This window comes from Mycobacterium sp. IDUB_3, from assembly GCF_055419585.1.
Map to the genome: position 1 here is coordinate 57672 of NZ_JBVAXZ010000001.1, position 57671 is coordinate 115342.

The 57671-nt window shown below is 68.8% G+C and carries 51 protein-coding genes and 3 pseudogenes (2 of these 54 cut by a window edge); 32 read left to right on the top strand and 22 right to left on the bottom strand.

Annotation, left to right across the window (positions count from 1 at the left end):
- Together ilvA and ACZYVJ_RS00175 are read left to right on the top strand one after the other, a co-directional pair.
- A protein-coding gene (ilvA, locus tag ACZYVJ_RS00170) for a threonine ammonia-lyase (RefSeq protein ID WP_463829151.1) crosses the window boundary here: on the top strand, window positions 1-388 show its 3' portion. It extends 905 nt beyond the left edge of the window; only the last 388 of its 1293 coding nucleotides appear in the window; its start codon lies beyond the left edge, outside the window; its stop codon occupies window positions 386-388.
- Window positions 389-406: 18 nt separating this feature from the next.
- Window positions 407-1315: a phosphatase PAP2 family protein gene (locus ACZYVJ_RS00175; protein WP_463829152.1), complete on the top strand. Its 909-nt coding sequence runs from the start codon at window positions 407-409 to the stop codon at window positions 1313-1315.
- Here ACZYVJ_RS00175 and ACZYVJ_RS00180 read toward each other — a convergent pair.
- Complete coding sequence (locus ACZYVJ_RS00180; RefSeq protein ID WP_463829153.1) at window positions 1295-1966, bottom strand: pyridoxamine 5'-phosphate oxidase family protein; 672 nt, start codon at window positions 1964-1966, stop codon at window positions 1295-1297. The two genes, ACZYVJ_RS00175 and ACZYVJ_RS00180, sit on opposite strands and share 21 nt — an antisense overlap.
- A 40-nt stretch (window positions 1967-2006) precedes the next feature.
- Here ACZYVJ_RS00180 and ACZYVJ_RS00185 point away from each other — a divergent pair, with 40 nt between their 5' ends.
- Window positions 2007-3335 carry an aminotransferase class I/II-fold pyridoxal phosphate-dependent enzyme gene (locus tag ACZYVJ_RS00185; RefSeq protein WP_463829154.1) on the top strand — a complete coding sequence of 443 codons (1329 nt, stop codon included), beginning with the start codon at window positions 2007-2009 and terminating at the stop codon, window positions 3333-3335.
- 7 nt (window positions 3336-3342) lie between these two features.
- On the opposite strand, the gene ACZYVJ_RS00190 is transcribed toward ACZYVJ_RS00185, so the two are convergent.
- From ACZYVJ_RS00190 to ACZYVJ_RS00220, 7 genes are all read right to left on the bottom strand, one after another.
- Window positions 3343-3525 (bottom strand): hypothetical protein, encoded by a 183-nt coding sequence (locus ACZYVJ_RS00190; protein WP_463829155.1) that lies wholly within the window; start codon window positions 3523-3525, stop codon window positions 3343-3345.
- A gap of 56 nt (window positions 3526-3581) precedes the next feature.
- Window positions 3582-5312 (bottom strand): malto-oligosyltrehalose trehalohydrolase, encoded by a 1731-nt coding sequence (gene treZ, locus ACZYVJ_RS00195; protein WP_463829156.1) that lies wholly within the window; start codon window positions 5310-5312, stop codon window positions 3582-3584.
- Window positions 5305-7605 carry a malto-oligosyltrehalose synthase gene (treY, locus tag ACZYVJ_RS00200; protein ID WP_463829157.1) on the bottom strand — a complete coding sequence of 767 codons (2301 nt, stop codon included), beginning with the start codon at window positions 7603-7605 and terminating at the stop codon, window positions 5305-5307. The genes treZ and treY overlap by 8 nt, the downstream gene beginning before the upstream one ends.
- Before the next feature lie 3 nt (window positions 7606-7608).
- Window positions 7609-9810, bottom strand: a complete 2202-nt coding sequence (gene glgX, locus ACZYVJ_RS00205) for a glycogen debranching protein GlgX (protein ID WP_463829158.1) — start codon at window positions 9808-9810, stop codon at window positions 7609-7611.
- 61 nt (window positions 9811-9871) lie between these two features.
- Window positions 9872-12031, bottom strand: coding sequence for an acyltransferase family protein (locus ACZYVJ_RS00210; protein WP_463829159.1), 2160 nt, complete (start codon window positions 12029-12031; stop codon window positions 9872-9874).
- A gap of 145 nt (window positions 12032-12176) precedes the next feature.
- A complete protein-coding gene (gene ripD, locus ACZYVJ_RS00215; protein ID WP_463829160.1) occupies window positions 12177-12947 on the bottom strand; it encodes an NlpC/P60 family peptidoglycan-binding protein RipD in 771 nt (256 codons plus the stop codon).
- A gap of 325 nt (window positions 12948-13272) precedes the next feature.
- Window positions 13273-13749, bottom strand: coding sequence for a hypothetical protein (locus ACZYVJ_RS00220; protein ID WP_463829161.1), 477 nt, complete (start codon window positions 13747-13749; stop codon window positions 13273-13275).
- 62 nt (window positions 13750-13811) lie between these two features.
- Here ACZYVJ_RS00220 and ACZYVJ_RS00225 point away from each other — a divergent pair, with 62 nt between their 5' ends.
- From ACZYVJ_RS00225 to ACZYVJ_RS00240, 4 genes are all read left to right on the top strand, one after another.
- Window positions 13812-15122, top strand: coding sequence for an adenosylmethionine--8-amino-7-oxononanoate transaminase (locus ACZYVJ_RS00225; protein WP_463829162.1), 1311 nt, complete (start codon window positions 13812-13814; stop codon window positions 15120-15122).
- Window positions 15123-15200: 78 nt separating this feature from the next.
- A complete protein-coding gene (locus ACZYVJ_RS00230; RefSeq protein ID WP_463829163.1) occupies window positions 15201-16346 on the top strand; it encodes an 8-amino-7-oxononanoate synthase in 1146 nt (381 codons plus the stop codon).
- 9 nt (window positions 16347-16355) lie between these two features.
- Window positions 16356-17036, top strand: a complete 681-nt coding sequence (gene bioD, locus ACZYVJ_RS00235; protein WP_463829164.1) for a dethiobiotin synthase — start codon at window positions 16356-16358, stop codon at window positions 17034-17036.
- Complete coding sequence (locus tag ACZYVJ_RS00240) at window positions 17036-17545, top strand: 2'-5' RNA ligase family protein (RefSeq protein WP_463829165.1); 510 nt, start codon at window positions 17036-17038, stop codon at window positions 17543-17545. The genes bioD and ACZYVJ_RS00240 overlap by 1 nt, the downstream gene beginning before the upstream one ends.
- A 20-nt stretch (window positions 17546-17565) precedes the next feature.
- Here the strand turns inward: ACZYVJ_RS00240 and ACZYVJ_RS00245 are convergent, their stop codons facing one another.
- From ACZYVJ_RS00245 to ACZYVJ_RS00270, 6 genes are all read right to left on the bottom strand, one after another.
- On the bottom strand, window positions 17566-18978 hold the full coding sequence (locus ACZYVJ_RS00245; RefSeq protein WP_463829166.1) for a mechanosensitive ion channel domain-containing protein: 1413 nt from the start codon (window positions 18976-18978) through the stop codon (window positions 17566-17568).
- The gene (locus ACZYVJ_RS00250) at window positions 18975-21155 is read right to left on the bottom strand and encodes an adenylate/guanylate cyclase domain-containing protein (protein ID WP_463829167.1); all 2181 of its coding nucleotides are present in this window, start codon (window positions 21153-21155) and stop codon (window positions 18975-18977) included. The genes ACZYVJ_RS00245 and ACZYVJ_RS00250 overlap by 4 nt, the downstream gene beginning before the upstream one ends.
- An 81-nt stretch (window positions 21156-21236) precedes the next feature.
- Window positions 21237-22601, bottom strand: coding sequence for a hypothetical protein (locus ACZYVJ_RS00255; protein ID WP_463829168.1), 1365 nt, complete (start codon window positions 22599-22601; stop codon window positions 21237-21239).
- Window positions 22598-22960, bottom strand: coding sequence for a hypothetical protein (locus ACZYVJ_RS00260; RefSeq protein ID WP_463829169.1), 363 nt, complete (start codon window positions 22958-22960; stop codon window positions 22598-22600). The genes ACZYVJ_RS00255 and ACZYVJ_RS00260 overlap by 4 nt, the downstream gene beginning before the upstream one ends.
- Before the next feature lie 3 nt (window positions 22961-22963).
- The gene (locus tag ACZYVJ_RS00265) at window positions 22964-24796 is read right to left on the bottom strand and encodes a hypothetical protein (protein WP_463829170.1); all 1833 of its coding nucleotides are present in this window, start codon (window positions 24794-24796) and stop codon (window positions 22964-22966) included.
- Between the two features lie 112 nt (window positions 24797-24908).
- Window positions 24909-25100 carry a hypothetical protein gene (locus ACZYVJ_RS00270; protein ID WP_463832772.1) on the bottom strand — a complete coding sequence of 64 codons (192 nt, stop codon included), beginning with the start codon at window positions 25098-25100 and terminating at the stop codon, window positions 24909-24911.
- A gap of 135 nt (window positions 25101-25235) precedes the next feature.
- Here ACZYVJ_RS00270 and bioB point away from each other — a divergent pair, with 135 nt between their 5' ends.
- The 3 genes from bioB to ACZYVJ_RS00285 are packed head-to-tail and all read left to right on the top strand — an operon-like array spanning window position 25236 to window position 27186.
- Window positions 25236-26273 (top strand): biotin synthase BioB, encoded by a 1038-nt coding sequence (bioB, locus tag ACZYVJ_RS00275; RefSeq protein WP_463829171.1) that lies wholly within the window; start codon window positions 25236-25238, stop codon window positions 26271-26273.
- A gap of 29 nt (window positions 26274-26302) precedes the next feature.
- Window positions 26303-26530 carry a biotin synthase auxiliary protein BsaP gene (bsaP, locus tag ACZYVJ_RS00280; RefSeq protein WP_064883538.1) on the top strand — a complete coding sequence of 76 codons (228 nt, stop codon included), beginning with the start codon at window positions 26303-26305 and terminating at the stop codon, window positions 26528-26530.
- A complete protein-coding gene (locus ACZYVJ_RS00285) occupies window positions 26527-27186 on the top strand; it encodes a DUF2567 domain-containing protein (RefSeq protein ID WP_463829172.1) in 660 nt (219 codons plus the stop codon). Before bsaP ends, ACZYVJ_RS00285 begins: the two co-directional genes overlap by 4 nt.
- On the opposite strand, the gene ACZYVJ_RS00290 is transcribed toward ACZYVJ_RS00285, so the two are convergent.
- Window positions 27181-28521, bottom strand: a complete 1341-nt coding sequence (locus ACZYVJ_RS00290) for a lipase family protein (RefSeq protein ID WP_463829173.1) — start codon at window positions 28519-28521, stop codon at window positions 27181-27183. The genes ACZYVJ_RS00285 and ACZYVJ_RS00290 overlap by 6 nt on opposite strands.
- A gap of 91 nt (window positions 28522-28612) precedes the next feature.
- Window positions 28613-29350 (bottom strand): NUDIX hydrolase, encoded by a 738-nt coding sequence (locus tag ACZYVJ_RS00295; protein WP_463829174.1) that lies wholly within the window; start codon window positions 29348-29350, stop codon window positions 28613-28615.
- Between the two features lie 46 nt (window positions 29351-29396).
- Between ACZYVJ_RS00295 and nadA the strand changes: the two genes are divergently transcribed.
- The 3 genes from nadA to nadC are packed head-to-tail and all read left to right on the top strand — an operon-like array spanning window position 29397 to window position 32880.
- Complete coding sequence (gene nadA, locus ACZYVJ_RS00300) at window positions 29397-30446, top strand: quinolinate synthase NadA (protein WP_463829175.1); 1050 nt, start codon at window positions 29397-29399, stop codon at window positions 30444-30446.
- The gene (locus ACZYVJ_RS00305) at window positions 30443-32023 is read left to right on the top strand and encodes an L-aspartate oxidase (RefSeq protein WP_463829176.1); all 1581 of its coding nucleotides are present in this window, start codon (window positions 30443-30445) and stop codon (window positions 32021-32023) included. The genes nadA and ACZYVJ_RS00305 overlap by 4 nt, the downstream gene beginning before the upstream one ends.
- Window positions 32020-32880 carry a carboxylating nicotinate-nucleotide diphosphorylase gene (gene nadC, locus ACZYVJ_RS00310; RefSeq protein WP_463829177.1) on the top strand — a complete coding sequence of 287 codons (861 nt, stop codon included), beginning with the start codon at window positions 32020-32022 and terminating at the stop codon, window positions 32878-32880. The genes ACZYVJ_RS00305 and nadC overlap by 4 nt, the downstream gene beginning before the upstream one ends.
- Before the next feature lie 58 nt (window positions 32881-32938).
- On the opposite strand, the gene ACZYVJ_RS00315 is transcribed toward nadC, so the two are convergent.
- Window positions 32939-33352, bottom strand: coding sequence for a nitroreductase family deazaflavin-dependent oxidoreductase (locus tag ACZYVJ_RS00315; RefSeq protein WP_463829178.1), 414 nt, complete (start codon window positions 33350-33352; stop codon window positions 32939-32941).
- An 86-nt stretch (window positions 33353-33438) separates the two neighbouring features.
- Here ACZYVJ_RS00315 and hisD point away from each other — a divergent pair, with 86 nt between their 5' ends.
- From hisD to ACZYVJ_RS00360, 9 genes are all read left to right on the top strand, one after another.
- Entirely contained in the window at window positions 33439-34785 is a 1347-nt protein-coding gene (hisD, locus tag ACZYVJ_RS00320; RefSeq protein ID WP_463829179.1) for a histidinol dehydrogenase, read from the top strand.
- Window positions 34782-35924, top strand: a complete 1143-nt coding sequence (locus ACZYVJ_RS00325; RefSeq protein ID WP_463829180.1) for a histidinol-phosphate transaminase — start codon at window positions 34782-34784, stop codon at window positions 35922-35924. The genes hisD and ACZYVJ_RS00325 overlap by 4 nt, the downstream gene beginning before the upstream one ends.
- The gene (gene hisB / locus ACZYVJ_RS00330; RefSeq protein WP_064883520.1) at window positions 35921-36541 is read left to right on the top strand and encodes an imidazoleglycerol-phosphate dehydratase HisB; all 621 of its coding nucleotides are present in this window, start codon (window positions 35921-35923) and stop codon (window positions 36539-36541) included. Before ACZYVJ_RS00325 ends, hisB begins: the two co-directional genes overlap by 4 nt.
- Window positions 36538-37170, top strand: coding sequence for an imidazole glycerol phosphate synthase subunit HisH (gene hisH / locus ACZYVJ_RS00335; protein ID WP_463829181.1), 633 nt, complete (start codon window positions 36538-36540; stop codon window positions 37168-37170). The genes hisB and hisH overlap by 4 nt, the downstream gene beginning before the upstream one ends.
- Before the next feature lie 82 nt (window positions 37171-37252).
- Window positions 37253-37984 (top strand): bifunctional 1-(5-phosphoribosyl)-5-((5-phosphoribosylamino)methylideneamino)imidazole-4-carboxamide isomerase/phosphoribosylanthranilate isomerase PriA, encoded by a 732-nt coding sequence (gene priA / locus ACZYVJ_RS00340; protein ID WP_065030130.1) that lies wholly within the window; start codon window positions 37253-37255, stop codon window positions 37982-37984.
- A 6-nt stretch (window positions 37985-37990) separates the two neighbouring features.
- Window positions 37991-38791 carry an inositol monophosphatase family protein gene (locus tag ACZYVJ_RS00345; protein WP_463829182.1) on the top strand — a complete coding sequence of 267 codons (801 nt, stop codon included), beginning with the start codon at window positions 37991-37993 and terminating at the stop codon, window positions 38789-38791.
- A gap of 1 nt (window position 38792) precedes the next feature.
- Entirely contained in the window at window positions 38793-39581 is a 789-nt protein-coding gene (hisF, locus tag ACZYVJ_RS00350) for an imidazole glycerol phosphate synthase subunit HisF (protein ID WP_463829183.1), read from the top strand.
- Window positions 39578-39925, top strand: coding sequence for a phosphoribosyl-AMP cyclohydrolase (gene hisI / locus ACZYVJ_RS00355; protein ID WP_463829184.1), 348 nt, complete (start codon window positions 39578-39580; stop codon window positions 39923-39925). Before hisF ends, hisI begins: the two co-directional genes overlap by 4 nt.
- Before the next feature lie 123 nt (window positions 39926-40048).
- Entirely contained in the window at window positions 40049-41140 is a 1092-nt protein-coding gene (locus tag ACZYVJ_RS00360) for a calcium:cation antiporter (RefSeq protein WP_463829185.1), read from the top strand.
- A gap of 3 nt (window positions 41141-41143) precedes the next feature.
- Here the strand turns inward: ACZYVJ_RS00360 and ACZYVJ_RS00365 are convergent, their stop codons facing one another.
- Complete coding sequence (locus ACZYVJ_RS00365; protein WP_463829186.1) at window positions 41144-41602, bottom strand: peroxiredoxin; 459 nt, start codon at window positions 41600-41602, stop codon at window positions 41144-41146.
- Window positions 41603-41698: 96 nt separating this feature from the next.
- On the opposite strand from ACZYVJ_RS00365, the gene ACZYVJ_RS00370 reads away from it, so the two are divergent.
- From ACZYVJ_RS00370 to ACZYVJ_RS00415, 10 genes and pseudogenes are all read left to right on the top strand, one after another.
- Window positions 41699-43237, top strand: coding sequence for an anthranilate synthase component I (locus tag ACZYVJ_RS00370; RefSeq protein WP_463829187.1), 1539 nt, complete (start codon window positions 41699-41701; stop codon window positions 43235-43237).
- A complete protein-coding gene (locus ACZYVJ_RS00375) occupies window positions 43230-43916 on the top strand; it encodes a TIGR02234 family membrane protein (protein WP_463829188.1) in 687 nt (228 codons plus the stop codon). The genes ACZYVJ_RS00370 and ACZYVJ_RS00375 overlap by 8 nt, the downstream gene beginning before the upstream one ends.
- A gap of 112 nt (window positions 43917-44028) precedes the next feature.
- Entirely contained in the window at window positions 44029-44847 is an 819-nt protein-coding gene (gene trpC, locus ACZYVJ_RS00380) for an indole-3-glycerol phosphate synthase TrpC (RefSeq protein WP_112709713.1), read from the top strand.
- 70 nt (window positions 44848-44917) lie between these two features.
- Window positions 44918-46180, top strand: coding sequence for a tryptophan synthase subunit beta (trpB, locus tag ACZYVJ_RS00385; protein WP_463829189.1), 1263 nt, complete (start codon window positions 44918-44920; stop codon window positions 46178-46180).
- The gene (gene trpA / locus ACZYVJ_RS00390; protein WP_463829190.1) at window positions 46177-46992 is read left to right on the top strand and encodes a tryptophan synthase subunit alpha; all 816 of its coding nucleotides are present in this window, start codon (window positions 46177-46179) and stop codon (window positions 46990-46992) included. The genes trpB and trpA overlap by 4 nt, the downstream gene beginning before the upstream one ends.
- Window positions 46989-48305: pseudogene (locus ACZYVJ_RS00395) on the top strand (prolipoprotein diacylglyceryl transferase); the annotation flags it as partial. The gene trpA and the pseudogene ACZYVJ_RS00395, both read left to right, overlap by 4 nt.
- A 517-nt stretch (window positions 48306-48822) precedes the next feature.
- Window positions 48823-49176 (top strand): DUF2752 domain-containing protein, encoded by a 354-nt coding sequence (locus tag ACZYVJ_RS00400; RefSeq protein WP_463832773.1) that lies wholly within the window; start codon window positions 48823-48825, stop codon window positions 49174-49176.
- A 66-nt stretch (window positions 49177-49242) separates the two neighbouring features.
- Window positions 49243-50661 carry a pyruvate kinase gene (gene pyk / locus ACZYVJ_RS00405; protein ID WP_463829191.1) on the top strand — a complete coding sequence of 473 codons (1419 nt, stop codon included), beginning with the start codon at window positions 49243-49245 and terminating at the stop codon, window positions 50659-50661.
- 86 nt (window positions 50662-50747) lie between these two features.
- Entirely contained in the window at window positions 50748-51602 is an 855-nt protein-coding gene (locus ACZYVJ_RS00410) for an acyl-CoA thioesterase domain-containing protein (protein WP_463832774.1), read from the top strand.
- A 144-nt stretch (window positions 51603-51746) separates the two neighbouring features.
- Window positions 51747-53144 (top strand): annotated as a pseudogene (locus ACZYVJ_RS00415) (bifunctional lysylphosphatidylglycerol flippase/synthetase MprF); the annotation flags it as partial.
- On the opposite strand, the pseudogene cydC reads toward ACZYVJ_RS00415, so the two are convergent.
- From cydC to ACZYVJ_RS00435, 4 genes and pseudogenes are all read right to left on the bottom strand, one after another.
- A pseudogene (gene cydC, locus ACZYVJ_RS00420) lies at window positions 53060-54803 on the bottom strand (thiol reductant ABC exporter subunit CydC). The pseudogenes ACZYVJ_RS00415 and cydC sit on opposite strands and share 85 nt — an antisense overlap.
- Complete coding sequence (cydD, locus tag ACZYVJ_RS00425) at window positions 54790-56403, bottom strand: thiol reductant ABC exporter subunit CydD (RefSeq protein WP_463829192.1); 1614 nt, start codon at window positions 56401-56403, stop codon at window positions 54790-54792. The pseudogene cydC and the gene cydD overlap by 14 nt, the downstream one beginning before the upstream one ends.
- A gap of 62 nt (window positions 56404-56465) precedes the next feature.
- Window positions 56466-57506 (bottom strand): cytochrome d ubiquinol oxidase subunit II, encoded by a 1041-nt coding sequence (gene cydB, locus ACZYVJ_RS00430; RefSeq protein ID WP_463829193.1) that lies wholly within the window; start codon window positions 57504-57506, stop codon window positions 56466-56468.
- Window positions 57507-57541: 35 nt separating this feature from the next.
- Window positions 57542-57671: the end of a cytochrome ubiquinol oxidase subunit I gene (locus tag ACZYVJ_RS00435; RefSeq protein ID WP_463829194.1), read on the bottom strand. It continues 1343 nt past the right edge of the window; only the last 130 of its 1473 coding nucleotides appear in the window; the start codon falls outside the window, past its right edge — the gene reads right to left on this strand; the stop codon is at window positions 57542-57544.

Consider the following 57671-nt stretch of genomic DNA (forward strand, 5'->3'; position numbering starts at 1 on the left):
CGTCACCGGATTGCTGGACGCCGACGTCGAGCCCGGATCCACTGTGGTGTGCCTGATTTCGGGCGGCAACAACGACGTCTCGCGCTACGGCGAAGTGCTCGAGCGCTCGCTGGTCCACCTCGGCCTCAAGCACTACTTCCTGGTGGACTTCCCGCAGGAGCCCGGCGCGTTGCGCCGCTTCCTCGACACGGTGCTCGGGCCGGAAGACGACATCACCTTGTTCGAGTACGTCAAGCGCAACAACCGGGAGACCGGTGAGGCGCTCGTCGGCATCCAGCTGGGGTCCTCGGCCGACCTGGACGGTCTGCTGGCCCGGATGCGTGCGACGGAGCTGCACGTCGAGACCCTGAAACCGGGCTCGCCTGCCTACCGGTACCTGCTGCTCTAGCGGCCGGGTCCGCGATACATGAGCCCGCCGTATGGACCCGGGACCAGCGGTTTCGGCCTAGTCAGCGCCGGCTTGGTGGCCTGCCTGATCCTGCTGGCGTGGGCGGCGATATGGATCGCTCGGCGCGGACGCCTGTTAGCCGGGCTTTGGCGGAGGGTGTCCGACAACGCCGTGATCGGCGAGGCGCTGACCTGGGTGCGCGACCGGATCGGCGCCAGGGAGCGGGCGCTGGCGCGTCGGTTGGGGGTAAGCGAGGTCGCCGGTGTGGCCCTGCTACTGGGGCTGGTCGTGGTCGTGGCGCTGGCGGTCGGTTTCACCGAGGTGCTCGATGACGTGCTCGAGGGCGACGGCATCGCCGGATTCGACCAACCGATGACGAGGTGGCTTGCGACCCACCGCGATCTGTGGCTGACCAACGTCCTGAGGGTGGTCACCGGCGCGGGCAGCCCGCTTTTCCTGGCCGCGGTCGCCTTACCGATCTCCATCGTTGCCGGTTGGCGGTGCAGGTCGTGGCGGCCCGTGGTGCTCGCCCTGGTTGCCGGCGTGGGCATTCCCGTGGTGCTGTTCTCGGCCAAAGTCTTGGTTGGCCGACAACGCCCGTCCCTACCGTTCGCCCTCATCGACGCGGACGGGTATTCGTTTCCCTCCGGACATGCGACCGGCACCGCCGCGAGCATGGCCATCGCCGCGTGGCTGCTCACCCGCTGGCTCGTCCCGTGGTGGACCGGGCGCGTGGTGGTATGGGCGATGGCGAGCGGCGTGACGTTCGTCGTCGGGTTTTCCCGCGTCTATCTGGGAGTCCATTACGTCAGCGATGTGCTGTCCGGCTGGCTGCTGGGAATGGCCTGGGCCGGCACCGTCATGCTCGTCGGAGCCTGGTGGGACAACACCCGACGGGCACGCGGCTCAGCGGCGACGCTTCCGTAAGTACGTGGGCACGGGAGTGCCGAGAGTCAAATCGTCGGCCGGCACCGGCGTTCCGGTCGTCAGGCTCAGTGGCACCACGCCCGCCCAGTGCGGCAGCGCAAGGTCCTCCGGATCGTCGGCCGGGGGACCGCTGCGTACCTTCGCCGACACCTCGACGAGGTCGAGCGCGAGCACCCCGGTCGCGGCGAGCTCGCGGGCGTCGGGCGCCCTGCAGTCGGCGGCGCGTCCCGGCGCGATGTGGTCGATCAGGCAGCTCAGCGCCCGCGACTTCTCCGCCGCGTCGTCGACGACGCGCGCGTCACCCACCACGACCACCGAGCGGAAGTTCACCGAATGGTGCATCGCCGATCGGGCCAGCACCAGCCCGTCGACCAGGGTGACGGTGACGCAGACCGGCAGGCCCGACCCCGACGCCTGTGCCGCTCTGGCCGCCAGCATCGGGCCGCCGCCCGTCGAACCGTGCAGGTAGAGCGTTTCGTCGAGCCGGGCATGGGTCGTCGGTAAGACCACCGGCCGACCGGCGCTCGAGTAGCCCAGGTGGCAGATCAACGCCTCGTCGAGGATGTCGTGAATGGCGCTGCGCTCGTAGTGAGCGCGTTGCCGGTAGCGGGTCGGGGTGGTGCGTGCCGTCGGCTGGTATGCGGTGTCCACAGGATTGCCCTTTAATTTGTCCTAGTACATAATATGTTGCGTGCCAGTACAAAGCAGCATAACCGGAACGGGCGCGGAGTCCATAGCCGCCAGCATCGAAGCGGCGATCTCGGCCGGCACCCTGGCGCCCGGCGACGCGCTCCCGCCGGTGCGCGAGCTGGCCGTCCAGCTCGGCGTGAACGCCAACACCGCGGCCGCGGCCTACCGGCTGCTGCGTCATCGCGGGGCCGTCGAGACCGCCGGCCGGCGCGGCACCCGCGTGCGCCATCGCCCGGCGACCAGCCCGCGCTCGCTGCTGGGCCTCGACCTGCCGGCGGGCGTGCGCGACCTGTCGACGGGCAACCCGCACCCGGACCTGTTGCCCATCGCCGGCGCCGCGCTGGTCGGCCCGGGCGCCGGGCGCCCCGTGCTCTACGGCGAGCCGGCCCTCTCGCCAGCGCTGGAGGAATTCGCCCGCCGCGCGCTGGCCGCGGACGGGATCCCCGCCGATCGCCTGGCCGTGACCAGCGGCGCGCTGGACGGCATCGAACGCGCGCTCACCGCGCAGCTGCGCCCGGGTGATCGCGTCGCCGTCGAGGATCCGGGCTGGGCCAACCTCCTCGATCTCCTTGCCGCACTGGGGCTTTCGGCCGAACCGGTGCGGGTCGACGACGACGGCCCGCTGACCGGCGACCTGGCCCGAGCGCTGGGGAGTGGGGTGCGTGCGCTGGTGCTCACCAACCGCGCCCAAAATCCTACGGGCGCTGCGCTTTCGGCGGAACGCGCCGACTCGCTGCGTCCGCTGTTGACGCGGCGGGCCGAGGACCTGTTGCTGATCGAAGACGACCACTGCGCGGGCATCTCCGGAGCACCGCTGCACACCCTGGCCGGCTGCACCGCGCATTGGGCGTTCGTCCGCTCGGCGTCCAAGGCCTACGGCCCCGACCTGCGGGTCGCCGTCGTCGCCGGCGACCACCGCACGATCGAGCGCGTGCACGGCCGGTTGCGGCTCGGGCCGGGCTGGGTGAGCCACTTGCTGCAGCGGCTCGCGGTCGACATGTGGTCCGACCGGGCGGCCGGGGAGCTGGTCGCGACGGCCGAGCGGCACTACGCCGACAGCCGCCAACGGCTCTGCGACGCCCTGACCGAACGCGACCTCCCGGCGCACGGCCGCTCGGGGCTCAACGTGTGGGTGCCGGTTCCCGACGAGGCGGTCGCGGTATCTCGGCTGCTCGGCGCGGGCTGGGCGACGGCACCGGGCAGCCGGTTCCGGATGAACACGCCGGCGGGCATCCGCATCACGATCTCCGACGTGACCCCGGACGAGATCGACTCACTCGCCGATGCGGTAGCCCGGGCGGTGCATCCGGCCGGGCGGGCAATTGTGTAGCCGCAGCTCAAGCGCCCTCGTCATCGTCGGTGGCGCCCGGCCCGGGACCGCTCCACAACAGCTCCACGCTGGGATACGGCGGCATGTCGTGACGCACGGTGCGGCGCCCCGACGCCTGATTGGTGGCGCGGCGGCGCGGCTTGCACAGACAGATCCGCCGCAATGGGTGACCGAATTCAGATTGATTCATGGCGGAATCATCGGGGGTGGGCCCGCCGCCCCGCTATTCAGTTATCCACAGCCCGCTCAGACCGACAGGATGGCGACCGAATGGCCTTGTAGCACAGTCCCGTCGGCATCGACGGCCGGCTCGTCCCAGGCCAGCACCACGTCGCCGCCGAGCGGGACCCTCACCTGCTCGGCGCCGAGGTTGCACGCGATGCGCAACCGGCCCCGAGAGACGATGATCCAGCGTTCGTCCTCGTCGTAGTCGACCGCGAGGTGTTCCAGCCAGGGATCGGCCAGGTCGGGGTGGTTGCGCCGCAACGCGATCAGGTCGCGATACAGCCGGAGCAGCCGGGCGTGCTCGCCGCTGTCGACTTCGGCCCAGGCCAGTTTGGAACGCGCGAACGTCTGGGGATCCTGCGGGTCCGGAATCTCGTCGGCGTCCCAGCCGTGCTCGGCGAACTCGGCCTTGCGTCCTTCGGCCGTAGCCCGCGCAAGCTCCGGTTCGGGGTGCGAGCTGAAGAACTGAAACGGGGTCGATGCCCCGTATTCCTCACCCATGAAAAGCATGGTGGTGTAGGGAGATCCGAGCGCGAGCGCGGCCTTGATGGCCAGCTGGCCGCCGGTCAGGTTCTGCGACGGGCGATCTCCCAGCGCGCGATTGCCGACCTGATCGTGTGTGCAGGTGTAGGCGACCAGCCGGGTGGCCGGGATGCCGGATTTCTCGCTGGTGTCCAGCGGCCGCCCGTGGCGGCGATGCCGGAACGACGAATAGGTGGCGGCGTGGAAGAAGCCGTGGCGCAGCGTCTGCGCCAGGGTGGCCAGGCCGCCGAAATCGCCGTAATAGCCCTGACGCTCGCCGGACACCGCGGTGTGGATGGCGTGATGAATGTCGTCGGCCCATTGCCCCGTCAGGCCGTAGCCGCCACGATCGCGCGGGGTGATCAGCCGCGGGTCGTTCAGGTCGCTCTCGGCGATCAGCGCCAGCGGGCGCCCCAATTGCTGTGCCAGCCAGTCCGTTTCGGTGGCGAGCTCCTCGAGGATATGGATCGCGGTGGTGTCCACCAGCGCGTGGACCGCGTCCAGCCGCAGGCCGTCGGCGTGAAAATCGCGCATCCAGCGCAGCGCGCACCCGATGATGTAGCGGCGCACCTCGTCGGAATCGGCATCGGCGATGTTGATGCCCTCGCCCCACGGGTTGCTCGCCGACGACAGGTAGGGGCCGTACCGCGGCAGGTAGTTGCCCGACGGGCCCAGGTGGTTGAAGACGGCGTCGATCAGCACCCCCAAACCCTTGGCGTGGCAGGCGTCGACGAAGCGTACCAACCCGTCTGGGCCACCATAGGGTTCGTGCACGCTGTACCACAGCACGCCGTCGTATCCCCAACCATGGGTGCCGGCAAAGGAATTCACCGGCATCAGCTCCACGAAGTCCACGCCCAGATCGACCAGATAGTCCAGCTTCTCGATGGCCGAGTCGAACGTGCCGGCTTCGGTGAACGTGCCCAGGTGCAGCTCGTAGATCACCGCGCCCTCAACCGTGCGGCCGGACCACCCGGTGTCGGTCCACGTCGCGGCGGCCGGATCCCACAACTGCGAGCGAGCGTGTACCCCCTCGGGCTGGCGCGCCGACCGCGGGTCGGGCAGCACGGTGGGGTCGTCGTCGAGCAGGTAGCCGTAGCGGGCGTCCGGCGCGGTGTCCACGCTCGCATGCCACCAACCGTCACCCGAGCGCCTCATGGCGTACGCCCGGCCGTCGACGTCGAGCCGAACCTGCGCGGGTTTGGGCGCCCAGACCCGGAATTCAGTCATGGTGGCGCTCCAGCAGAACCACCGGCAGATCGGCGAACAATTGGGTCGCCGACGTCGGGCCGTCGGCGATCGCCCCGGTGAGCGCGTCCTTCCAGGTACCGTCCGGAAGCGGCAACACCGTGTTACCCCAGCCCCTTTCGGTCAGCCGCACCGTCCACCGGGTCACCGCCACCACGATGTCCTCGCCCCGCCGGAACGCCAACACGTGATCGGCGGCGTCTCCGGCGGCCAGCACCGGGACGTAGTCGCCGTGCAGGAAGGCGTCCGGATGGTTACGGCGCACGCGCAGTGCGGTGGTGACAACCCGGATCTTCGGATGCTCCAACGCCTGCAGGGCCGCGCGACGGGCGGCGTAGTCGACGGGCCGGCGATTGTCCGGGTCGACCAGGCTGTCGTCCCACAGCTCGGTGCCCTGATATACGTCCGGAATCCCGGGCACGGTCAGCGCCAGCAGCTTCTGGGCCAGCGCGTCACTGGCGGCATGCGGATTGAGTTGGGCGACAAGCTCGGTCAGCTGGCCGGCCACCGGGCCGTCGAGCACGGTGTCCAGCCACCGGTGCACCGCGTCCTCGAACTCGGCATCCGGGTCGTTCCACGAGGTGTGCCAGGACGCTTCCCGGATGGCCTTCTCGGTGTAGCCGTGCAGTCGGTCACGCAGTGCGTCGGTGACCTCGCCGCTGACGGGCCACACGCCGAAGATGTTCTGCCACAGGAACTGTCCGGTCGCTGGATCGGGGGAGGGCGCGGCCATCTCCCAGCGCGTGAGGAACTCGGCCCACAGCGACGGCACCTGCGACAGCACCGAGATGCGGGCCCGCACATCCTCGCCGCGCTTGGTGTCATGGGTGGTCAGTGTCGTCATGGTCTGCGGCCACAGCCGGGCCCGGGTGGCGGCGCTGTGATGGAATTCGGCCGCGCCGACACCGAAGCGGTGCGGCTCGCCGCCCACCTCGTTCAGCGAAACCAGCCGGGCGTCACGGTAGAACAAGCAGTCCTCTACGGCCTTTGCGGTGACGGCGCCGCACAGCTGTTGCAGCCGGGTGGCAGGCTCACCGCCGCGGGCCAGCGCCGCGGCCAGCACCTGCAGCGCGGGTCCCAACTCCGGTGCGGCCGCCTCGGTTTCGGCCAGGGCTGTCGGCAGCAGCGCGACCAGGCCGGGGTAGTCGCATCTGTACACCCCGATATGGGTGAGCAGCGCCGCCACCGCCTCGGGCAGCTGCGGGTGGTCGGCGCCCGCCGTGGCCACGATGCTGCGGCGCAGTCGGCGCAGCTCACTGGCCAACGTGTCGGTGGCCGAGCGGATCTTGAGGTCCACCAGCATGTCCGGCATCGCCTGGTAGTCCACGCCGGCCGACTCCACCAGCGCGGTCAGCGCCGGCGCGCCCGTCGGATCCACCAGGACGCCACCGGTCTCGCGCAACACGTCGTAACCGGTGGTGCCGCCGATGGGCAGGGTCGGCTCGAGCGCCTCGTCGACGGCCAGGATCTTCTCGATCACGATCCAGGCCTGCGGGCCGGTCAGTTCGCGCAGCCATGCCAGATACCCGCACGGGTCGGACAGGCCGTCGGGGTGGTCGATGCGAATGCCGTCGACGAGCCCCTCGGCGAACCACCGCCCGACTTCGGCGTGCGTGGCGTCGAAGACGGCACGATCCTCCTGACGCAACCCCGCGAGCGAGGTGATCGAGAAGAAGCGGCGGTAGCCGCAGACGCCGTTGCGCCAGCCCACCAGCCGGTAGTGCTGGCGGTCGTGCACCTCGGGGCCGGTGCCCCCCGCGGTGCCGGGCGCGATCGGGAACGCCAGATCGCCCAGGCGTAACAGGTCACCGTCGACGGTGAGGCCGGCGGCGTCGTCGTCGGAGCCCAGCACCGGCAACACGATGCGACCGTCGTCGTCGAGGTCCCAATCGATGTCGAAATATGTTGCGTAAGGCGAAGATCGGCCGTTCCGCAGGACGTCCCACCACCAGGGGTTCTGCCGGGGCGCGTCGATGCCGACATGGTTGGGCACGATGTCCACGATCAGGCCCATGCCGCGCGCCCGCGCCGCCGCCGACAGCCGCGCCAGGCCGTCGGCGCCGCCGATCTCGGGTGACACCGTCGTGGGGTCGGTGACGTCGTACCCGTGGCTCGACCCCGTGGTCGCGGTCATGATCGGAGACAAATACAGGTGCGACACCCCGAGGTCGTTCAGGTAGTCGAGCAGGTTTTCCGCGTCGGCGAAGGTGAACGCGAACCCACTGGCCTCACCTCGCAGTTGCAGCCGGTAGGTGGCGATGACGGGCAAAGCCATGCGTTACTGCGTCTTACGCAATACCAGCAGGGAGCGCGAGGGCAGCGACACCTTCTCCTCGGCGGTCACCACCTGGTCGGCTCCCTCTTTGCGGCCCGTCGGTTCATTGGTGTCCAGTTCCACGGTCCACTCTTTCGCATAGTCGGTGTTCGGCGTCACGAACTCCACCGGATCTTCACCGGCGTTGAAACACAACAGGAATGAGTCGTCGACGACCCGTTCACCGCGTGCGTTGGGTGCGCTGATGGCCTCACCGTTGAGGAACACCGCCACACACTTGTGAATGCTTTCGCCCCAATCCTCGTGCGTCATCTCGCGGCTACTCGGATTCAGCCAGGCGATATCGCGCACCTCGTCGCCAGTTCGGATCGGCTCACCCTCGAAGAACCGGCGCCGGCGGAACACCGGATGCCGCTTGCGCAGCGTGCTCACCCTGCGGGCGAACGCCAGCAGGTCGGCATTCTTGTCGACCAAAGACCAGTCCATCCAAGATAATTCGGAGTCCTGGCAATACACGTTGTTGTTGCCGTTCTGCGTGCGCCCGAACTCGTCACCGTGGGCGATCATCGGCGTGCCCTGGCTGAGCATCAGCGTCGCCCAGAAGTTGCGCATCTGGCGGCAGCGCAGCTCGATGATGTCGGGGTCGTCGGTGGGGCCTTCGACGCCACAGTTCCACGATCGGTTGTGGCTTTCCCCGTCCCGGTTGTCCTCCCCGTTGGCCATGTTGTGTTTTTCGTTGTAGGACACCAGGTCGTTGAGCGTGAACCCGTCGTGCGCGGTGACGAAGTTGATGCTGGCGCTGGGCCGTCGACCGGTCACCTCGTACAGGTCCGACGACCCGGTCAGCCGGGAAGCGAACTCGCCCAGGGTTGCGGGCTCGCCCCGCCAGTAGTCACGCACAGTATCGCGATACTTCCCGTTCCACTCGGTCCACAAACCCGGGAAGTTCCCGACTTGGTAGCCACCCTCGCCGACGTCCCACGGCTCGGCGATCAGTTTGACCTGGCTGACGATCGGATCCTGCTGCACCAGATCGAAGAACGCGCTCAATCGGTCGACGTCGTGCAACTCGCGGGCCAGCGTGGCGGCCAGGTCGAAGCGGAACCCGTCGACGTGCATATCGGTCACCCAGTAGCGCAGCGAGTCCATGATGAGCTGCAGCACGTGTGGGTGGCGCGGGTTCAGGCTGTTGCCGGTGCCGGTGTAGTCCTTGTACAACCGCAGGTCGGTGTCGACGAGCCGGTAGTAGGCGGCGTTGTCGATGCCGCGGAAGTTGATGGTCGGACCGAGATGGTTGCCCTCGGCGGTGTGGTTGTACACCACGTCGAGGATCACCTCGATGCCGGCTTCATGGAAGCTGCGCACCATGGACTTGAACTCGGGGACGCTGGACGTTCGGTTGGCCGCATACTCGTTGTTCGGTGCGAAAAACCCGAATGTGTTGTATCCCCAGTAGTTTCGCAAACCCAGGTCCAGCAGCCGGAAGTCGTGCATGAATTGGTGCACCGGCATCAGCTCGATGGCGGTGACCCGCAGCGACTTGAGGTGGTCGATGATCGCCGGATGGGCCAGGCCGGCATAGGTGCCCCGAAGCTCCTCGGGGACGCTGGGATGGGTCTGCGTCATCCCCTTGACGTGGGCTTCGTAGATGACCGTCTCGTGATACGGGGTCAGCGGGGCGCGGTCCGATCCCCAGTCGAAGAACGGGTTGGACACCGCGCTGGTCATGGTGTGGCCCAGCGAGTCGACCATGGGGGGAGTCCCCGGGTCGAGCCCGTCGGCGTTGGGCCCGTTCGGGTCGACCGCCTTCATGTCGTAAGAGAACAGTGCCTGGCCGAACGTGAAGTCGCCGTGAAAAGCCTTGCCGTACGGGTCGAGCAACAGCTTGCTGGGGTCACAGCGGTGACCGGCCGCCGGGTCGAACGGGCCGTAGACCCGGAAGCCATAGCGCTGGCCGGGGGTGATGTTGGGCAGATAGGCGTGCCAGACGAATCCGTCCACCTCTTCCAGGGGAATCCGTGACTCGCAGCCGTGATGGTCGATCAGGCACAACTCGACCTTCTCGGCGATTTCGGAAAATAACGAGAAGTTGGTTCCTGCGCCGTCGTAGGACGCGCCGAGCGGATACGGGTTTCCCGGCCAGACGGTGGCCAGCTTGGGTTGGTGATTACCGCCTGCTTCTGAAGCGGGACTGTTAGTTGACACCTAACGACCTTATCCGCGCGCGGTTGCGCTCACTCGCGTAAGCGGCCAGGAGTAAGGCGGGTCACCACCAGCCGGTGGCCTCGGCGATCTGGCGGCCCAATTCGGGTGTCATCGTCCGCACGTAGGTGGGGGTCAGGTGGTGGGCGCCGTGGTAGATCAGGATGTTTCCCTCGACCGGACGGCACACGTCGGTGCGGCAGATCGCGTCCGACATGTCGAGCACCTTGAGCTGCGGGAACTGTTCGACGAAGTCGAGCGTCTGGTTGCGGTCCGAGAGCAGGTCGGAACGCTTGATCGCGCATGACTGCGCGGTGCCGCCCCGCTTGGCCAGGCAGTCCGCCGGGTCGAACGGCTGTCCGTTCTTCACCAGCCACGGGGTGTCTCGCATGCCGAGAACGGGAATGTTGTTGTCGGACAACGTCTGCCAGATTCCGATATAGGTGGCTGGCATCACATCGCCGCTCTTGATGTTCCATGGCCGGGTGGTGGTGGTGAAGACGTAGTCGGGCCGGTCGGTGACCAATTTGGTCATCGTGCGTTGCACCCACTCGCGGCACTGCGGGTAGGGGGCGTTGTTGCCCATGATCAGCGGAACCTGCTCGGTCGACAGCGGGCAGCCCATCTTCAGATACGTCACGACCTTGAAGCGGTGCATCTTGCCCAGGATGTCCAGCGCGGGTAGCCAGTGCTCGGCGTGTGACCCACCCGCCAGCGCGATGGTCCGCTCGGCGGCCAGATCGCCGTAGGTGCAGGTGACCACCGCGGGGTTGACGAAGTCGCTGATGCAGCCGTCCCGGGTGGTGGCGGGCAGGTCCTGTTTGACCTCCAAGACCGTGGGCCGCATCGGCAGCGCGGGCACCCGCACGCGTTCGGTCAGCGCACGCGCGCCGGGATAGTCCTGCGGGTTGAGGACGCTGAGCTCCTTGCCGGCCGACCGCAAGACCGTGACGTGCTGACGCCAGGTGAATGACGTCGCGGTCAGCGTCACGCCCAGCAGCACGATGGCCGATCCGAGCGCCATCGTCGGCCGGGCCAGGCGCGTCGGCCACTGCCTGATCGGCGCCGGCGCCCTCGCCGGCTTCGACGAGGCGCGGTAGCGCAGCGGGTCCTCGACGAGCCGGTTGGTCAGATAGGCCAGCACGCCGGACACCAGCAGCAGCACCACGCCTTCGACGAAGTTGGCGGGCTTGTGGCCGCTGTAGGACAGCCAGAAGATCAGCAGCGGCCAGTGCCAGAGGTACAGCGCGTATGCCATGGCGCCCAGCTCCACCAGCGGGCGCGTCGCCAGGATCCGGTTGGGCAACGGCAACCGGCCGCTCTGCAGGTTGGCCCCGACGAGGATCAGCAGCATGGCGGCGCCCACCGGCACCAGCGCCCACGGGCCGGGGAACTCCTGCACGCCGTCGATCAGCGCCCCGCAGGACAGCACCGCGCCGAGCGCGACCGTGGCCACCACCGTCCGCACCCACATCGGCCAGCGGACCCGGGTCACCAGCGCGCCGACCAGCGCGCCCAGCAACAACTCCCAGCCCCGCGCGAAGGTGTTGTAATAGGCGGCCGCCTGGTCCTGCTGGTGCGCGACGATCGCGTAGACGAACGAGGCGACCGTCAACGCGGTCAGCACGACCAGGAACGAGATCCGCAGCCGGGCGCGGCGCGTGCGCCCGAACAGGTAGGCCAGGCCGGCGATCAACAGCAGGAAGCTGACGTAGAACTGGCCCTGCACCGACATCGACCAGATGTGCTGCAACGGACTGACGGCTTCGCCCGCCCGCAGGTAGTCCGAGGCGGTGTTGGCCAGCTCCCAGTTCTGGTAGTAGCCGAGGCTGGCAAGGCTTTGGTCGGCGAATGTCTCCCAGCGGGTCTCCGGTTGAACCAGGATGGTCAGCACCGCGCAACCGGCCAGCACCACAACGAGAGCGGGAACCAGGCGACGGATGAGCCGGACCACCTCGGCTGCGGGCGACAGCGTCACGGCCGGGTTCAGCGCAGCGCGAATGACCTTGCCGCCGAAGAAGAATCCGGACAGCGCCAGGAACACGTCCACGCCGCCGGAGACGCGTCCGAACCAGATGTGGAAGACGGCGACCAGCGCAATCGCGATGCCGCGCAGGCCGTCGAGGTCGTAGCGATAGAACCCCTGCGACCCCGCATTGCGCACCCCCGTGGCCCCCGGATCGGCGGTGGCGTCCGGTGTGGGAGAGGGTGACAGGGTCTGCATGATCGACAGTTAATTTACCGAAAACCCGCCCCCCGCTCCCGACAGCTCGCGGCGGGGAGGCTGCTCAGGCGGGTCGCTGAGCTTCCGCGCCGGGCGGCGGGGGAGCAAGTGGCGGGCGTCGGACGGCCGAAAATCGACCGGGAAATTACCTGCCGATGCCGGCGCCGGTCGGCTGCAACGGCGACTGCTGGGTCGGCAGCTGCTGGACGGGCGCTTGCAGGAACGGCGACTGCTGCAGCGGTGCCTGCTGCGTCGGAACCTGCTGCAGCGGTGCCTGCTGGGTGGGCAGTTGCTGCGGCGTCTGCTGTTGCGGCGCCTGCTGCAGCGGGGTCTGCTGTTGCGGCGTCTGCTGCAGCGGGGCCTGCTGGGTAGGCAGTTGCTGCGGCGTCTGCTGCAGCGGTGCCTGCTGCGCCGGCGCGGCGGCCCCGAGAACCCGGACCATGTAGGGCGTCATGCCGTTGGTGCGCACCGGTGAGACCTGCACGACGTCGCCGACCTCGAGCATCTGGTTGTTGCCCAGGTACATCGCGACGCTCTGAGTGCCCTCGGGGCCGTAGAAGATCAGATCACCCTTGCGGGCCTGCTGCGGGACGATCTTCTGGCCGGCGCGGTAGATCGCGCCCGACGACCGCGGCAGCTTGATGCCGGCGCCGGCGTAGGCATACTGCATCAGCCCGGAGGCGTCGAAACCGACGGTGTTGATGCCGGTACCGGTGCCGCGGGTTGGGCCGTTGATGCCGCCACCGGCCCAGGAGAACGGCACACCGCGCTGCGACAGACCGCGGGCGATCACCACGTCGGTGGCCTGCTGATAGTCCATCGACCTGGCGCCCGGGTCGGCGGTCGCGATGGTGGGGACCACCATCGGCGCCCCCAGCAGGGCTAAACCGATCGCGAAGGCGTAGATGCGTTTCATTGTTCTTGGCCTCTCAGGCGCTCAATGGCCTCGGCGCGGTGACCTCGCGCGTCCGCCCCCGGTTCATGGACTAAGCGAGGCCCCCACGCTGGGGCCGGACGCCGTCCATGGCACATGCGAAGTGAATCAGCGGTCAGGCTGTATTCACATCAGTCACACAAGCCACTTTGACAACAGATGTTGTTGGCCGCCAGGTCCACGCGGGATTATTTGTCGTACCGTGACCGGACGGTGACTGGCGCGCCGAATCTCGTATGCCCAGTTGTGATTTCGGTCTCACTCGGCCGCGAAATCGCACGTCCGTCCGGCGCCCGCGGCGGAGCGATCAGAGCCAGTAGCGTTCGCTGAACATGGTCAGCAGCGACCCGGCCACCGAGCTGACCATGACCAGCGCCAGCGCCAGAACCGGCCAGAAGGACATGTACCAGCCCTTCAGGATCGACACGACCGGCCCGATGACCGCCGCGGTCATGGCTGCTCCGATACCGCCCCACACCACCGGGTGGATGTACAAATCCAGCCCGTAGGGCACCGGCCCGCAGGTTTCGTCCTCGCAGACGTTCGCCAGGAAACCGAAAAGCCGTGTCGGCCAGGTCGTCGCCGTGGCCAGCACCGCGAGCAGGATCAGCAACACGACGGTGCAGACGACGTCCCACGGCGCCAGCCGCACCCGGATCACCCGGGGAGCCTCGTCGTCGTAGTCCACCAGCGGGTAGTGCGTCTCCCTGGACCAGCCGGGCCCCGGCGCGGGCCCGGCCTCGGATCCCGGCGCTGCGCTGTCGGGCTGCTGCGGCGTAGCCATGATGTCCCATGCTTCCCGACGTCGGAGTTTTGCGCGAATCGGCTGCTTTACGCTCGATCACTATGCCCGCGGCGAAGGCCGGGCTGACGCCCGAGCAGATCAGCGCGATCGACGCCGCGCACCTGTGGCATCCCTACAGCACCATCGGCGCCGAATCCGTCGCCCCCGTGGTGGCCGTCGGCGCCCGCGGCGCCTGGCTCACCCTGATCCGCGACGGCAAGCCGCTCGAGGCCCTCGACGCGATGAGCTCCTGGTGGACAGCGATCCACGGGCACGGCCATCCGGTGCTGGACGCGGCGCTGACGGCCCAGCTCGGCGCGATTAACCACGTCATGTTCGGCGGGTTGACCCACGAACCGGCGGCGCGACTGGCCCAGCTGCTGGTCGACATCACCCCGGCGGGGCTCGAGACGGTGTTCTTCAGCGACTCCGGATCGGTGTCGGTGGAGGTGGCGGTGAAGATGGCCCTGCAGTACTGGCGCAGCCGCGGCCGGCCCGGCAAGTACCGGCTGATGACCTGGCGCGGCGGTTACCACGGCGACACCTTCACGCCGATGAGCGTCTGCGACCCCGACGGCGGCATGCACTCGCTGTGGACCGACATCCTGGCCCGGCAGGTGTTCGCCCCGCAGGTGCCCCGCGACTACGACCCCGGTTACAGCGCGGCGTTCGAGGAACAACTGGCCCAGCACGCCGCCGAGCTGGCGGCCGTCGTCGTCGAGCCCGTCGTGCAGGGCGCCGGCGGCATGCGCTTTCACGACCCGCAATACCTGCGCGACCTGCGCGACATCTGCCGGCGGCACGACGTGCTGCTGATCTTCGACGAGATAGCCACCGGCTTCGGGCGCACCGGAGAGCTCTTCGCCGCCGACCACGCCGGTGTGGGCCCGGACATCATGTGCGTCGGTAAGGCGCTGACCGGGGGATATCTGACCCTGGCCGCGACGCTGTGCACGACCGAGATCGCGCACACCATCAGCGGGGGTGAGGCCGGAGCGCTGATGCACGGCCCCACGTTCATGGCCAACGCGCTGGCCTGCGCGGTGTCGGTGGCCAGCGTCGAGGTGCTGCTCGGGCAGGACTGGCGGGCGCGGGTCGGCGAGATCGGCGCCGACCTCGCGACCGGGCTCGAGCCGGCCCGGGCGCTGCCCGGCGTGCGCGACGTGCGGGTGTGCGGCGCCATCGGCGTCATCGAATGCGAGCACGCGGTCGACCTGGCCGTCGCCACCCCGGCGGCCCTGGACAACGGCGTCTGGCTGCGGCCGTTTCGCAACCTGGTCTATGCGATGCCGCCCTACATCTGCACGCCCGACGAGATCGGCCAGATCACCTCGGCGATGGTGCAGGTCGCGCGCCTCGTCGGCCAGCAGTGACGACCCGTCCCACGCGAGCGGGAAGTACCCCAGCGCCCGGCTTCGCCGCGCTGGCGGTCGCCACTAGGCTGAACGCCGATGAAGGCACCGATCGAGGTTTCGCCGCTGGCCTGGCTCGAGGCGGTGGAACGGCAGCGCCGCGAGGCCGGGCTGCGCCGCTCACTGCGGCCGCGTCCCGCCGTGGCCACCGAGCTGGACCTGGCCTCCAACGACTACCTCGGGCTCTCCCAACACCCGGACGTGATCGACGGCGGGGTCGCCGCGCTGCGCATGTGGGGCGCCGGGGCGACCGGGTCCCGGCTGGTCACCGGTGACACCGAGCTGCACCAGCAGTTCGAGGCCGAGCTGGCCGAGTACGTCGGCGCGGAATCCGGATTGCTGTTCTCCTCCGGCTACGCGGCCAACCTGGGCGCGGTCGTCGGCCTGTCGGGCCGGGGTTCGCTGCTGGTGTCCGACGAGTACTCGCACGCCTCGCTGGTGGACGCCTGCCGGCTGTCGCGGGCGCGGGTGGCGGTGACGCCGCATCGCGACGTCGGTGCCGTGGAGGCGGCGCTGCGGGCCCGCGACGAGGAGCGCGCGGTCGTCATCACCGAGTCGGTGTTCTCCACCGACGGCGCGCTGGCGCCGCTGCGGGAACTGCACGAGGTGTGCCGCCGGCAGCGCGCCCTGCTGATCGTCGACGAGGCGCACGGCCTGGGCGTGCGCGGCGGCGGCCGCGGCCTGCTGCACGAGGCCGGGCTGGCCGGCGCGCCCGACGTGGTCATGACCACCACCCTGTCCAAGGCGCTGGGCAGCCAAGGCGGCGCGGTGCTCGGGCCGGCGTCGGTGCGGGCGCACCTGATCGACGCGGCGCGCACATTCATCTTCGACACCGGCCTGGCCCCGGCGGCGGTGGGCGCCGCGCGGGCCGCGCTGGGCGTGCTCCGGTCCGAGCCGTGGCGGGCGGACGCGGTGCTGCGCCACGCCGCCTTCCTGGCCGAGGTCTGCGGGGTGCCCGAGACGCCGCGCTCGGCTGTGGTGTCGGTGATCCTGGGCGATCCGGACGTGGCGGTGGCGGCCGCGACCGCCTGCCTGGACGCGGGCGTGCGGGTGGGATGCTTCCGGCCCCCGACCGTGCCCGCCGGGACGTCGCGGCTGCGGCTGACCGCACGTGCGTCGCTGGACGACGCCGAGCTGGAGGTCGCGCGCCGGGTGCTGACCGATGTGCTCGCCAAGCTGGGTTGAGGCGCGCCGGTGACGGTTCTGGTCGTCACGGGCACCGACACCGGGGTCGGCAAAACGGTCGCCACCGCGGCGCTGGCCTGCCACGCCCGTCAAGCCGGCCTCGACGTCGCGGTCTGTAAACCGGTCCAGACCGGCATCGACGCCGGAGACGACGACCTCGCCGAGGTGGCCCGGCTGTCCGGGGTGACCGAGCTGGCCGGGTGCGGCCGCTATCCACAGCCGCTGGCGCCGGTGGCCGCCGCCGAGGCGGCCGGGATGCCGCTGCCCACCCGCGAGCAGCTGCTGGCGCTCATCGGGGAGCTGGACCGCCCGGGGCGGCTGACCCTGGTGGAGGGCGCCGGGGGACTGCTGGTCGAACTCGGCGAAAACGGTGTCACCGCACGCGATCTCGCCGTCGCGCTGGGCGCGGCGGTGCTGGTGGTGGTCGGCCCGTCGCTGGGCACCCTCAACCACACTGCGCTGACTCTGGAATCCATTGCCGCGCAGAATCTTTCGTGCGCCGGTCTGGTCATCGGCAGCTGGCCCCGGCGGCCAGGGGTGGTGGAGACGACGAACCGGCCCGCGCTGGCCCGGCTGGCCGCGGTGCGCGCCGTGCTGCCCGAAGGTGCGGCGGCGCTGGACTCCACCGCGTTCGCGGCTCTGTGCGTCCAGGCGTTCGACCGCGACTGGGTCACCTCGCTGGTGGGCTGATGGTGCACTCCATCGAGCTGGTCTTCGACCGCGACACCGAGTCGGCGATCCGGAACATCTGGGCAGCGTTGGCCGCGGCCGGAATTCCCAGTCAGGCACCGGCCAGCCGGCCGCACGTGACGCTGGCCGTGGCCGACGGCATCGCCGCCGACGTCGACGAACTGCTGAGCCCGGTGAGCGAGCGGCTGCCGCTGCGCTGCCTCATTGGTGCGCCGGTGTTATTCGGCCGCGCCAGTGCGGTTTTCGCGCGGCTGGTGGTGCCGACCGGCGAGCTGTTGGACCTGCATGCCCAGGTGCACCGGCTGTGTGGTCCGCATTTGTCGCCCGGCCCCATGCCCAACAGCCTGCCCGGTCAGTGGACCGCGCACGTCACGATGGCCCGGCGCGTCGGCGGCGCTCAACTCGGGCGGGCGCTGCGCATCGCGGGCCGGCCCGCCCAGATCGACGGCAGCTTCGCGGGTTTGCGCCGCTGGGACGGCAACAAGAAGACCGAGTACCCGATCCGTTAGTGGCGATCGCCACCATCGGATTAGGCGCCGGACGTCGCGAACTCCGGCGCGGTGGCCGCCTGAATCCTGGCGCGCCGCTCATCGATGGTGCGGCCCAGATCTTGGAGCAGCAGCGGCTTGCCCGTCACGAGCTCGACCAGGTGATCGCGATCGATCTCCAGCGCGGTCACTTCGTTGATGGCCTGCGCGTCGGCGAGGTTGGGCTGGCGGGTCAGGGCGGTCACACCCAGAAACGAGCCCTCCTCCAGTCCGCCGACCGCGACGACCGATCCGTCCGTGGCCGTCGCGCTCAACCGCACGCCACCCTCGATCAGAAACGTCATCCTGGCCGGAACGCGGCCGGCGTGCTCGACGATCTCGTTTGCCCCGTACCGAACGATCTTCGCGTGCGACACCAAGGCCTGCTGATCCGGTTGGCTGAGCCGCAACGCCGGCGCCACCACCGTCCGGACCGCCTTCTCGATGCGCTCGGTCGTGGAGATGTCGTCCTCGGCGCCGTCCAGGTGCAAACCCTCGCGCCGCGCCGCGTACCACAGCCAGCGCAGAAACGCCGCTTGCGCGGCGGCGTCGTCCGCGGGTGACTTCAGCCCGACGGTGACCCGGTACTCGGCGGACCCGGTGGGCGCCGACGTCGCCACCGCGTCGGGCCTGCGCTGCGGCAACGCGTTGGCGACCCGCTCCAACAGCGCGCACACCCGGTCCGGCGGATCGATCTCGGAAAAGGTTGTGGTGATGCCCAATTGGTGCCCGCCGGGCGGACGGCTGAGATTGGTGAACGAGGTGGTGGCCAGCACCGAGTTCGGCGTGATCTGCAGCCCGCGGCCGGATTCGATGTGCACGGACCGCCAGTTCGCCTCCACGATCCGCCCCCGCGCCGACGGGGTGTCCAGCCAGTCGCCGATCCGGAACGGCTGCTCGAACAACATGAACAGGCCCGACACGATCTGGCCGACGGAGTTCTGCAGCATCAGGCCGATGACCACGGAGGTCACCCCCAGCGCGGTGAACAGGCCGCCCACCCGCACGCCCCAGACGTAGGAGAAGATGACCGCCAGCCCGACGCCGATCAGCACGAACCGGGTCACGTCCAGGAAGATGCCCGGGATCCGCTGGCGCCAGGAACCCTGCGGTGCACCCTCGAAAACCGTTGCGTTGAGCCCGGACAGCAGCAGCACCAGCACCACGAAACCGAATACCGTCGCCAGCACCCGGACCGACGTGAACTGGGCCGGCATCCTTGCCACGTTCACGAGCAGCACCAGCAGGGCGCCCAGCGGGATGAGGTAGCTGCGCAACAGCAGGACCGGCCGCGCCAGCGGACTCCTCTTGCGGACGAGGCTCTGGTGCCATTCGGTGAGGGCGATCAGCGATAGCGGCAGGCCGAATACCACCCCGGCGGCCCAGTAAAGCGATGACGAGTCAAAGGTTTTCACTGTCCCTGCCCTTCCGAGAGCTTCCAGATCTGCTGCTCGACGCCGCCGACGGTGATGGTGCCCGCCGGAGTGAATCGGCGGATGTCGTGCATCACCTCGTAGACCTTCGCGGTGACATAGATGCCCGATTGTGTTGTGCTGCCGCGTGTTTGATGAGCCAGGTTGACGGCTGCGCCCCACATGTCGTAGACGATGCTGGTCCGCCCGACCAGTCCGCTGATCACATTGCCGGTGTTGATACCGGCGCGCAAGGAAAGGTGGTAGCCGGTCTTGCTGTTGAAGCGCGTGATGATGTCTTGCATCTCCACGGCGAATTCGACGGTGCGCTGGACGCTGTCCAGCCGGGGAAAGTTCAGGCCGCAGCTGGCCAGGTAGCCGTTGTGCAGTGTGCGGATGGGCTCGATGCCAAGGGACTCCGCCGCCGAGTCGAGTTCGCGGATCAACTCGTCGACCATGCCGACCAGTTCGCGCCCGGAGAGCTTGCCGGAGATGTCGTCGAGGCCGAAGATGTCGGCGAAGATGACGGTGACGTCCTGGTGCTCCTGGGAGATGGTTTGTTCGCCGTCGCGGTAACGCCGCGCCATCGGCTCGGGCATCAGCGAAGCGAGCAACCGGTCGTTCTCCTTGCGCTGTTCGGTCAGCAGTTCCTCTTTGATCTGCAGGTTGCGGCTCATGTCGTTGAAAGCGGCCATCAGCTCACCGATCTCATCGCGCGAGGTGACCGGGATCGCGACGTCGTAGTTGCCGGCGCTGATCTCTCGGGCCCCGGCCTGCAGCCTGCGAATGGGCCGCACAAAAATCTGGGCGACCAGCAGCGCGGCCATGCAGATGACGAAAACCATTGCCGTCGTGGTCAATATCAGTGTCTGGGTCAGCGACGCCACGCGGGCGTTGGCCTCCGAGGTCTCCCTGGTCGCCACGATCGACCAGTGCAGGTCGGAATTCGGCAGCGACAGTGGGGCATAGGACGCGAGCTCTCGCCGGCCCAGATAACCGGTGTCCGTCACAGTTCCGGTCTCGCCGCGTTGCGCGGCGCGCACGGCCGAGGTGGCGACGGGCTGGACCAGCGTGGTGCCGCCCCATCGCATCGCGGTGTCGACGGTCTCGCGGCGGGCGCCGGCGGCCAGCGCCTCACGCCGGTATCGCTGCGGGTCTTCCAGAAACAGTCGCGAATCGGAGCGCATCAGGTTGTCCGGGCCCGCCAGATACGTCTCGGCGGTCTGACCCATGCCCGCGGCGCGCCACTGCTTGTCGGCGGTCATGATCCGATTCACCTTGGCGATCGGCAGCGGCAGCGCCAGCACTCCGGCCGGTCTGCCCGGCGGCCCGATCGGCGCGACCAACCACGCAATGGGCTGACCCAGCTGGGGCTGATACGGCTGAAAGTCGGTGATCCACACGAAGTTCACCGAGTTCGCGGCCATCGCCTTCTCGTAGGCGCCCCGCAGATTCGACTGGCGATACGGACCGGTGAGGACGTTGGTACCCAGCGAGGCGCTTTTCCGCACGGTGTAGACCACGTTGCCGCGGGCGTCGATCAGCAGCGCGTCGCGGTACTCGAAGCGGGTGGCGATCTCGCGGAAATAATCGTTGAATCGGGCGTTGGCGGCCGACCAGGCGCTGCCGTCGCCGGCGTCGTCGGGCGCGGACCCATTCGAAGACCCTTGCGCCGCAACGGTGTAGTGCGCCTGCAGATAGCGCTGTGAGTTGTTGCTGGGCAACACGGCATCCAGGGCCAGCTTGTTCCCGGTGTCGCGCTCCAGCGGTTTGATCAACCGCTCGTTGTAGAAATCCACCAGGGCCCGCTGCTGCCCGGGGTCGACGGGCGCGTTGGCCAGCTGGTCGAAGCCGGCCGTGAACTCCTGCACCGCCTCGAGCGCGGTGGTCCCCCGGCTGTAGACCACCAGCGAATCCGATAGGTCCGAGAACAATGTCTCGATCGCGCGCTTTTGCGCCTCACGCAGCTGGGTCGTCCGCTCCGAAGCCGCGGGCAACAGCGCATTGCGCGCCGCGACGTACTCGACGGTCCCGATCACTCCCAGCGACGCCAGGCTGGACACCAGCAGCATCAGCATCACCTTGGACTGGATGCTGATCCAGGACAGCGCTCGAGGGCGACGCCTTTTCTTCCGGGCCGGGTTCGGTTCGTCCGGGGGGATCGACTCGGTCGGGCGCATCAACCGACCGGGTGTCGGGTCGACCCTCGACGCCACGGCGCCGCGTCTCGCGATGGCGTTAGGAAGCGCACGCCCCGACGCCTACCCCCCGAAGAGCAGATACAAACCGGTGAAGGTGTAGCCGACCATCACCAGCATCATGGTCAGCTGGCCGGTGAGCTGATGGCCGGCCGGCAACAGTCGCAGGGCTTTGTCGTGGGCCGCGATCACCGCGACGATGTGCCCGGTGACCACACAGGTCACCTTGATCGCGGCCAGCACCGGCGGGTGCATGGACAAGACGTAGGCCACCTGCAGATGCGCCAGGCCGAGCAGGTTCCACCCGTGCCCGAACGGGTCGGCCAGCGCGAACACCGCCTGCTGTCCACGCTCCACCAGATAGGACAGGTAGTGCGCGAAGATGTAGCCCACCACGATCGGGATCAGCGAATGCGCCATCTCGCCGGGCAATTCGCGTCGCCGCTGCGCGGCAACCCCGCCGGTGGCGCGTGCCGCGAGCGAAAACGTCACTGCCACAACGCAAACGAAGACGATCAGTCCCACGGTTCGCAGTGCCGACGACGCCAACGTCGGGGGAGCGCCGAAGTCGCGGGTGAGCTGATCGGAGAACCCGCGCCACGTCGGCGACGACGAGAAGCTGTCGAACGCCGTCGAGCCGAGCAGCACCGCCAGCAGCACCACGACGCCCGGCCGCACCGGCAGCGACGGCAGATGGTCGAGCGGGTTTCCGACGACGATCTTTGCGGTCTCCCGGTTGCGCCGAAACGGCGAGAGCCGCGAGACGGCCATGCTGTACACGCCGAACGGGTCGGCGCGGGCCAGCCAGCGCTGCCCGCACAGCCAGGCGCCGACCAGCATCAACACGGCGTAGGCGGCTATCCACGTCCTGACCCACGGCAGTGACGCCGGGTTCGGGCTGGCCAGCTCCATCCAGACGAAGGCGAACAGGCCGAACGCGGCTGGCCGATAGCCCCAGCCCTCGGGGTAGGACAGCCGGGGCCGGCCCAGCCGCTCCGGGATGACGCGACGCAGCAACAGATACACCGTGCGCATCGGCGACAGCACCCGCCACACCGGCCCGATGGCCAGCGACAGCGCCACCAGCCCCACCCACAGCAGCACGTAGAACGCGCCGAGCAGAGCGTTGGACTCCGATTCGGGGCCCCACACCCCGGCGGCCACCGCCCACGCCGCGAACACCAGGGCCAGCGCGGCAACGACCCACCTCGTGACGCGGGAGTCGACGAACGTCGTCAGCGCCGTCGGCAGGGGCCGCCCGGGCTTGAGCGGATCGAACCGCGGCCGCCGCCAGGCGAAGGCCACCAGGGCGAACGTGAAGGTCAGCGCCCATGCCGCCCCGACCATCGCGTAGGCGTAGGGCACCGGAAGGTCACCCGACCCACCGAGGCCGTGCGCGAGCACCACCGCCGCGGCGGCGGAGCTCACGACTGGACTTGGATCGTTGCGATGGTGCGGTCCAGATGGTGCAGCTCCACCGCGACGTTGCCGGGAACGTCGACGGCGAATCCGAACGTCTGGTTGGGAGCGGCCGCGACCTGGAACTTGTGATCCGGCGTCGAATGCACGTGCAGCTCGTCGGTGGCGTCGCTGGTCACGTGCAGGGTGATCTGCTGATGCACCTTGGCCTGCAGCGTGGCGTTGGTTGGGGTGACCTGCCCGTTGGCGATGGTCACGTCGATCATCAGCGGTGCGGCCGGGGACTTACTGGTCGAACCGCCGCAGCCGACCAGGCCACAGACCAGCGCCACCGCCCACGCTGCGATGAGAGTGCCTCGAAGCGTCATGAATCACGCCGCCCGCGGGATCTGCTGTTTGTCCTCGACGGGTTCGGGCTCGGTGACCGCATAGCCGAGCCGGCCCGCACCCCAGGTCAGGCCCGCGATCACCATCAACGTCAGGAACAGCACGACGAAGGAGCCGGCGGTGAACAACCACACCGGGGCGTTCTGGTCGCGTTCGCGCTGCAGGATGGTGATCTCCTGCACGAACGGCCGGTTCATCGCCGACAGCGCCGGGACCTCGGGCGCCGGAATCGCGTCGTCGGCCGGCTCGTAGATCGGCACCGCGGTCATCGTGTAGCCGTCCTGAACCCGCAGCAGGGTCTTCCACGATCCCCAGACCGGCAGCGGCCGGGTAGACCGATAATGGCCGGGGCCGACCTCCTCGAGACGGTCGATCTGCAGACCGCGGTGGTTCTCCATCCGGCCCTGCCACGACAGGATCGTCACCCAGTCCGGATGCGCGCTGACCATGTCGGCCGGCTGGAGTTGGACGTCCGCCGACACCATCCGTTTCCCGGGTGCGCTCGGCACGTCGGTCAGCATGATGGTCGCGTTGTTCTGCCGCGGAACAATGATGTGCAGTCCGTTGGCGACGGCGCCGCCGATCACCAGCACCGTGGCCACGATCACCGAGATGCCGACGGCCCGGCTCGGGAGCCGCTGCCCGGTGAGCACCAGGCCGAACAGGGCTCCGCACATGCCCATCAGGACGGCGACCGGTACGGCCATCGCCAGGGCCTCGCCCCACATGCTGACCGGCCAGGGGTAGTGGTAGACCGCCGAGATCCACAGCGACTCCAGCCACAGCCCGACGGTGCCCACACCCAGGCCCGCGACGGCGCCGAAAACGATGGGGCGCTTGAACACCGGCGTCAACGCGACCAGCTCGACGGCCAGCGCGGGGCCGAGATACAGCGGGAACCAGTTGATCGGGGCCCCCAGTATCGGCCCCACCAGCAGCGCGACACCACCGCGTAGGGCGATGGCGAAGATCGCCGAGATCAGCGCCGCACCCCGCCCCATGGTGATGCGCGCGGCGACCGCCGCCAGCCCCGCCGCGGCGGCGATCATCATCGGCTGCAGGACCAGCCGGAATTGCTCGACGCCGAAGTCGTATTCGATCTGGTAGACGGACAAGCCGATGTACATGCCGCCGAAGGACAGGTAGCGCAGGAAGGTGATGAAGACGCCGTGGTAGACCTCCTCGCCCTCTTGGGCCTCACCTTCTCGCTCCAGCATCAGCACCGCGAACAGGGAGAAACACGCGCCGCCGATCATCATCAAATGCGTTGGGCCCCAAAGGGTTACATCCTGGCCAAAGATGCGGTGCCAGATGTCGTCGAGCGGGAAGCCGATCATCGCGTACAGCCCGCAGCCGGCCATCAGCACGCCACCGACCGGGGCGTGCCAATTCCGCGTGATCCGCACCGCCGCCGGGCCGGGCTTGTCGAACGGCAGCACGACCGCCGTCATGCCCCCCAGGAAGATTCCGAACAATCCGATGATGATGAAGTAGTGCGCCGGGTTGGCCAGCGGGCCGGGGTCGCGGCCATTGCCGATGTGCCAGCTGACATCCCAGATGAATCCGAACAGCGCGCAGATGATCGATGTGGTGAACACCAGAACCGGCAGGGCAACCCAGCCGGGCCGATGGAATTTGTCGCCGACCTTGTCGGCGACGCGCGTCAACCACTGAATGCGATGAGTGCGATGGGCGTGGCCCACCCACAGCAACAGCAGGGTGATCACCGCCGCGGCGACCGAGAGTCCGATCACCTGATTCAGCCCCGCGCCGCGTGCCGGTGCCTCGGCAACAATCATCAGTTCATTCGAACGCATCGTCATGCCTCCCAACCGCGCCGGGCTGCCCCGGAGGATCCGATTCCGTCAACCGCTTATTACTGTCAAGTAGGTTCGCGATTGTTTGTTTAATGCCCCGATGCAGGGCTCGTCAATCACGCTTCTTGTCGGGCGTGTCGGGATGGGAGGCGTCGGTTGCCGAACCCGCGGCGTCGCGGCCCTCACGGCGGTCGCGCAGCGCGATGTACAGGATCACCCCGACGACGATCACCGCAGGCAGGAACGCCGGCGCCGCCAACAGCAGGTAGTGGTGGGCCAGGAATTCGACGTGCGGAGTCACGATGGTCGTATACCCATAGGTAGGTCGTCCACTTCGGCCGTTACCCTACTTTGAACAACTTTTCATTCACCGCTGCCATCACCACGTGGCAGATGTGTCCCCACGCGCGGACACGAAAAAGAGGCAAGGGAGTACCTGGTGACTCAAGCGGCAACTCGACCGACGGCCGTAACCGGCAACGACGAGGACATCTTGGCGGTGGCCCGGCAGCAGGTGCTTCAGGACGGCCAGGGATTGAGCCGGGACCAGGTGCTGCGGGTGCTGCAGCTGCCCGACGACCGCGTCGACGAGCTGCTGGCGCTGGCCCACGACGTGCGGATGCGCTGGTGCGGTCCCGAGGTCGAGGTCGAGGGCATCATCAGCCTGAAGACCGGCGGCTGCCCGGAGGACTGTCACTTCTGCTCGCAGTCGGGGCTGTTCGCGTCGCCGGTGCGCAGCGCGCGGCTCGACATTCCCAGCCTGGTCGAGGCGGCCAAGCAGACCGCCAAGTCCGGCGCCACCGAATTCTGCATCGTGGCCGCCGTGCGCGGACCCGACGAGCGGCTGCTGGCCCAGGTCGCGGCCGGCATCGAGGCGATCCGCAACGAGGTCGAGATCAACATCGCCTGCTCGCTGGGGATGCTGACCTCCGAGCAGGTCGAGCAGCTCTCCGAGATGGGTGTGCACCGCTACAACCACAACCTCGAGACCGCCCGCTCGTTCTTCACCAACGTGGTGACCACCCACAGCTGGGAAGAGCGCTGGGAGACGCTGTCGATGGTCCGCGACGCCGGCATGGAGGTCTGCTGCGGAGGCATCCTCGGCATGGGCGAGACCCTGGAACAGCGCGCGGAATTCGCGGCCGAACTGGCCGAACTCGGCCCCGACGAGGTGCCGCTGAACTTCCTCAACCCGCGCCCCGGCACCCCGTTCGGCGACCTGGAGGTGATGCCGGCGAGCGAGGCACTGAAGTCGGTGGCCGCGTTCCGCCTGGCGCTGCCGCGCACCATGCTGCGATTCGCCGGCGGCCGCGAGATCACGCTGGGCGACCTGGGTGCCAAGAAGGGCATCCTCGGCGGCATCAACGCCGTGATCGTCGGCAACTACCTGACCACGCTGGGCCGGCCCGCCGAATCCGACCTGGAATTGCTCGACGACCTGCAGATGCCCCTCAAGGGGCTCAACGCCAGCTTGTAGGCCGGCTTCGCGGCTAAGGTTGGAGACTTGTGGTTGGCGATTTGGGCGCTGCGGTCAGCGCGGGCGTCTACAACGTCTACACCGGGGAACTAGGGGGCACCTCAGTGCCGACAGCGGCTCAGTTGGGTCTTGAGCCTCCCAGGTTCTGCGCGGCGTGCGGGCGCCGGATGGTGGTGCAGGTTCGCCCCGACGGCTGGCGCGCGCGCTGCTCGCGGCACGGTGAAGTCGATTCCGGCGATCTGGAGACGCAGCGGTGACCGCGCCGGCCGCGACCGATGCGCCTCCCGTCGCCGTTTCCCGGCGGGCCCGGGCGCGCGCGCTCCTGATCGTGGCCCTGGGGTCGGCGGTCACCGGGGTGGTGCTCGGCGGAGTGTGGGCGTGGATCGCCCCGCCGATTCGTGCCGTGGTGGCCCTCACCCGTTCCGGCGAGCGGGTACACGACTATCTGGGCAACGAGTCCGAGCACTTCTTCGTCGCGCCCGCCCTGCTGCTGGGGCTGCTGACCGTGCTGGCGGTGGTCGCCTCGGTCGGGGTGTGGCAGTGGCGCGAGCACCGCGGGCCGGCGATGGTCATCGCGCTGTCGGGCGGCATGGTGGCGGCGGCCGCCCTGGCCGCGGCGGTGGGGGCGGGGCTGGTTCGGCTGAGCTACGGCGCCCTGGACTTCGATGCGGTCCCGCTGGCGAAGAGCCCGACGGTCGCGTACGTCACCCAGGCGCCACCGGTGTTCTTCTCGACCGCTCCGCTGCAGATCGCGGTGACCCTGTTATGGCCTGCCGGCATCGCGGCCCTGGTCTACGCCGTGCGGGCGGCCGCGGACGCCCGCGACGACCTGGGTGCGCTCCCGGCGCAGCCTAGGCCTGCCGAAGCGCTCCCGGTGGGAGGCGGAGGCACCGCCGGAGCGCCCGTCTCATAGCGGGCGGCGGCCGATCTTGCGGCCGGTGATTACCTTGGCCGCGATCTTCAACAGCCGGGCCATGCCGACGTAGGTCATCGGGTTGAACATCGTCGGCCACGTGGTGCGGACCAGGTGCTCGGTCAGCGGGCGGCCTTCGAAGCGATCCGTCAGCCAGCGCAGCGCCATCGGCGCCGACAGCGGATGCAACATCATGTGCTCGTTGAAGGCGTCGCGGTGGTAGGTGACGTGCGCGCCGCCGGCCGAATACGCGTCGGCGAGCACATCGATGTCGTGGACGTCGATCAGGTAGTCGTGCACGGCCTGCACGATCAGCACCGGCGGCGTCGGCACGGCGGCACCCAGCTTGATGTGGTCGAAGACATAGGTGACTTCCGGGGTGGACAGGATCTGCTCGAGCGGCTGGTCGAGGTAGTCGCCCATGTTCTTGCCGGCCATCCGTACCACGGCTTCCACCGTCGTCATCTTCTCCAGCGAGTCGAGCAGGGCGCGCCCCTCCTCGTTGGTGTGCTCCCGGATCACCCGGTCCAGATCGGGATAGATGTGCGCGAGCGCGGCCACCACCAGCGCGGGAAGCCCCGACAGGAAGCTGCCGTTGAGCCGGCGGAAGGTGTTGCCCAGGTCCCCGACGGGTGAGCCCAGCACCGCGCCGACGATGTCCAGCTCGGGTGCGTATTCGGCGCAGATCTCGGCGGCCCATGCGCTGGCCAGTCCGCCACCCGAGTACCCCCACAGCCCGACAGGGGCGGTCGAGGACAGGTTGAGGCGCTCCGAGTTGCGCGCGGCCCGGATGCCGTCCAGGACGCGGTAGCCGGGTTCATACGGTGCGCCCCACAGGCCGCGCAGGCCTTCGTGGTCGGGTACGGAGACGGCCCACCCCTCGGCCACGGCGGCGGCGACCAGGAAGAGCTCGAACTGGCCGATGGCCCCCAGCGCCTTCGCCCGGCGCCGCAGCGCGTAGGAGGGGAAGCAGCGCGACGAGACGGCGTCGATCGCGCACTGGTAGGACAACAGCGGGCAGGACTGGCCCGGAGCGAGGTCGGCGGGGACGATCACCGTCGTGGCGGTGGCCTCCGGCTCGCCGTTCATGTCCATGGTCCGGTACAGCAGCTGGACGGCCTTGATGGGCTGCGGGATCAGGCCGAGGAACGCCAGCTCGACGTCGCGGGAGCGCAGCACGGTTCCGGGTTCGGCGTGCTGGAATCCCAGCGGCGGCTGGTAAAACGGGTCGTCCGAGGGCAGCAGCGGACGCACCTTGTGCTGCAGTTCCTCGTGCGGCGGCCGGGCGATCCATTCCGCGCCCTGCGTGCCTGCGAGGTTGCCGAGCTCAGCCATTGAGGCTCCCTTCGTGGCCACCCGGCATTGTCGCGCACAAACGGCAGGTAACCAAAACGTAATCGCCGCAGTGTGAGCGACTTCCGCCAGCCTAACCCGGCAACCCCGGCGGCCTGAGCGCGGCGAACTCGTCGGTGACCCGCAACGCCGCGTCGGTGAACCGGTACAGCGCGGCCGGACGTCCGCCGCTGCGCCCGGATTGTGCGATGGTGCCGGTCGCCCGGATGACGCCGCGCCGGGCCAGCACTCGCTGCAGGTTCGTCGCGTCCACCTGATAGCCCAGCGCGGCGCCGTAGATGTCGCGCAGCGTTGAGAGCGCGAATTCCCTTGGCGCCAAAGCGAAGCCGATATTGGTGTAGGACAGCTTGGCGATCAGCCGGGTACGGGCGTTGTCCACCATCTGACCGTGATCGAAGGCCATCGGCGGCAGGGAGTTCACCGGATGCCAGCGGGTGTCAGGCGGCAGCTCGGGGCTGGCGGGGGAGGGCACCAGGCCCAGGAATGTGGAGGCGATCACGCGCGTGTCCGGCACCCGGTGCGGGTCGGAGAACACCGCAAGTTGTTCCAGGTGCGCCAGCTCTTTGAGGTCGACCTTCTCGGCCAGCTGGCGCCGGACCGAAGTGATCATGTCCTCGTCGTTGCGCAGCTGCCCGCCCGGCAGCGACCACTTGCCCTGTTGCGGCTCCCGGGCGCGCTGCCATAACAGCACGTTCAACTGCGGTTTCGCCGTGCTTAATCTGTTTGCCGGCCGCTTCGCGGCCTCGTCAGTCACTTCGCGAACCTGGAACACGACCGCGAGCACTTCGTGAGCGGTGCTACCATGGGCCATGTTTTCGATTATAAGTCGAAAACCTCCTGGGCTGAAAGGACCCGCCATGACGGTTATCAATCGCATGGACGCGCTCGCCGAAGGCATGGTCGCCGACATCACGAATTCACCCGCCGGGTACCACGGTGTTGCCGGTGATGAGCAATGGGCTGCCGAGGTTCGCCGCCTGGCCAAGCTGCGCGGCGCCACCGTGCTGGCGCACAACTACCAGCTGCCCGAGATCCAGGACGTCGCCGACCACGTAGGCGACTCACTGGCGCTGTCGCGGATCGCCGCCGAGGCGCCCGAGGACACCATCGTGTTCTGCGGTGTGCACTTCATGGCCGAGACGGCCAAGATCCTGAGCCCGGACAAGACCGTGCTCATCCCGGACCAGCGCGCCGGCTGCTCGCTGGCCGATTCCATCACCGCCGACGAGCTGCGGGCGTGGAAGGACGAACACCCCGGTGCGGTCGTCGTCTCCTACGTCAACACGACGGCGGCGGTCAAGGCGCTCACCGACATCTGCTGCACCTCGTCCAACGCGGTCGAAGTGGTCGAGTCCATCGATCCCGACCGCGAGGTGCTGTTCTGCCCGGATCAGTTCCTCGGCGCCCACGTCCGCCGGATGACGGGTCGCGAGAACCTGCACGTTTGGGCGGGCGAATGCCACGTGCACGCCGGGATCAACGGCGACGAACTGGGCGACCAGGCCCGCGCCAACCCCGATGCCGAGCTCTTCGTGCACCCCGAATGTGGTTGCGCCACTTCGGCCCTGTACCTCGCGGGCGAAGGCGCCTTCCCGTCGGACCGGGTGAAGATCCTGTCCACCGGCGGCATGCTGGAGGCCGCCAACCAGACCAACGCACGCAAGGTGCTGGTCGCCACCGAGGTTGGCATGCTGTATCAATTGCGCAGGGCCGCACCGCAAGTCGACTTCCGCGCGGTCAACGACCGTGCTTCCTGCAAGTTCATGAAGATGATCACCCCGGCCGCGCTGCTGCGCTGCCTGGTCGAGGGGGCCGACGCGGTCGATGTCGATCCCGACGTCGCCGCCGCCGGCCGGCGCAGCGTGCAGCGGATGATCGAGATCGGCCAGCCGGGCGGTGGCGAGTGACCGGCCGTCCCCAGTGGGCGCACAGCGCCGACGTCGTCGTCATCGGCACCGGAGTCGCGGGGTTGGCCGCCGCGCTGGCCGCGCACCGCGCCGGGCGCAGCGTCGTCGTGCTGAGCAAGGCCGACCAGGCCCGCGGGGCGACCGCGACGCATTACGCGCAGGGCGGCATCGCGGTGGTGCTGCCCGACAATGACGATTCGGTGGAGGCCCACGTCGCCGACACGGTGGTCGCGGGTGCGGGCCTGTGCGACCCCCAGGCGGTTTATTCAATCGTTGCCGACGGGTATGCCGCCGTCGCCGAATTGGTCGGCGACGGAGCACGTTTCGACGAATCCGCGCCGGGCAAGTGGGCGCTGACCCGCGAAGGTGGGCACTCCCGGCGCCGCATCGTGCATGCCGGCGGCGACGCCACCGGCGCGGAGGTGCAGCGCGCCCTCGACCACGCCGCGCGCACCCTGGACATCCGCACCGGCCATGTGGCGCTGCGGATCCTGCACGACGGCGCGGCCGTGACCGGCGTCCTGGCCGGCACCCCCGACGGGTACGGAATCATCAGCGCGCCGTCGGTGATCCTGGCCTCCGGCGGCCTCGGGCACCTGTACGGCGCGACCACTAACCCCGAGGCCTCCACCGGCGACGGCATCGCGCTGGGCTTGTGGGCCGGCGTCCCGGTCAGCGATCTCGAGTTCATCCAGTTCCACCCGACGATGCTCTTCGCCCCCGATGCCGCCAGCGGCCGGCGTCCGCTGGTCACCGAGGCCATCCGCGGTGAGGGTGCGAAACTGATTGACTCCCAAGGTGATTCGGTAACAGCCGGCGTTCACCCGATGGGGGACCTGGCGCCCCGCGACGTCGTCGCCGCGGCCATCGACGCCCGGCTGAAGGCCACCGGCGATGCCTGCGTCTTCCTCGACGCGCGCCACATCGGCGACTTCGCCAAGCGGTTCCCGACGGTGACCCTGGCCTGCCGGGCCGCCGGCATCGATCCCGTCCGCCAGCCCATTCCGGTTGTCCCCGGGGCGCATTACAGCTGCGGCGGCATCGTCACCGATGTCTACGGCCAAACCGAACTGCCCGGGTTGTTCGCCGCCGGCGAGGTGGCGCGCACCGGGCTGCACGGTGCCAACCGGCTGGCGTCCAACAGCCTGCTGGAGGGTTTGGTGGTCGGCGGGAGGGCCGGCAAATTGGCGGCCGCGCACGCCGCCACGACCGGGCGGGTGCACGCGATCGCGCCCGAGCCGCTCGTTCACACCGCGCCGCAGCGCGCCGAGCTGCAGCGCGCGATGAGCCGGGAAGCGTCGGTGGTGCGCGATGCCGCCGGGCTGACCCGGCTGTCCGCCGTGCTGTCGCAGGCCCGGCCCCGTCCCGTGTCCGGCCGCCGCGACTTCGAGGATGTGGCGCTGGCCGTCGCCGCCCGCGCGGTGACGGCCGCGGCCCTGGCCCGCACCGAGAGCCGGGGCTGCCACCATCGTGCGGAATATCCGCGGACCGCATCCGAGCTGGGGCGCAGCAACGTGCTGCGCCTGGCCGACGACCAGAACGCGGTGCTGGTGGAGGCGTTGGCGGCGGTCGTATGACCACGATGTCCGACTGTGAACTGACCGCCGCGCGCGAAACCATCAAGCGCGGCCTGGTCGAGGACCTGCGCTACGGGCCCGACATCACCACCCTGGCCACGGTGCCCGCCGAGGCGGTGGCGACCGCGTCGATGGTGCCCCGCCAGCCCGGCGTGATCGCCGGCATCGACATCGCGCTGCTGGTGCTCGACGAGGTGCTGGGCACCCGCGGCTACGAGGTGGTCGACCGCGTCGAGGACGGGGCTCGTCTGGAGCCGGGCCAGCCGGTGCTGACGCTGCGCGCCGAGACCCGCGGCCTGCTGACCGCCGAGCGGACCATGCTGAATCTGATCTGCCACCTGTCCGGGATCGCCACCACGACGGCGCACTGGGTGGACGCCGTGCACGGGACCAGGGCCCAGGTGCGCGATACCCGTAAGACCCTGCCCGGCCTTCGCGTCCTGCAGAAGTACGCTGTCCGGGTCGGCGGCGGTGTCAACCACCGCCTGGGGCTCGGGGATGCGGCCCTGATCAAGGACAACCACGTGGTGGCCGCGGGATCGGTGGTTGACGCGCTGCGGGCCGTGCGCGAGGCGGCCCCGGATCTGCCGTGCGAGGTGGAAGTGGATTCACTCGAGCAGCTGGACGAGGTGCTGCCCGAGAAGCCCGAGCTCATCCTGCTGGACAACTTCCCGGTGTGGCAGACGCAGATGGCCGTGCAGCGCCGCGATGCGCGGGCGCCCGCCGTGCTGCTGGAGTCCTCGGGCGGGCTCAGCCTCGAGAACGCGGCCGCATACGCCGCGACCGGGGTGGACTACCTGGCCGTCGGCGCGCTGACCCATTCGGTCCGGGTGCTCGACATCGGCCTTGACATGTAGGTGGGCTAACGCCATCAACGAACACTCGACGTGGCGCCCGCGGCCCGAGCGAGCGGCCTCAGGCGATGTCGGCGACGAAAACCCCGATCCGGCGCAGCTGCATGCGCGCCATCGCCGGCAGCCCGTCGCCGTCCGAGCCGGCGGGCAGGATCCGCGGGTTGATCAGGTGCACCGTCCGATTACGGCTGAATTGCACATCCGCCTCGCCGGCGGCCAGCACGTTCTTCACCCAGTTCGTCTTGCCGTGACCCAGCGCGATCGCCAGCACATTGCCCTTGCGGTAGGGCGTGACGATGGTCTCGTACGGCTTGCCGGACGTACGACCGCGATGCTTGATCGTCGCCGTCCCGGGCAGAAAGCGGGCGATCGGCTTGACGGCCGGGTTGAAGTATTTGATCTGAAACCGCTCGAACCAGGGCGGGAACACCATCGGGATGCCCGGGGCGTTGTTGGGGTGATCCTTCGCGGACATGGCGGCTCCCTGGGTCGGCAACGCGGGATGTGGCCTCAATACCGGCACTGTACCGGTCGGATATTGACTTGAGTTCCTCTGGGACAATGGACACCGTGAGCACCACCCAACCGTCGCCGATGGCCCGTATCGATCTGCGGGGCGCGGCGTTGACGGCCGCCCGATTGCGGGCGGCGCTGCCCCGCGGCGGCGCCGACGTGGAGGCGGTGCTGCCCACGGTCCGGCCGATCGTGCAGGCCGTCGCCGAGCGCGGCGCCGAAGCCGCCCTGGAATTCGGGGCCACGTTCGACGGGGTCCGGCCCCCGGCCGTCCGGGTGCCCGACGCCGCGCTCGAAAAGGCCCTGGCCGAACTGGACGTGCGGGTGGCCGACGCGCTGCGGGTGATGATCGAACGCACCCGTGCCGTGCACGCCGACCAGCGTCGCACCGACGTCACGACTACCCTTGCCCCGGGCGCGACCGTCACCGAGCGGTGGGTCCCGGTTGACCGGGTGGGTCTCTACGTGCCCGGCGGCAACGCCGTCTACCCCTCCAGCGTGGTGATGAACGTGGTGCCGGCCCAGGCCGCCGGCGTCGCCTCGCTGGCGGTGGCCAGCCCACCGCAGGCTCAGTTCGACGGCCTGCCGCACCCGACGATCCTGGCCGCGGCCCGGCTGCTGGGGGTCGACGAGGTGTGGGCAGTGGGCGGCGCGCAGGCGATCGCCCTGCTGGCCTACGGCGGCACCGACCTGGACGGCGCTGAGCTGGCGCCCGTCGACATGATCACCGGGCCCGGCAACATCTACGTCACCGCAGCCAAACGGCTGTGCCGGTCACACGTCGGGATCGACGCCGAAGCCGGGCCGACGGAGATCGCGATCCTGGCCGACCACACCGCCGACCCGGCGCACGTGGCCGCCGACCTGATCAGTCAGGCCGAGCACGACGAGATGGCGGGCAGCGTGCTGGTCACCCCCAGCGCGGACCTGGCCGCCGCCACCGACGCGGAGCTGGCCGCCCAGCTGCGAACGACCGTGCACCGCGAACGGGTGACCGCCGCACTCGGTGGGCCTCAATCGGCCATCATCCTGGTCGACGACGTGGATGCCGGCGTCGAAGTGGTCAACGCCTACGCCGCCGAACACCTGGAGATCCAGACGGTCGATGCGGCCGCGGTGGCCGGGCGAATCCGTTCGGCCGGAGCCATTTTCGTCGGCCCGTATGCGCCGGTGAGCCTCGGTGACTACTGCGCGGGATCCAACCACGTGCTTCCTACCGCGGGCAACGCCCGGCATTCCAGCGGCCTGTCCGTGCAGACCTTCCTGCGCGGCATCCACGTCGTCGACTACACCGAGGCGGCCCTGAAAGACGTGTCCGGACATGTGATCACGCTCGCCGAGGCCGAAGACCTACCGTCACACGGCGAAGCGGTACGGCGGAGGTTCGAGCGGTGAGCCGACAATCGGAGCCCACGCTGGACGACTTGCCGCTGCGCGATGACCTGCGCGGCAAATCGCCTTACGGCGCACCGCAACTGGACGTCGCGGTGCGGCTGAACACCAACGAGAACCCGCACCCACCGAGCAAGGCGCTGGTGGACGACGTGGTTCGGTCGGTGGGCGAGGCCGCCGCCGACCTGCACCGCTACCCCGACCGCGACGCGGTGGCGCTGCGGACCGACCTGGCCGCCTACCTCAGTGCGCAGACCGGCGTTGCGCTCGGCGTCGAAAACCTTTGGGCGGCAAACGGTTCCAATGAGATCCTGCAGCAGCTACTGCAGGCCTTCGGGGGCCCGGGACGCACCGCCATCGGTTTCGTCCCGTCCTATTCGATGCACCCGATCATCTCCGACGGAACCCGCACCGAATGGCTGCAGGCCGCCCGGGCCGACGACTTCGGCCTGGACGTCGACGCCGCAGTGGCCGCCATCGCCGACCGCCGGCCCGATGTGGTGTTCGTCGCCAGCCCGAATAACCCGTCCGGGCAGAGTGTTCCGCTGCCGGACCTGCGGCGGCTGCTCGACGTGGTGCCCGGCATCCTGATCGTCGATGAGGCCTACGGCGAATTCTCGTCGCAGCCCAGCGCGGTCGAACTGGTGGGCGAGTACCCGACCAAGCTGATCGTCTCGCGCACCATGAGCAAGGCGTTCGCGTTCGCCGGCGGCCGGCTGGGTTACCTCATCGCCACCCCTGCGGTGATCGACGCGATGCTGCTGGTGCGGCTGCCGTACCACCTGTCGGTGCTCACCCAGGCCGCCGCCCGCGCCGCGCTGCGGCACGCCGATGACACCCTGGGCAGTGTGGCGACACTGATCGCCGAACGGGAGCGTGTCTCGACCGCCTTGACCGGCATGGGTTTTCGGGTGATTCCCAGCGACGCGAACTTTGTGCTGTTCGGGGAATTCGCCGATGCGCCGGCCACCTGGCAACGCTATCTGGATGCCGGCGTGCTGATCCGCGACGTCGGCATCCCCGGCTACCTGCGTGCCACCACCGGACTGGCCGAGGAGAACGACGCCTTCCTGCGCGCCAGCGCGCAGATCGCCGCCACCGAACCGGCCCCAGTTACCCCCAGCCCCGTAGGAGCACCGTGACAGCGACCGCTACCCGTCGTGCGCGCATCGAGCGCCGCACGAAGGAATCCGACATCGTCATCGAACTCGACCTCGACGGCACCGGCCAGGTCGACATCGACACCGGTGTGCCGTTTTACGACCACATGCTCACGGCCCTGGGCAGTCACGCCAGCTTCGACCTGACCGTGCGCACCAAGGGCGACGTCGAAATCGAGGGACACCACACCATCGAGGACACCGCCATCGCGCTGGGGCAGGCGCTCGGCCAGGCCCTGGGTGACAAACGGGGCATCCGTCGGTTCGGCGACGCCTTCATCCCGATGGACGAGACGCTGGCCCACGCGGCCGTCGACGTGTCGGGCCGGCCTTACTGTGTACACAGCGGAGAACCGGATCACTTGCAGCACACCACCATTGCCGGCAACTCGGTGCCCTATCACACGGTCATCAACCGGCACGTGTTCGAATCGCTGGCGATGAACGCGCGCATCGCGTTACACGTGCGCGTCCTGTACGGGCGCGACCCGCACCACATCACCGAGGCACAGTACAAGGCGGTTGCCCGCGCGCTGCGTCAGGCGGTCGAGTCCGACCCCCGGGTGTCGGACGTGCCGTCCACCAAAGGCGTTCTGTGACGGCACTCAACCACCCGAAGAAAGTAGTTGTCCTCGACTACGGCTCGGGCAACCTCCGGTCGGCTCAGCGTGCGCTCGAGCGCGTCGGCGCGTCGGTCGAGGTGACCGGCGACGCCGGTGCCGCGGCCGCCGCCGACGGACTGGTGGTGCCCGGCGTCGGTGCCTACGAGGCCTGCATGAAGGGGCTGCGCAACATCGGCGGCGAGCGCATCATCGCCGAGCGGATCGCCGCCGGGCGTCCGGTGCTGGGCGTCTGCGTCGGCATGCAGATCCTGTTCGCCCGCGGCGTCGAATTCAGCGTGGAGACACAGGGATGCGGCCAGTGGCCGGGCTACGTCACGCGACTGCAGGCGCCGGTCATCCCGCACATGGGCTGGAACGTCGTCGAATCCGGTCCGGGCACCGTCCTGTTCAAGGGGCTCGATGCCGACACCCGGTTCTACTTCGTGCACTCCTACGCCGCCCAGCAGTGGGAGGGTTCGCCCGAGGCGGTGCTGACGTGGGCCGCCCACGAGGGCCCGTTTCTGGCCGCGGTCGAGGACGGGCCGCTGTCGGCCACCCAATTCCACCCGGAGAAGAGCGGGGATGCCGGCGCGGCCGTGTTGAGCAATTGGGTCCAGGGATTGTGAAGGGCCTCGCGAAAGCGCTTTCTACCAAGGAACAGGCGGCCATGCGCGTAACGCGTTGCGCTCTCGGCACACAGGAGGGAATGTGTTGATCTTGTTGCCCGCGGTCGACGTGGTCGACGGCCGTGCCGTGCGTCTGGTGCAGGGCAAGGCGGGCAGTGAAACCGAATACGGCTCGGCGCTGGACGCCGCGCTGACCTGGCAGCGCGATGGCGCCGAATGGATCCACCTGGTCGACCTCGACGCGGCGTTCGGGCGCGGCTCCAACCGCGAACTGCTGGCCGAAGTGGTCGGCAAGCTCGACGTGCAGGTGGAGTTGTCCGGCGGGATCCGCGACGACGATTCGCTGGCCGCCGCCCTGGCCACCGGCTGCGCCAGGGTGAACCTGGGCACGGCGGCCCTGGAGGACCCGCAGTGGTGCGCGCGGGCGATCAGCGAGCACGGCGACAAGGTCGCCGTGGGCCTGGACGTCCAGATCGTTGACGGCGCGCACCGGCTGCGCGGACGTGGCTGGGAAACCGACGGCGGCGACTTGTGGGAGGTGTTGGAACGCCTTGACGGGCAAGGGTGTTCGCGTTTCGTGGTCACCGACGTGACCAAGGACGGGACGCTGGGCGGCCCCAATCTGGACCTGCTGGCGTCCGTCGCCGACCGCACCGACGCCCCGGTGATCGCCTCCGGCGGCGTGTCCAGCCTCGATGACCTGCGCGCAATCGCGACCCTCACCGGCCGCGGGATCGAGGGCGCCATCGTGGGCAAGGCCCTCTACGCGGGCCGATTCACCTTGCCGCAGGCGCTCGCCGCGGTGGCGGAGTAGCGCCGCATGGACGTCCACACGTTGGTGGCGCAGGCGTCGGCGATTCTCGACGACGCGGTCGAACCGTTCCTTGCCGGCCACCGCGCCGATTCCGCGGTCCGCAAGAAGGGCAACGACTTTGCCACCGACGTGGACCTCGCGATCGAGCGGGAGGTGGTCGCCGCACTCGTCGAGGCCACCGGGATCGGGGTGCACGGCGAGGAATTCGGCGGCTCGGCCGTCGACTCGCCATGGGTGTGGGTGTTGGATCCCATCGACGGCACCTTCAACTACGCGGCCGGATCGCCGATGGCCGGGATTCTGCTCGGCTTGCTGCACCACGGTGACCCGGTGGCCGGACTGACCTGGTTGCCGTTCATGGACCAGCGCTACACCGCGGTGGCGGGCGGCCCGTTGCGCAAGAACGGGGTGGCGCAGCCGCCGCTGGCCGCCATCGATTTGGCCGACGCCCTGGTCGGCGCCGGGTCCTTCAGCGCGGACGCGCGCGGCCGGTTCCCGGGGCGCTACCGGATCGCGGTGCTGGAGAACCTCAGCCGGGTCTCCTCGCGCCTGCGCATGCACGGCTCCACGGGTATCGACCTGGCGTTCGTCGCCGACGGAATACTCGGTGCGGCAATAAGTTTCGGTGGTCACGTGTGGGACCACGCCGCCGGGGTGGCGTTGGTTCAGGCCGCCGGCGGTGTCGTCACCGACCTGGCCGGCGAGCCGTGGACTCCCTCGTCGGATTCCGCGGTGGCCGCGGGTCCGGGCGCCCACGCAAAGATCCTGGAAATCCTGCGCACCACCGGCCGACCGGAGGACTACTGAGATGCCTCCGAATCCCCACGGCCTCGCGGTGCGAGTGATCCCGTGCCTGGACGTCGACGGCGGCCGGGTGGTCAAGGGCGTCAACTTTGAAAACCTCAGGGATGCAGGCGATCCCGTGGAGCTCGCGGCCGTCTATGACGCCGAAGGCGCCGACGAGCTGACCTTTCTCGACGTGACCGCGTCGTCGTCCGGGCGGGCCACCATGCTCGAGGTGGTGCGCCGCACCGCCGAGCAGGTCTTCATTCCGCTGACCGTCGGCGGCGGGGTGCGCACCGTGGCCGACGTCGACGTGTTGCTGCGCGCGGGCGCCGACAAGGTGTCCATCAACACCGCCGCGATCGCCCGACCCGAGCTGCTCGCCGAGATGGCGCGGCAGTTCGGATCCCAGTGCATCGTGCTGTCCGTCGATGCCCGCACGGTGCCGCCGGGCGCGGTGCCGACACCCTCGGGCTGGGAGGTCACCACGCATGGCGGGCGCGAGGGCACCGGGCTGGATGCGGTCGAGTGGGCTTCGCGCGGAGCCGATCTGGGGGTAGGGGAGATCCTGCTGAACTCGATGGACGCCGACGGAACCAAAGCCGGGTTCGACTTGGAGATGCTGCAGGCGGTGCGTTCGGCGGTCACGGTGCCGGTCATCGCCAGCGGCGGAGCGGGGGCGGCCGAACACTTCGCGCCCGCGATCGCGGCAGGCGCCGATGCGGTGTTGGCGGCCAGCGTGTTTCACTTCCGGGAGCTGACCATCGGTCAGGTAAAGGCCGCGATGGCCGCAGAAGGGATCACCGTGCGATGACGCTCGACCCGCAAATCGCCGCGCGGCTGAAGCGCAACGCCGACGGCCTGTTCACCGCCGTCGCGCAGGAGCGCGGCAGCGGTGACGTGCTGATGGTCGCCTGGATGGACGACGCGGCGCTGGCCCGGACCCTGGAAACCCGTGAGGCGACGTATTTTTCACGGTCCCGCGGTGAGCAGTGGATCAAAGGGGCGACGTCCGGCCACACCCAGTATGTTCACTCGGTCCGCCTGGACTGCGACGGCGACACCGTGCTGCTGACGGTCGACCAGGTCGGCGGCGCCTGCCACACCGGCGATCACAGCTGCTTCGACGCCGACGTGCTGCTGGCACCGGAGCGCTGAACCTCATCGCCCACCTCGTCCCGCCGGGTGGCGGCGGTGCGTGACCCCGGCAAGCGCGGCCAGGCGTGTGTGCGGTCACTTTCCGCAGGCATTGGCGCATCACTTCGACAAGAATGGCGGTCAATGTCGAAATGGTTGTCGTGGAACGCCGTTGTCCCGGTGGTTTCCGTCGTCGTGCTGGCAGTGATCTGGGGCGAGAAACTGGGACCGGTTCTTGTCGGGGTGGCTGCGCTGTTTCTCGTCGGCGCCGTGATCGCCGCGGTGCATCACGCGGAGGTGGTCGCACACCGGGTCGGTGAGCCCTTCGGGTCGCTGATACTCGCGGCCGCGGTCACCATCATCGAGGTGACCCTCATCGTCACCCTGATGACATCCGGCGGCAACGAAGCCGCGACGCTGGCCAGGGACACCGCGTTCGCCGCGCTGATGATCACCACCAATGGCATCGCCGGTTTGTCGCTGCTGCTCGGCTCCCGACGCTATGGCGTGACACTGTTCAACGCTGAAGGCGCTGGAGCCGCCCTGGCCTCGGTCACCACGGTGGCCACGTTGAGCCTGGTTTTGCCCGCCTTCACCACCGGACGCCCGGGCAGGGAGTTCACCCCCGGCCAGCTCGCCTTCGCCGCGATCACCACGCTCTTGGTGTATCTGCTGTTCGTGTTCACCCAGACCATGCGGCACCGCGATTTCTTTCTGCCGATCGCGCAGAGGGGCCAAAAGCGCGTGTTCGAGGACGAGAGTCACGCGGATCCACCGACCAGGCGGCAGGCGCTGAGCAGCCTGGTGCTGCTGCTCTGCGCTCTGGTGGCGGTGGTTGGCCTGGCCGAGGAGGAATCACCGGCCGTCGAACACGCGGTCGTGATGGCGGGCTTGCCGCAGTCGTTCGTGGGTGTGATCATCGCGGCGCTGGTGCTGCTGCCCGAGACGCTCGCGGCGGCTCGGTCAGCGCGCAAGGGCCGCATCCAGATCAGCTTGAACCTGGCGTACGGCTCGGCGATGGCTAGCATCGGGCTCACCATCCCGACGATCGCGCTGGCGTCGATCTGGCTCAAAGGACCGCTGGTGCTCGGCCTCGGCGCCATCCAACTGGTGTTGCTTGCCCTGACGGTCGTGATCAGCATGCTGACGGTGGTGCCCGGGCGGGCGACCCGCCTGCAGGGCGAGGTGCATCTGGTGCTGCTGGCCGCCTACGTGTTCTTGGCGATCAACCCCTGACGGCTATGCGCGGCCCCGCAGCGTCGCCAGCGCCTTATCGGCGTGGCTGTCCATGTTGAACTCGCTGGAGATCACCTCGAGCACTGTGCGGTCGGTGTCGATGACGAACGTTGTGCGCTTGACCGGCATCAGCTTGCCGAGCAGGCCGCGTTTGACGCCGAACTGCGTGGCGACGGCGCCGTCGGTGTCCGACAGCAGCGGGTAGTCGAACTTCTGCAGATCGGCGAACTTGGCCTGCTTCTGCACGGCGTCGGCGCTGATGCCAACCCGGTTGGCCCCCACCGCGGCGAATTCGGAGGCCAGGTCGCGGAAGTGGCACGCTTCCTTGGTGCAGCCGGGCGTCATCGCGGCCGGGTAGAAGAACAGCACCACGGGGCCGCCGGAGAGCAGTTCGCTGAGCTTGCGAGGAGTCCCGGTCTGATCGGGTAACTCGAAGTCCGCAACGGTGTCACCAGGTTTCATGGCGGACACGCTACGCCCGCTACCGTCGTCGCACACGGGTGTGACGCGCGGCTGGGCTGGCCCGACGCACTGCAACTCGTCTGGGAGGATGGTGCGGTGCACGCCCACCTCGCCGCGACGACGTCACGAGAGGATTTCCGCCAGCTGGCAGCCGAGCACCGCGTGGTTCCGGTGACCCGCAAGGTGCTGGCCGACAGCGAGACGCCGCTGTCGGCCTACCGCAAACTCGCCGCCAACCGCCCGGGCACCTTTCTGCTGGAGTCGGCCGAGCACGGCCGTTCCTGGTCGCGATGGTCGTTCATCGGGGCCGGGGCGCCGTCGGCGCTGACCGTGCGCGACGGTGAGGCCGTCTGGCTGGGCGTGGTGCCACAGGACGCGCCGACCGGCGGCGACCCGCTGCAGGCCCTCCGCGCCACGTGCGAGCTGCTGGCCACCGGCCCGCTCGACGGGCTGCCACCGCTGTCGGGGGGGATGGTCGGGTTCTTCGCCTACGACCTGGTGCGGCGCCTGGAACGGCTGCCCGAGCTGGCCGTCGACGACCTGAAGCTGCCCGACATGTTGCTGCTGCTGGCCACCGATGTGGCGGCGGTCGACCACCACGAGGGCACCATCACGCTGATCGCCAACGCCGTGAACTGGAACGGGACCGACGAGCGGGTCGACGAGGCCTACGACGACGCGATCGCCCGCCTGGACGTGATGACGGCGGCGCTGGGCCAGCCGTTGCCGTCCACGGTCGGCACCTTCGAGCGGCCCGAACCGCGCTACCGCGCGCAGCGCAGCGTCGAGGAGTACGGAAAGATCGTCGATTACCTGGTCGACCAGATCGCCGCCGGTGAGGCCTTCCAGGTGGTGCCCTCGCAACGCTTCGAAATGGACACCCACGTCGACCCGATCGACGTGTACCGGATGTTGCGGGTCACCAACCCGAGCCCCTACATGTATCTGCTACAGGTGCCGAATGACGCTGGCGGAACAGACTTTTCGATCGTCGGCTCCAGTCCGGAGGCGCTGGTCACCGTCGCCGACGGCACCGCGACCACCCATCCGATCGCCGGCACCCGGTGGCGCGGGGACACCGACGAAGAGGACCAGCTGCTGGAAAAGGAGCTGTTGGCCGACGAGAAGGAACGCGCCGAGCACCTGATGCTCGTCGACCTGGGCCGCAACGATCTGGGCCGGGTCTGTGCGCCGGGCACCGTGCGGGTCGAGGACTACAGCCACATCGAACGCTATAGCCACGTCATGCACCTGGTGTCGACGGTGACCGGCACGCTCGACGAGGGTCGCACCGCGCTGGACGCGGTGACGGCCTGCTTCCCGGCCGGCACGCTGTCGGGCGCGCCGAAGGTCCGGGCAATGGAGCTCATCGAACAGGTGGAGAAGACGCGCCGCGGCCTGTACGGCGGTGTGGTCGGCTACCTGGACTTCGCCGGCAACGCCGACTTCGCGATCGCCATCCGCACCGCCCTGATGCGCGACGGCACCGCCTACGTGCAATCCGGTGGCGGGGTGGTGGCGGACTCCAACGGCCCCTACGAGTACACCGAGGCGACCAACAAGGCCCGCGCGGTGCTGAGCGCGATCGCGGCCGCCGAGACGCTGACCGAACCCGGCCCCAGCGGCAATGACTGAGCCCGGCGCCGACACCGGCCGGCCGAACAGCCGGTGGCTGATCCGGATTGCCCAGGCAGTGCTGGTGATTGCCGCCGGGACGTTGTGGGCGGCCTCGCGCCTGCCGTGGGTCGTCATCCGGTCATTCGACGGGCTCGGGCCGCCCAAACAGGTGACCCTGTCCGGCGGGGCGTGGTCGACGGCGCTGCTGCCGTCGGCGTTGCTTCTGCTGGCCGCGGCCGTCGCCGCCATCGCCGTGCGGGGTTGGTTGCTGCGTGCGCTGGCGGGGTTGCTGGCGGTGGTCAGCCTGGCGGTGGGCTACCTCGGGATCAGCCTGTGGGTGCTGCCCGACGTGGCGGTACGCGGGGCCGAGCTGGCGCACGTCTCGGTGATGTCGCTGGTGGGCAGCGAGCGGCGGTACTGGGGCGCGGGTATCACGGTGGCCGCCGCGGCGTGCACGCTGATCGCCGCCGTGCTGCTCATGCGCTCCGCGTCCGACTCGGGGTCGGCCCGTTCGAGCGCAATAAAGTACGCGGCGCCGGCGACGCGCCGGTCGATTGTGCGACGCGAAGAGGCCGATGGGGCGATGCTGGAGGAGCCGGAGACGCCGGGAATGTCGGAGCGGATGATCTGGGACGCGCTTGACGAGGGACGCGACCCAACCGATCGGCCGAACGAGTCTGACACCGAGGGTCGGTGATGGGCCGCAAGCCGCGGGCCGCTACCCTTCATTCACGTCGTTCGCAATCGGCCGGGAACACCAAAGGGGCCGTGGATGACCGCGGGCGACAGGGCGAAGGGAAACGACAGGCATGAGTCCGGCAACCGTGCTTGACTCCATCCTCGAGGGAGTCCGGGCCGATGTTGCCGCGCGCGAAGCGCTGATCAGCTTGTCCGAGATCAAAGCCGCCGCAGCGGCCGCGCCGCCGCCACGCGACGTGATGGCCGCCTTGCGTGAGCCCGGAATCGGTGTCATCGCCGAAGTCAAGCGCGCCAGCCCGTCAGCGGGTTCCCTGGCGACCATTGCCGATCCGGCGAAACTGGCCCGGGCCTACGAAGACGGTGGCGCCCGCATCATCAGCGTGTTGACCGAGGAGCGCCGCTTCCACGGCTCGCTCGACGACCTGGACGCGGTTCGCGCGGCTGTCTCGATTCCGATTCTGCGCAAAGACTTTGTCGTGCAGCCCTATCAGATCCACGAGGCGCGCGCGCACGGCGCCGACATGTTGCTGCTCATCGTCGCGGCGCTGGAGCAGTCGGCGTTGGTGTCGATGCTGGACCGTACCGAATCGCTGGGCATGACGGCGCTCGTCGAGGTGCACACCGAGGAAGAAGCCGACCGGGCACTTAAGGCAGGGGCCAACGTAATCGGCGTCAACGCCCGCGATCTGGCGACGCTGGAGGTGGACCGGGATTGCTTCGCGCGCATCGCTCCCGGGCTGCCCAGCAACGTGATCAGGATCGCCGAATCCGGTGTGCGCGGTACCGCAGACCTGCTGGCATACGCCGGCGCGGGTGCCGACGCCGTCCTGGTCGGCGAAGGTCTGGTCAAAAGTGGTGACCCGCGCGCCGCGGTTGCCGACCTGGTCACCGCGGGCACCCATCCGTCCTGTCCGAAACCGGCTCGCTAGTCACTACGTCACGCCAAGAGCCCCAGCGCTGGAACGTTGAACCCATGAGCCATCCCCGCGTAGAGAATTGGTGATGGTGGACCTGTCCCGCCCGGACCTTCCGCTCGCGAGCGCAGCCATCGCCGAACCCACCCGCCACGAACCCGATGCGGGTGGCCATTTCGGTGTGTACGGCGGCCGTTACGTCGCCGAGGCCTTGATGGCCGTGATCGAAGAGGTCACCGCCGCCTACGAGAAGGAACGCGTCAACCAGGATTTCCTGGATACGCTGGATTACCTGCAGGCGAACTACGCCGGCCGGCCGTCGCCGCTGTACGAGGCCACCCGCCTGTCCGAACAGGCCGGCGCGCGGATCTTCCTCAAGCGAGAAGACCTGAACCACACCGGTTCTCACAAGATCAACAACGTGCTCGGTCAGGCGTTGCTGGCCCAGCGGATGGGCAAGAAGCGGGTAATCGCCGAGACCGGGGCCGGTCAGCACGGCGTGGCGACCGCCACCGCGTGTGCCTTGCTCGGCCTGGAGTGCGTGATCTACATGGGCGCGGTGGACACCGAGCGTCAGGCGCTCAACGTGGCGCGGATGCGCCTGCTGGGAGCGACGGTCGTCTCGGTGGAAAGTGGTTCGAGGACGCTCAAGGACGCCATCAACGAGGCGTTCCGGGATTGGGTTACCAACGCCGACAACACCTTCTACTGCTTCGGCACCGCGGCTGGTCCGCATCCCTTTCCCGCCATGGTGCGCGACTTTCAGAGGATCATCGGCCTCGAGGCGCGCGCCCAGATCCAGGCCCAGGCGGGCCGGTTGCCCGACGCCGTGGTGGCCTGCATCGGCGGCGGTTCCAACGCCATCGGGATCTTCCACCCGTTCATCGACGATCCGAATGTGCGGCTGGTCGGATTCGAGGCGGCCGGCGACGGTGTCGAAACCGGCAGGCACGCCGCGACCTTCAGCGGCGGCTCACCCGGTGCGTTTCAGGGATCGTTCTCGTATCTGCTGCAGGACGAGGACGGGCAGACCATCGAATCCCATTCCATCTCAGCGGGTCTCGACTATCCGGGAGTGGGCCCCGAACATGCGTATCTACGCGAGACGGGCCGCGCCGAGTACCGTCCGATCACCGACTCCGAGGCGATGGATGCGTTCCGCGTCCTGTGCCGCACCGAGGGGATCATCCCGGCCATCGAATCCGCGCACGCCGTAGCCGGTGCGCTGAAACTGGGCCCCGAGCTGGGGCCGGGCGCGATCATCGTGGTGAACCTGTCCGGGCGCGGTGACAAGGACGTCGAGACCGCCGCGAAGTGGTTCGGGCTGTTGGGATCCAGCGATCGATGACGGTCAAACACAGCGAAGCGGGCAAGCTCGAGTCGATCTTCGATGACTGCCGCAACGACGATCGCGCGGCGCTGATCGGCTATCTGCCCACCGGTTACCCCGACGTGCCGACGTCGGTGAAGGGGATGACGGCACTGGTCGAATCGGGTTGCGACATCATCGAAGTCGGCGTTCCCTATTCGGATCCCGGCATGGACGGCCCCACCATCGCCAAGGCCACCGAGGTCGCGCTGCACGGGGGAGTGCGCGTTCGCGACACCCTTGCCGCGGTCGAGGCGATCAGCGCGGCCGGTGGCCACGCGGTGGTGATGACGTACTGGAACCCGGTGTTGCGCTACGGGGTTGACGCGTTCGCCCGGGATCTGGCATCCGCGGGCGGGTTCGGCCTGATCACGCCGGATCTCATCCCCGACGAAGCCGGGCAGTGGTTGGCGGCCTCCGAGGAGCACCGGTTGGACCGGATCTTTCTGGTGGCGCCGTCCTCGACGCCGCAACGGTTGGCGATGACGGTCGACGCGTCGCGTGGATTCGTCTACGCGGCCTCGACGATGGGCGTGACCGGGGCGCGCGACGTCGTGTCCAGCGCCGCGCCCGAGTTGGTGAGCAGGATCAAGGAGGTGTCCGACATACCCGTCGGCGTGGGTCTGGGAGTGCGGTCGCGAGAGCAGGCCGCCCAGATCGGCAGCTACGCCGACGGCGTCATTGTCGGGTCAGCGCTGGTGTCGGCACTGGGGGACGGGGGGTTGACTGCATTGCGTGCACTGACTGAGGAACTCGCCGCCGGTGTTCGTCAGAGGGCGGCCGTCTCGTGACGAAGCTGCTGGCCTATTTCCCGAGCCCCCCGCAGGGCGTGTGGCACCTCGGCCCCCTGCCGATCCGGGCCTATGCGCTGTTCATCATCGCCGGCATCGTGGCCGCACTGCTGATCGGTGACCGGCGCTGGGAAGCCCGCGGCGGCGAGCGCGGCGTGATCTACGACATCGCGCTGTGGACGGTGCCGTTCGGCTTGATCGGTGGGCGGCTCTATCACCTGGCCACCGACTGGCGCACTTATTGGGGCCCCGGCGGCGCCGGACTCGGCGCGGCGGTGCGGATCTGGGACGGCGGCCTGGGCATTTGGGGCGCGGTGGCGCTCGGCGGCGTCGGCGCCTGGATCGGCTGCCGCCGGCACGGGATTCCGCTTCCGGCCTTCGCCGACGCGCTGGCCCCCGGACTCATTCTGGCGCAGGCCATCGGCCGGCTCGGCAATTACTTCAACCAGGAGCTGTACGGCCGCGAAACCACGCTGCCGTGGGGCCTGGAGGTGTTCTACCGCCGGGACCCCTCGGGTTACATCGATCCGCATTCGCTGGATGGCGTCTCGACGGGCCAGATCGCGTTCGTGGTGCAGCCGACATTTCTCTACGAATTGATCTGGAACGTCCTGATTTTCGTCGCCCTGATCTATGCGGATCGGCGCTTCACGTTGGGCCACGGCCGGCTGTTCGCTCTGTACGTGGCGGGCTATTGCGTGGGGCGGTTCTGTGTCGAGTTGCTGCGCGACGACACCGCCACCCACATCGCCGGCATCCGGATCAACTCGTTCACATCGACTTTCGTGTTCATCGGGGCCGTGGTGTATCTGATGGCGGCGCCGAAGGGCCGCGAAGATCCCGAGAGCCTGCGCGGCAACCAATACCTCGACGAGGAAGCGGCCGAAGCCGAGCCGGAGGACCAGCCCGGGACGGTGGCCGCAGCGACGACCGCGGCGGGCGGTGTGGCCGTCGCGGCGGCCGATGCGCCGACACCCTCGGTGGAAACGGCCGAAGCTGACGAAACCGTCGCCGCCGATGCGGAAACCGAGGAATCGGAAACCGAAGAATCGGAAACCAAGGAACCGGAAACCGAAGCGGTGGGGGAGGATTCCGAAGCCGAGGAGGCCGAGGCTGACAAGGCCGAAGAGCCCGAAGCCGACGCCGAGACTGAGGCTCTAGCCGCGGATTCCGAGTCGTCGGAGCCGGAAGTCGCCTCCGACGAGCCCGAGTCGGAAGCCGAGGAGCCGGCAGCCGAGGAGCCGGCAGCCGAGGAGCCGGCAGCCGAAGAGCCGGAAGCCGAGGCGGAACCCGAAGCCGAGGCGGAACCCGAAGCCGAAGAGCCCGAAGCGGAGTCGGAAGAGCCCGAAGCGGCAGAGCCGGAAGCCGAAGCGGCAGCGGAGGATTCCGAAGCCGAGGACTCCGAAGCTGACGAGTCTGAGTCGGAGCCCGAGCCTACGGCCGAAAAACCGGAAGCGGAAGCCGCCGAGGCTGAAGCCGACGAGCCCGAAGCCAACACAGCCGACGTCGAAACAGCCGAAGCTGAAACAGCCGACGTCGACTCGACGCCGGCCGCCGAGTCCGAATCCGGGAAACCCGAAGAGCCCGCCGAGACGACCCCGGACCAGCCCCAAACCCGTCGGAGATGGGGCTCGCGACTGAGGAACCGGTTGTCGGGCCGCTGAGCGCCGACGTGCGCCGATTTCATCTTGCGGGGCGCAACGGATCTGGCATGCTGAAAACCGTGACCAGCGCAAGGTCAGCGGCTGGATGACGCAACCTCGTCCACCCGCGCAACCCGACCCGCACGGCCTGCGGCGCCACCGCCTCTCCATCGCGACCGGGACCGGCGTGGCGCTGGGCGGCGCGCTCGGCTACGTCGCGCTGGCCGACCCGCACAGCCCGAGTGCGATCTACCCAACCTGTCCGTTCAAATGGCTCACCGGCTGGAATTGCCCGTTTTGCGGCGGGCTGCGGATGACGCACGACGTGTTGCACGGCGACCTGATCGCCGGGATCCACGACAACGTCTTCCTGCTGGTAGGAATCCCGCTGCTGGCCGCATGGGTGCTGATGCGCCGCGCCCGCGGCAAGGGTTTGCCGTCCAGGGCCGCGTTGTTGACCGTCGTAGCCGCGACGATCGGCTGGACGGTGTTGCGTAACCTGCCCGCCTTCCCCTTGTTTCCCACCGTTCTTGGTGGGTAAAAGCACACCCCGCGACGTCACCGATGTGGCGTCCGTGGGGGTTACAGACGACTAAGCTTGGTCGGTGTGAGTAGACGCGGGAAGATCGTCTGCACCCTTGGCCCTGCGACGAATTCGGATGAGTCGATCCTGGCCCTGGTTGAGGCCGGAATGGACGTCGCAAGGTTGAACTTCAGCCACGGCGACTACTCCGATCACAAGGCCGCCTACGAGCGCGTCAGGTCCGCTTCCGACGCCACGGGTCGCGCTGTCGGCGTGCTCGCCGACTTGCAGGGCCCGAAGATCAGGCTGGGGCGTTTTGCCACCGGGCCCACCTACTGGGCCGACGGCGAAACGGTGCGAATCACCGTCGCGGACTGCGAAGGCGACCACGACCGCGTATCGACCACGTACAAGAAGCTGGCCCAGGACGCCTCCGTCGGTGATCGGATTCTGGTCGATGACGGCAAGGTCGGCCTGGTGATCGAGGGCATCGAGGGTGACGACGTCATCTGCACCGTCGTCGAGGGTGGACCCGTCAGCAACAACAAGGGCATCTCGCTGCCCGGCATGAATGTGTCCGCCCCGGCCCTGTCGGAGAAGGACATCGAGGACCTCACCTTCGCGCTGGAACTCGGTGTCGACCTGGTCGCGCTCTCCTTCGTGCGGTCGCCAGCCGACGTCGAGTTGGTGCACGAGGTGATGGACCGGGTCGGCCGGCGGGTGCCGGTGATCGCGAAGCTGGAGAAGCCTGAAGCTGTCGACAACCTGGAAGCCATTGTCCTGGCCTTCGACGCGATCATGGTGGCCCGCGGTGACCTCGGCGTCGAGCTGCCCTTGGAAGAGGTTCCACTGGTGCAGAAGCGGGCCATCCAAATGGCTAGGGAGAACGCGAAACCCGTCATCGTCGCGACCCAGATGCTCGATTCGATGATCGAGAGCTCACGGCCGACCCGGGCTGAAGCCTCCGATGTCGCCAACGCCGTGCTCGACGGCGCCGACGCGGTGATGCTGTCCGGGGAAACGTCGGTGGGGAAGTATCCAATGGCGGCCGTGCGGACCATGGCGCGCATCATCTGTGCGGTCGAAGACAATTCGACGGCGGCGCCGCCGCTGACGCACGTGCCCCGCACCAAGCGAGGGGTGATCTCCTACGCGGCCCGCGACATCGGTGAGCGGCTCGATGCCAAGGCGCTTGTCGCGTTCACCCAATCCGGCGACACGGTCAAGCGCCTCGCGCGCCTGCATACCCCGCTGCCGCTGTTGGCCTTCACCGCGTGGCCGGAGGTGCGTAGCCAGCTGGCCATGACCTGGGGAACCGAAACATTCATCGTCCCGATGATGACCTCTACCGACGGCATGATCCGCCAGGTCGACAAGTCACTGCTGGAACTCGGTCGCTACAAGCGTGGTGACCTGGTGGTCATCGTCGCCGGCGCGCCACCTGGCACAGTAGGGTCAACCAACCTCATCCACGTGCACCGGATCGGGGAGGACGACGTCTAACTAGAGGAGAGCGTGTGCCCGCCGGCTGTGAGTCTCAGGAGCCGAATGCGGTAGAAGAAGCCGCGACACAGACCCACCCGGACTTCATCGAGCTGCTGGCGACCCTCGACCTCCACCGTGTCGACGACGACCTGTTCATCGGCTCGCATCCGAGCAAGAACCCGATGCGAACCTTCGGTGGTCAGCTCATGTCGCAGTCGTTCGTCGCGAGCAGCCGCAGCCTGGTTCGCGAGGACCTGCCGCCGAGTGCGCTGTCGGTGCACTTCATCAACGGGGGGGACACCGCCAAGGACATCGAATTCCGCGTGACGAGGCTGCGCGACGAGCGCCGCTTCGCCAACCGGCGCGTCGATGCGGTGCAAGACGGCACGCTGCTGAGCTCGGCGCTGATCTCCTACATGGCCGGCGGCCGCGGCCTGGAACACGGCATCGCGCCGCCGGAAGTGGCCGAGCCGCACACGCAGCCCACGATCGGCGAGCTGTTGCGTGGCTACGAAGAAACCGTTCCGCACTTCGTCAACGCCCTGCAGCCCATCGAATGGCGGTACACCAATGACCCGGCCTGGGTCATGCGCTCGAAGGGGGATCGGCTCCCGCACAATCGGGTCTGGGTCAAGGCCCTGGGGGAGATTCCTGACGATCCCGTATTGCACACGGCAACAATGGTGTATTCGTCGGACACCACGGTATTGGACTCGGTTATCACCACGCACGGTCTTTCCTGGGGATTCGACCGTATATTCGCCGCTTCGGCCAATCATTCCATTTGGTTTCACCGGCCGGTCAACTTCAACGACTGGGTGTTGTACTCCACATCGTCGCCGGTGGCGGCCGATTCGCGCGGGCTGGGCGCCGGGCACTTCTTCGATCGGTCCGGGCAACCGCTGGCCACGGTGGTGCAAGAGGGCGTGCTGAAATACTTTCCGTCTTCCCGCCGTTAAAGCGTGACCTAATAGCCGCGAAATCTCCGTCCGAATTCGGCCTCGAAACGGACGTGATTGGGCGTAGCTTTGACATAGCCGGGTAGTCGGTGCAGAGGCGGCAATCAAGTCGTCCAGCTGTTGTCAGCGCATCGGGAGGTGAGTGTGAACGGGCCGGTGGTGGACGTCGCGGTAGCAAGACACCGCGCGCGCGAACGCGTTGTCGTGTCGGTCGATTCCCTCGCGGCCCGCTTGCTCGGCGCCTTGGCGCTCTTCGGCGCGGCGTGCTGGTTCATCGAGATCCTCGCCCGCCACCACAGCGAACCGAGCTGGCAGTACACCGACCGGTTGGCCTGGTCGCTGACGGTGCTGGTGGCGGTCGCCTGGATGGCCCGCGGCATCTTCCTGGGCCGGCCCGTGACCACGATGCACGCCGTCGCGGCCGCGTTGTTCGTGCTGGCGGGACTGGGCCTGCACGTGTTGTCCTTCGATCTGCTCGGCGATGTGGTGATCGCCAGTTCGGGCATGGTGTTGATGTGGCCGACGACCTCCTATCCGCGGCCCGGTGACCTGCCTCGGGTGTGGAAGCTGATCGACGCGACCGGCGCCGACGCGCTCGCGCCGTTCACCATGCAGACCGGCAAGAGCTACCACTTCACCGCGGACGGGACCGCGGCGCTGGCCTACCGAACGCGACTGGGCATCGCCGTGGTCAGCGGTGACCCGATCGGTGACGAGGCACGCTTCGGCGAACTGGTCGCCGATTTCGCCGCTACCTGCCACGCGCACGGATGGCGCATCGCCGTGGTGGGCTGCAGCGAGCGGCGGCTCAGCCTGTGGACAGATTCGACGGTGTTAGGGCAATCGTTGCGGCCCATACCGATTGGTCGCGACGTGGTCGTCGACGTGCCCAACTTCGACATGGTCGGCCGCAAGTTCCGCAACCTGCGTCAGGCGGTGAAGCGCACCCATAACTGCGGCGTGACAACCGAAATCGTGTCCGAGCAGGAACTCGACGACAAACTGCTGGCCGAGCTGACCGAGGTGGTGCGGGAGTCATCCAAGGCCGCCCACGCCGACCGTGGATTCCACATGAACCTCGACGGCGTGCTGGAAGGACGGTTTCCCGGAATACAACTGATCATCGCCAGGGACAAAACCGGCAAGGTGCAGGCATTCCACCGGTACGCCACCGCCGGCGGCGGCAGCGACATCACCCTCGACGTGCCGTGGCGCCGACGCAACGCTCCAAACGGGCTCGACGAGCGGCTCAGCGTCGACATGATCATGGCGGGCAAAGAGGCTGGGGCACAGCGGGTATCGCTCGGGTTCGCCGCGTTCCCCGAGATATTCGACGATAAGAACCGGGGCTGGACCCGGCGCATCTTGTACCGATTGACCCACGTGCTCGATCCACTGATCGCCCTCGAGTCGCTGTACCGGTATGTGCGTAAATGGCATGCCCTCGACGCCCGGCGTTACGCCGTGATTTCCATGATGCAGATCGTCCCGCTACTGTTCGTGCTGCTGTCGCTGGAGTTCATGCCGCGCCGGCGACACCTCTGGGCCCGCCCGCGTCACCTCGTCATCGACGCGTAGTTGCCGACAGCCCAGCCCAGCGGGCAGGTGGTGGGTCGCCACCACGACCGTCCGCTCTGCGGATATCAACCGCGAATCCGGGGCCAACAGGTCGCGGAGTACATGTTCGGCGTCAGTGACATCGAGGTGTTCGGTGGGCTCGTCGAGCAGCACGATCCCCGCGGGCGAGACCACCGCCCGGGCCAGCAACAGCCTTCGGCGCTGGCCGGCCGAAAGGGCTTGCGCCCCACCGGTGAGCAGCGTGGCCAACCCGTCGGGCAGACCGGCGAGCCAGGCGCCCAGGCCGACCGCGTCCAGTGCCGTCGCCAATTCGTCGTCGGCGCAGTCTCCGCGCGCGACCAACAGGTTGTCGCGGACGGTGGTGGCAAAGATATGGGCGTCCTCCGCGAAAAACCCGATCGCGCTGCGCAAGTCGGCCTCGCCGAACTCGTTCACGGCGGTACCGTCCAGCGTCACCCGCCCGTCCAGGGGCGGGAGCAGGCCGGCTAGCGTCATCAAGAGCGTCGTCTTGCCGGAACCGCTGGCGCCGGTGACGGCCAGCCTCGCACCCGGCGGCAGATCCACCGCTATCCGGGTCGAGCGTGCCGCGCCGTCATGACCGGAACGTACGTCGGCCGACAGCCGCCCGGTGCTGACCGGTGCGGGTGCGCTCGCCGTCGGATGCTCGGACCCGGGCGGCGTCAGTTCGAGCAGTCGGCGCGCGGCGATCCGCGATCGCGTCAATTGGACCGCGGCTGCCGGTAACGGCGTCATCGCCTCGAATGCGGACAATGGCAGCAGCATCAGCACGGCCAGCGTGGTGGGCGCGACCGCGTGCGCCAACCCGATCCCGCACACCACTGCGCCCAGCACGCTCGCCCCGATCGCCGCGGTCGGCATCGCCTCGGCAATGGCCGCCGGTTTGGCGGCGGCGTCCAGAGCATCGCCCCAAGCACGTTGCCGGCGTTGGGATTCGGCGATGACATCGGGTAGCAAGCCGGCGACCCGAAGCTCGGGTGCATGTTCGAGGGCGGCCATCGCGGACGTATCGCGGTCGGAATGATGCCGGCGCGCAACGTCTTCCTGGGTCGCGGCGGCCCGGCCGGCGAGCCGGGGCGCGACCAAGCCGGCGATCAGCAGGCAGATGGCCAGCACCACGGCCGCCGCCGGCGAAATGGCCGCGACGACGGCGGATGCCGCCAGAGCCAGCACCACCGCGACGCCGATCGGCACCAGGGCGCGCACCAGGACGTTGGCCAACTCGTCGACGTCGGCGCCCACCCGCGCCACCAGTTCACCGCTGTGCAGCCGGACGGCGGCCGCGGCCGGCCCGCGCGCCAGCCGCTGGTAGATCTGTACCCGCGCGGTGCCGGCCGCGCGCAAGGCCGTGTCGTGGGTGGCCAGTCGCTCGCAGTAGTGCAGCACGCCCCGCGAGATCGCGAACATCCGAACCGCGACCGCCGCCACCGACAGGTCCAGCACGGGCGGCATCTGCCAGGCCCGCGTGATCAGCCACGCCGAAACACCGGCCAGGGCCAGCGCACTACCCAGCGAGAGCACCCCGAGCGCAATCGCCGTCAGCACCCGGGGCAGCCGCGGGCGCAGCAGTGTCAAAGCGTCCATGAGCGGATCACGCCGGGGCATAACGCACCCCCCGGTCGGCGACGACTTCGATGACCCGGTCGCCGATGGCCACCACCCGCGCACGATGGCCGACGACGACCACGGTCGCACCGGCCCGGGCCCGCTCGACGATGGCCCGCAAGACGCGGTCCTCGGTGGCCGCGTCCAGGTGTGCGGTCGGCTCGTCGAGCAACAGCACGGCGGCCGTCGAGCCGAGCGCACGGGCCAGACCCAGCCGCTGCCGCTGCCCCAACGACAACCCGGCACCGCCGCGCCCGAGCACGGTGGCACCGCCATCTGGCAGCTCGGCCAGCACCGAGTCGAATCCGGAGTCGGCACAGGCCTTTTCGGCATCGTGAAGATCTCCGAGCAGCTTCAGGTTCTCGTCGACGGTGCCCGGCACCAGCACCGGTCGTTGGGGCAGCCAGGACAGCTGCGCCCACCAGCGGGTCGGCTCCAGGTCGGCGACGCCGACGCCGTCCACGACGATCCGGCCCGACGAGGGGACGCTGATGCCCGCGATCGCCTGCAGGGTGGTGCTCTTGCCTGCGCCGTTGCGCCCGGTCAGCACCGTCACCGAGCCGGGTTCGATGACCGCACTCAGATCGTGTGGCGCCTGCCCGTCGCGGCCGTCCACGCTCAGATGGTCGAGGCGAATCCGCGCGCCGCGCGCCGTGACCGTCTGAGTCCCGTCCGTCGAGGCGGTCGGCTCACCGATGAGGGCGAACGCGGCACCGGCGGCGGCCCTGCCGTCTTGCGCGGCATGGAATTCCACGCCGATGCGGCGCAGCGGCCAGTACACGTCCGGCGCCAGCAACAGTACGGTCAAACCCGTGGTCAGGGTCATCTCGCCGAACACCAGGCGAAGGCCTATTCCGACGGCGATCAGCGCCACCCCGAGCGTGGCCAGCAGCTCGAGCACCAGGGCCGACAGGAACGCGATCCGCAGCGTCGCCATGGCCGAGCGGCGGTGTGCCGCAGCCAGTTCGGCGATGCGTTGGTCGGGACCCGAGCTACGTCCCAGCGCCCGCAGGGTGGGGATGCCGGCGATCAGGTCGAGCAACCGTGCCTGCAGCGTCGTCATCGCGGCCAGCGCCGCGGCCGACCGGTCGGCGGTCGCCAGCCCGATCAGCACCATGAAGATCGGTATCAGGGGCAGCGTGATCGCCACCACGACCGCCGATTTCAGGTCGTAGGCGGCGACGACGGCGACGGTGGCCGGGGTCAGGATCGCGGCGAGCAGCAACGTCGGCAGGTAGCCGGTGAAGTAGGGGCGCAAGCCATCCAGGCCGCGGGTGACGACCACCGCGGCGGTGTCGCGTTGCGTCGCCAGTTCACCGGGCTGCCTGGCGGTCACCGCGGCAAGCACCTGGCCGGACAGATCGGCGATGACCGCGCTGGCTCCCCGTTGCCCCAGCCGGGCCTGAAGCCAATGCGTCACCGCGCGGACTACCCAGAGCGCCAATAGGATTGACAGCGGACCTAACCAGACGTGCAGGCTCGGGGCGGCGGGCTCGCCGACGATGCGGGCGACGATACGCGCCAATACGATCGCCGATCCGATCGCGCAACCGGAGATCAGCACACCGCAGCCCACCACGGCGACCAGGTAGCGGCGCACCGCCGCCGACGCTCGCCACAGTCTCGGGTCTAACGGCGCCCGGCTGGCACGGTCCGTACCGCTCAGGAGGGACGCCTTGCCAGTCCGATCGGCGCTGGTATCCGGTCAGCCGAGATCCGTTGCCGGAAGATCCAATACGACCAGGCTTGGTAGATGACCGTCAGCGGAGCCATGAACGCCGTCACCCACGTCATGACTTTGAGGGTGTAGTGGGTGGAGCAGGCGTTGTAGATGGTCAGGCTCCATTGCTTGTTCAGCGTCGAGGGCACCAAGTTCGGATACATCGAGCCGAAGAGCAGGATCACCACGGCCGCGACCACCAGCGCGACACAGGTGAACGCCCAGCCATCGGACGAGCGGCGCCACACCAGCAGCACCGCCGCCAGTTGCGCCAGCACCGCCACGGCCAGCACCAGCCAGGTCCAGTCCTTGCCATGAGCCAGCTGCGTCCAAAGCCCGAATGCCGCAACCAGTCCGGTGACCGGTAGCGATAGCCAGACGCCGAACCGGTAGGCGTCCTCGCGGATGGCGCCGGAGGTCTTCAACGCGACGAATGTCGCTCCGTAGAACAAGAACAGTCCGGCGGTGGCCAGGCCGCCCAGCAGCGTGTAGGCGTTCAGCACATCGGTGACCGAGAGGTGGATGTGGCCGTCGGCCTGGACAGGGAGCCCGCGCACCAGGATGGCGAATGCGACGCCCCACAAAACCGCCGGCAGCCACGACCCGGCCGCGATGGCGACATCGGCCCAGCCGCGCCATTTGGTGTCGTCGATCTTGCCGCGCCACTCGATCGCCACCGCGCGCACGATCATGCCGAAAAGGATTGCCAGCAGCGGCAGGTACAGCGTGGAGAACACGGTGGCGTACCAGGCGGGGAAGGCGGCGAACATCGCCGCGCCACCGACGATCAGCCAGACCTCGTTGCCGTCCCACACCGGTCCGATGGTGTTGAGCGCCGTGCGGCGCAGCGGTTCGGCTTCGCCGATGCCGACGCGGGCGAACGGCTCCATCAGCATGCCCACGCCGAAGTCGAAGCCTTCGAGGATGAAGAAACCCAGGAACAGCATCCCGATGATGCCGAACCACACTTCCTGCAGTCCCACCGTCGCGACTCCTTTCGGCCTCGGGTAAGCCCTCGTCAGTAGGCGAAGGACAGAGGTGCCACCTCGTCGTCGCTGGGCGCTTGTGGGGGAGCGGGTTCCGCGTCGTGTTCCAGCGGCCCTTCGACGGTGTAGCGCTTGAGCAGGAAGAACCAGAGGACCGCGAGC

What these genes read in the sequence shown, in the direction of transcription:
- ACZYVJ_RS00175 (WP_463829152.1), top strand. Translation starts at nt 407, where the DNA reads ATGAGCCCGCCGTATGGACCCGGGACCAGCGGTTTCGGCCTAGTCAGC.
- ACZYVJ_RS00190 (WP_463829155.1), bottom strand. Translation starts at nt 3,525, where the DNA reads ATGAATCAATCTGAATTCGGTCACCCATTGCGGCGGATCTGTCTGTGC.
- treZ (WP_463829156.1), bottom strand. Translation starts at nt 5,312, where the DNA reads ATGACTGAATTCCGGGTCTGGGCGCCCAAACCCGCGCAGGTTCGGCTC.
- treY (WP_463829157.1), bottom strand. Translation starts at nt 7,605, where the DNA reads ATGGCTTTGCCCGTCATCGCCACCTACCGGCTGCAACTGCGAGGTGAG.
- ACZYVJ_RS00210 (WP_463829159.1), bottom strand. Translation starts at nt 12,031, where the DNA reads ATGCAGACCCTGTCACCCTCTCCCACACCGGACGCCACCGCCGATCCG.
- ripD (WP_463829160.1), bottom strand. Translation starts at nt 12,947, where the DNA reads ATGAAACGCATCTACGCCTTCGCGATCGGTTTAGCCCTGCTGGGGGCG.
- ACZYVJ_RS00220 (WP_463829161.1), bottom strand. Translation starts at nt 13,749, where the DNA reads ATGGCTACGCCGCAGCAGCCCGACAGCGCAGCGCCGGGATCCGAGGCC.
- ACZYVJ_RS00225 (WP_463829162.1), top strand. Translation starts at nt 13,812, where the DNA reads ATGCCCGCGGCGAAGGCCGGGCTGACGCCCGAGCAGATCAGCGCGATC.
- ACZYVJ_RS00230 (WP_463829163.1), top strand. Translation starts at nt 15,201, where the DNA reads ATGAAGGCACCGATCGAGGTTTCGCCGCTGGCCTGGCTCGAGGCGGTG.
- ACZYVJ_RS00240 (WP_463829165.1), top strand. Translation starts at nt 17,036, where the DNA reads ATGGTGCACTCCATCGAGCTGGTCTTCGACCGCGACACCGAGTCGGCG.
- ACZYVJ_RS00250 (WP_463829167.1), bottom strand. Translation starts at nt 21,155, where the DNA reads ATGCGCCCGACCGAGTCGATCCCCCCGGACGAACCGAACCCGGCCCGG.
- ACZYVJ_RS00260 (WP_463829169.1), bottom strand. Translation starts at nt 22,960, where the DNA reads ATGACGCTTCGAGGCACTCTCATCGCAGCGTGGGCGGTGGCGCTGGTC.
- ACZYVJ_RS00265 (WP_463829170.1), bottom strand. Translation starts at nt 24,796, where the DNA reads ATGCGTTCGAATGAACTGATGATTGTTGCCGAGGCACCGGCACGCGGC.
- ACZYVJ_RS00290 (WP_463829173.1), bottom strand. Translation starts at nt 28,521, where the DNA reads ATGGCTGAGCTCGGCAACCTCGCAGGCACGCAGGGCGCGGAATGGATC.
- ACZYVJ_RS00295 (WP_463829174.1), bottom strand. Translation starts at nt 29,350, where the DNA reads ATGGCCCATGGTAGCACCGCTCACGAAGTGCTCGCGGTCGTGTTCCAG.
- nadA (WP_463829175.1), top strand. Translation starts at nt 29,397, where the DNA reads ATGACGGTTATCAATCGCATGGACGCGCTCGCCGAAGGCATGGTCGCC.
- nadC (WP_463829177.1), top strand. Translation starts at nt 32,020, where the DNA reads ATGACCACGATGTCCGACTGTGAACTGACCGCCGCGCGCGAAACCATC.
- ACZYVJ_RS00315 (WP_463829178.1), bottom strand. Translation starts at nt 33,352, where the DNA reads ATGTCCGCGAAGGATCACCCCAACAACGCCCCGGGCATCCCGATGGTG.
- hisD (WP_463829179.1), top strand. Translation starts at nt 33,439, where the DNA reads ATGGACACCGTGAGCACCACCCAACCGTCGCCGATGGCCCGTATCGAT.
- ACZYVJ_RS00345 (WP_463829182.1), top strand. Translation starts at nt 37,991, where the DNA reads ATGGACGTCCACACGTTGGTGGCGCAGGCGTCGGCGATTCTCGACGAC.
- hisF (WP_463829183.1), top strand. Translation starts at nt 38,793, where the DNA reads ATGCCTCCGAATCCCCACGGCCTCGCGGTGCGAGTGATCCCGTGCCTG.
- hisI (WP_463829184.1), top strand. Translation starts at nt 39,578, where the DNA reads ATGACGCTCGACCCGCAAATCGCCGCGCGGCTGAAGCGCAACGCCGAC.
- ACZYVJ_RS00360 (WP_463829185.1), top strand. Translation starts at nt 40,049, where the DNA reads ATGTCGAAATGGTTGTCGTGGAACGCCGTTGTCCCGGTGGTTTCCGTC.
- ACZYVJ_RS00365 (WP_463829186.1), bottom strand. Translation starts at nt 41,602, where the DNA reads ATGAAACCTGGTGACACCGTTGCGGACTTCGAGTTACCCGATCAGACC.
- ACZYVJ_RS00375 (WP_463829188.1), top strand. Translation starts at nt 43,230, where the DNA reads ATGACTGAGCCCGGCGCCGACACCGGCCGGCCGAACAGCCGGTGGCTG.
- trpC (WP_112709713.1), top strand. Translation starts at nt 44,029, where the DNA reads ATGAGTCCGGCAACCGTGCTTGACTCCATCCTCGAGGGAGTCCGGGCC.
- trpA (WP_463829190.1), top strand. Translation starts at nt 46,177, where the DNA reads ATGACGGTCAAACACAGCGAAGCGGGCAAGCTCGAGTCGATCTTCGAT.